At 64.5% G+C, this 56368-nt stretch carries 55 protein-coding genes and 2 pseudogenes (1 of these 57 cut by a window edge); 25 read left to right on the top strand and 32 right to left on the bottom strand.

The window, feature by feature from the left end; all coding sequences use genetic code 11:
• On the bottom strand, positions 1–170 hold the 5' portion of the coding sequence (petA, locus tag IVA87_RS05825; protein ID WP_011085272.1) for a ubiquinol-cytochrome c reductase iron-sulfur subunit. The gene continues 361 nt to the left of window position 1, outside the view; only the first 170 of its 531 coding nucleotides appear in the window; the start codon lies at positions 168–170; its stop codon lies off the left edge, out of view.
• Between the two features lie 277 nt (positions 171–447).
• Here petA and IVA87_RS05820 point away from each other — a divergent pair, with 277 nt between their 5' ends.
• The 10 genes from IVA87_RS05820 to IVA87_RS05775 all read left to right on the top strand — a co-directional run bounded on the left by IVA87_RS05820 (position 448) and on the right by IVA87_RS05775 (position 6784).
• Positions 448–915: a tRNA (cytidine(34)-2'-O)-methyltransferase gene (locus tag IVA87_RS05820; protein WP_247300977.1), complete on the top strand. Its 468-nt coding sequence runs from the start codon at positions 448–450 to the stop codon at positions 913–915.
• A gap of 10 nt (positions 916–925) precedes the next feature.
• Complete coding sequence (gene queE / locus IVA87_RS05815; protein WP_247332998.1) at positions 926–1558, top strand: 7-carboxy-7-deazaguanine synthase; 633 nt, start codon at positions 926–928, stop codon at positions 1556–1558.
• Between the two features lie 112 nt (positions 1559–1670).
• Positions 1671–2558 (top strand): oxygen-dependent coproporphyrinogen oxidase, encoded by an 888-nt coding sequence (gene hemF, locus IVA87_RS05810; RefSeq protein ID WP_247300978.1) that lies wholly within the window; start codon positions 1671–1673, stop codon positions 2556–2558.
• Complete coding sequence (locus tag IVA87_RS05805; protein WP_247332995.1) at positions 2555–3292, top strand: HAD family hydrolase; 738 nt, start codon at positions 2555–2557, stop codon at positions 3290–3292. Before hemF ends, IVA87_RS05805 begins: the two co-directional genes overlap by 4 nt.
• A gap of 299 nt (positions 3293–3591) precedes the next feature.
• Positions 3592–3816 carry a DUF2158 domain-containing protein gene (locus IVA87_RS05800; protein ID WP_247300904.1) on the top strand — a complete coding sequence of 75 codons (225 nt, stop codon included), beginning with the start codon at positions 3592–3594 and terminating at the stop codon, positions 3814–3816.
• Positions 3817–4490: 674 nt separating this feature from the next.
• The gene (locus tag IVA87_RS05795; RefSeq protein WP_027529685.1) at positions 4491–4706 is read left to right on the top strand and encodes a dodecin family protein; all 216 of its coding nucleotides are present in this window, start codon (positions 4491–4493) and stop codon (positions 4704–4706) included.
• Between the two features lie 168 nt (positions 4707–4874).
• Positions 4875–5186, top strand: a complete 312-nt coding sequence (locus tag IVA87_RS05790) for a hypothetical protein (protein WP_247332993.1) — start codon at positions 4875–4877, stop codon at positions 5184–5186.
• Between the two features lie 150 nt (positions 5187–5336).
• Entirely contained in the window at positions 5337–5516 is a 180-nt protein-coding gene (locus tag IVA87_RS05785; protein ID WP_247300905.1) for a hypothetical protein, read from the top strand.
• 39 nt (positions 5517–5555) lie between these two features.
• On the top strand, positions 5556–5885 hold the full coding sequence (locus IVA87_RS05780) for a GcrA family cell cycle regulator (protein ID WP_247300906.1): 330 nt from the start codon (positions 5556–5558) through the stop codon (positions 5883–5885).
• A gap of 521 nt (positions 5886–6406) precedes the next feature.
• Entirely contained in the window at positions 6407–6784 is a 378-nt protein-coding gene (locus IVA87_RS05775) for a PRC-barrel domain-containing protein (RefSeq protein ID WP_247300907.1), read from the top strand.
• Positions 6785–7078: 294 nt separating this feature from the next.
• Here the strand turns inward: IVA87_RS05775 and IVA87_RS05770 are convergent, their stop codons facing one another.
• From IVA87_RS05770 to IVA87_RS05745, 6 genes are all read right to left on the bottom strand, one after another.
• Positions 7079–8701: an alpha-amylase family protein gene (locus IVA87_RS05770; protein ID WP_247300908.1), complete on the bottom strand. Its 1623-nt coding sequence runs from the start codon at positions 8699–8701 to the stop codon at positions 7079–7081.
• Between the two features lie 210 nt (positions 8702–8911).
• Complete coding sequence (locus IVA87_RS05765) at positions 8912–9682, bottom strand: sulfite exporter TauE/SafE family protein (RefSeq protein WP_247300909.1); 771 nt, start codon at positions 9680–9682, stop codon at positions 8912–8914.
• Positions 9679–10932 (bottom strand): CCA tRNA nucleotidyltransferase, encoded by a 1254-nt coding sequence (locus IVA87_RS05760; RefSeq protein ID WP_247300910.1) that lies wholly within the window; start codon positions 10930–10932, stop codon positions 9679–9681. The genes IVA87_RS05765 and IVA87_RS05760 overlap by 4 nt, the downstream gene beginning before the upstream one ends.
• A gap of 10 nt (positions 10933–10942) precedes the next feature.
• Positions 10943–11206: a DUF6111 family protein gene (locus IVA87_RS05755; RefSeq protein WP_247300911.1), complete on the bottom strand. Its 264-nt coding sequence runs from the start codon at positions 11204–11206 to the stop codon at positions 10943–10945.
• The gene (locus tag IVA87_RS05750) at positions 11203–11874 is read right to left on the bottom strand and encodes a CoA pyrophosphatase (protein ID WP_247300912.1); all 672 of its coding nucleotides are present in this window, start codon (positions 11872–11874) and stop codon (positions 11203–11205) included. Before IVA87_RS05750 ends, IVA87_RS05755 begins: the two co-directional genes overlap by 4 nt.
• Positions 11871–12482 (bottom strand): DUF1285 domain-containing protein, encoded by a 612-nt coding sequence (locus IVA87_RS05745; RefSeq protein ID WP_247332991.1) that lies wholly within the window; start codon positions 12480–12482, stop codon positions 11871–11873. The genes IVA87_RS05750 and IVA87_RS05745 overlap by 4 nt, the downstream gene beginning before the upstream one ends.
• A gap of 275 nt (positions 12483–12757) precedes the next feature.
• Here IVA87_RS05745 and IVA87_RS05740 point away from each other — a divergent pair, with 275 nt between their 5' ends.
• The 6 genes from IVA87_RS05740 (at position 12758) to IVA87_RS05715 (ending at position 22867) form a co-directional block, all read left to right on the top strand.
• The gene (locus tag IVA87_RS05740; protein ID WP_247300914.1) at positions 12758–13756 is read left to right on the top strand and encodes a MoxR family ATPase; all 999 of its coding nucleotides are present in this window, start codon (positions 12758–12760) and stop codon (positions 13754–13756) included.
• Positions 13756–14700 carry a DUF58 domain-containing protein gene (locus IVA87_RS05735; RefSeq protein ID WP_247300915.1) on the top strand — a complete coding sequence of 315 codons (945 nt, stop codon included), beginning with the start codon at positions 13756–13758 and terminating at the stop codon, positions 14698–14700. Before IVA87_RS05740 ends, IVA87_RS05735 begins: the two co-directional genes overlap by 1 nt.
• Positions 14697–17510 (top strand): DUF4159 domain-containing protein, encoded by a 2814-nt coding sequence (locus IVA87_RS05730; protein WP_247332989.1) that lies wholly within the window; start codon positions 14697–14699, stop codon positions 17508–17510. Before IVA87_RS05735 ends, IVA87_RS05730 begins: the two co-directional genes overlap by 4 nt.
• A 7-nt stretch (positions 17511–17517) precedes the next feature.
• Complete coding sequence (locus tag IVA87_RS05725; RefSeq protein ID WP_247300917.1) at positions 17518–19581, top strand: hypothetical protein; 2064 nt, start codon at positions 17518–17520, stop codon at positions 19579–19581.
• Positions 19582–19936: 355 nt separating this feature from the next.
• Positions 19937–20350 (top strand): DUF2946 family protein, encoded by a 414-nt coding sequence (locus IVA87_RS05720; protein ID WP_247300918.1) that lies wholly within the window; start codon positions 19937–19939, stop codon positions 20348–20350.
• Positions 20351–20500: 150 nt separating this feature from the next.
• A complete protein-coding gene (locus IVA87_RS05715) occupies positions 20501–22867 on the top strand; it encodes a TonB-dependent receptor (protein ID WP_247300919.1) in 2367 nt (788 codons plus the stop codon).
• Positions 22868–22981: 114 nt separating this feature from the next.
• Here the strand turns inward: IVA87_RS05715 and IVA87_RS05710 are convergent, their stop codons facing one another.
• Complete coding sequence (locus tag IVA87_RS05710; protein WP_247300920.1) at positions 22982–23497, bottom strand: N-acetyltransferase; 516 nt, start codon at positions 23495–23497, stop codon at positions 22982–22984.
• A 147-nt stretch (positions 23498–23644) separates the two neighbouring features.
• On the bottom strand, positions 23645–24136 hold the full coding sequence (locus tag IVA87_RS05705; RefSeq protein ID WP_247300921.1) for an NUDIX domain-containing protein: 492 nt from the start codon (positions 24134–24136) through the stop codon (positions 23645–23647).
• A gap of 92 nt (positions 24137–24228) precedes the next feature.
• Here IVA87_RS05705 and IVA87_RS05700 point away from each other — a divergent pair, with 92 nt between their 5' ends.
• A complete protein-coding gene (locus IVA87_RS05700; protein ID WP_247300922.1) occupies positions 24229–25113 on the top strand; it encodes a metallophosphoesterase in 885 nt (294 codons plus the stop codon).
• Positions 25114–25326: 213 nt separating this feature from the next.
• On the opposite strand, the gene IVA87_RS05695 is transcribed toward IVA87_RS05700, so the two are convergent.
• The 3 genes from IVA87_RS05695 to IVA87_RS05685 form a co-directional block, all read right to left on the bottom strand.
• A complete protein-coding gene (locus IVA87_RS05695) occupies positions 25327–25878 on the bottom strand; it encodes a hypothetical protein (protein ID WP_247300923.1) in 552 nt (183 codons plus the stop codon).
• A 196-nt stretch (positions 25879–26074) separates the two neighbouring features.
• On the bottom strand, positions 26075–26284 hold the full coding sequence (locus tag IVA87_RS05690) for a hypothetical protein (protein ID WP_247279592.1): 210 nt from the start codon (positions 26282–26284) through the stop codon (positions 26075–26077).
• Positions 26285–26313: 29 nt separating this feature from the next.
• A complete protein-coding gene (locus IVA87_RS05685; RefSeq protein WP_247279591.1) occupies positions 26314–27945 on the bottom strand; it encodes an isocitrate lyase in 1632 nt (543 codons plus the stop codon).
• 210 nt (positions 27946–28155) lie between these two features.
• Here IVA87_RS05685 and IVA87_RS05680 point away from each other — a divergent pair, with 210 nt between their 5' ends.
• The gene (locus IVA87_RS05680) at positions 28156–29619 is read left to right on the top strand and encodes a short-chain fatty acyl-CoA regulator family protein (RefSeq protein WP_247332986.1); all 1464 of its coding nucleotides are present in this window, start codon (positions 28156–28158) and stop codon (positions 29617–29619) included.
• 100 nt (positions 29620–29719) lie between these two features.
• Here the strand turns inward: IVA87_RS05680 and IVA87_RS05675 are convergent, their stop codons facing one another.
• Positions 29720–30013: an antibiotic biosynthesis monooxygenase gene (locus IVA87_RS05675; RefSeq protein WP_247279589.1), complete on the bottom strand. Its 294-nt coding sequence runs from the start codon at positions 30011–30013 to the stop codon at positions 29720–29722.
• Positions 30014–30240: 227 nt separating this feature from the next.
• On the opposite strand from IVA87_RS05675, the gene IVA87_RS05670 reads away from it, so the two are divergent.
• Positions 30241–31047 (top strand): hypothetical protein, encoded by an 807-nt coding sequence (locus IVA87_RS05670; RefSeq protein ID WP_247300926.1) that lies wholly within the window; start codon positions 30241–30243, stop codon positions 31045–31047.
• Positions 31048–31220: 173 nt separating this feature from the next.
• Positions 31221–31574, top strand: coding sequence for a hypothetical protein (locus IVA87_RS05665; RefSeq protein ID WP_247300927.1), 354 nt, complete (start codon positions 31221–31223; stop codon positions 31572–31574).
• A gap of 5 nt (positions 31575–31579) precedes the next feature.
• Here IVA87_RS05665 and IVA87_RS05660 read toward each other — a convergent pair whose 3' ends face one another.
• Positions 31580–32221, bottom strand: a complete 642-nt coding sequence (locus IVA87_RS05660; RefSeq protein WP_247300928.1) for a tetratricopeptide repeat protein — start codon at positions 32219–32221, stop codon at positions 31580–31582.
• Between the two features lie 136 nt (positions 32222–32357).
• Positions 32358–33293: a zinc metalloprotease HtpX gene (gene htpX, locus IVA87_RS05655; protein ID WP_247300929.1), complete on the bottom strand. Its 936-nt coding sequence runs from the start codon at positions 33291–33293 to the stop codon at positions 32358–32360.
• A gap of 184 nt (positions 33294–33477) precedes the next feature.
• On the opposite strand from htpX, the gene IVA87_RS05650 reads away from it, so the two are divergent.
• The 3 genes from IVA87_RS05650 to IVA87_RS05640 all read left to right on the top strand — a co-directional run bounded on the left by IVA87_RS05650 (position 33478) and on the right by IVA87_RS05640 (position 36782).
• Positions 33478–34773 carry a lytic murein transglycosylase gene (locus IVA87_RS05650; RefSeq protein WP_247332984.1) on the top strand — a complete coding sequence of 432 codons (1296 nt, stop codon included), beginning with the start codon at positions 33478–33480 and terminating at the stop codon, positions 34771–34773.
• A gap of 222 nt (positions 34774–34995) precedes the next feature.
• On the top strand, positions 34996–35499 hold the full coding sequence (locus IVA87_RS05645) for a DUF1993 domain-containing protein (protein WP_247300931.1): 504 nt from the start codon (positions 34996–34998) through the stop codon (positions 35497–35499).
• A gap of 182 nt (positions 35500–35681) precedes the next feature.
• Positions 35682–36782, top strand: coding sequence for an alkene reductase (locus tag IVA87_RS05640; RefSeq protein ID WP_247300932.1), 1101 nt, complete (start codon positions 35682–35684; stop codon positions 36780–36782).
• Positions 36783–36976: 194 nt separating this feature from the next.
• Here IVA87_RS05640 and IVA87_RS05635 read toward each other — a convergent pair whose 3' ends face one another.
• From IVA87_RS05635 to glpD, 7 genes are all read right to left on the bottom strand, one after another.
• Positions 36977–38719 (bottom strand): ABC transporter substrate-binding protein, encoded by a 1743-nt coding sequence (locus IVA87_RS05635; protein WP_247279676.1) that lies wholly within the window; start codon positions 38717–38719, stop codon positions 36977–36979.
• A gap of 130 nt (positions 38720–38849) precedes the next feature.
• Positions 38850–39179, bottom strand: a complete 330-nt coding sequence (locus IVA87_RS05630) for a DUF2160 domain-containing protein (RefSeq protein WP_247300933.1) — start codon at positions 39177–39179, stop codon at positions 38850–38852.
• Positions 39180–39189: 10 nt separating this feature from the next.
• A complete protein-coding gene (locus IVA87_RS05625; RefSeq protein WP_247279578.1) occupies positions 39190–39996 on the bottom strand; it encodes a carbohydrate ABC transporter permease in 807 nt (268 codons plus the stop codon).
• Positions 39996–40970 carry a sugar ABC transporter permease gene (locus tag IVA87_RS05620; protein ID WP_247332981.1) on the bottom strand — a complete coding sequence of 325 codons (975 nt, stop codon included), beginning with the start codon at positions 40968–40970 and terminating at the stop codon, positions 39996–39998. Before IVA87_RS05620 ends, IVA87_RS05625 begins: the two co-directional genes overlap by 1 nt.
• Entirely contained in the window at positions 40970–42055 is a 1086-nt protein-coding gene (locus IVA87_RS05615; protein ID WP_247332979.1) for an ABC transporter ATP-binding protein, read from the bottom strand. Before IVA87_RS05615 ends, IVA87_RS05620 begins: the two co-directional genes overlap by 1 nt.
• Positions 42056–42067: 12 nt before the next feature.
• Complete coding sequence (locus IVA87_RS05610) at positions 42068–43207, bottom strand: ABC transporter ATP-binding protein (protein ID WP_247300936.1); 1140 nt, start codon at positions 43205–43207, stop codon at positions 42068–42070.
• Positions 43204–44754, bottom strand: a complete 1551-nt coding sequence (gene glpD / locus IVA87_RS05605; RefSeq protein WP_247300937.1) for a glycerol-3-phosphate dehydrogenase — start codon at positions 44752–44754, stop codon at positions 43204–43206. The genes IVA87_RS05610 and glpD overlap by 4 nt, the downstream gene beginning before the upstream one ends.
• Positions 44755–44911: 157 nt before the next feature.
• Here glpD and IVA87_RS05600 point away from each other — a divergent pair.
• A pseudogene (locus IVA87_RS05600) lies at positions 44912–45031 on the top strand (VapC toxin family PIN domain ribonuclease); the annotation flags it as partial.
• On the opposite strand, the gene IVA87_RS05595 reads toward IVA87_RS05600, so the two are convergent.
• Entirely contained in the window at positions 45028–45876 is an 849-nt protein-coding gene (locus IVA87_RS05595) for a DeoR/GlpR family DNA-binding transcription regulator (RefSeq protein WP_247300938.1), read from the bottom strand. The pseudogene IVA87_RS05600 and the gene IVA87_RS05595 sit on opposite strands and share 4 nt — an antisense overlap.
• An 87-nt stretch (positions 45877–45963) precedes the next feature.
• A pseudogene (locus IVA87_RS05590) lies at positions 45964–46648 on the bottom strand (HAD-IA family hydrolase).
• Positions 46649–46801: 153 nt separating this feature from the next.
• Here IVA87_RS05590 and IVA87_RS05585 point away from each other — a divergent pair.
• Positions 46802–47254, top strand: a complete 453-nt coding sequence (locus tag IVA87_RS05585; RefSeq protein WP_247300940.1) for a nuclear transport factor 2 family protein — start codon at positions 46802–46804, stop codon at positions 47252–47254.
• Positions 47255–47475: 221 nt separating this feature from the next.
• Here IVA87_RS05585 and IVA87_RS05580 read toward each other — a convergent pair whose 3' ends face one another.
• From IVA87_RS05580 to IVA87_RS05545, 8 genes are all read right to left on the bottom strand, one after another.
• Positions 47476–47667 (bottom strand): hypothetical protein, encoded by a 192-nt coding sequence (locus tag IVA87_RS05580; protein ID WP_247279568.1) that lies wholly within the window; start codon positions 47665–47667, stop codon positions 47476–47478.
• Positions 47668–47890: 223 nt separating this feature from the next.
• Complete coding sequence (locus IVA87_RS05575) at positions 47891–48301, bottom strand: acyl-CoA thioesterase (RefSeq protein ID WP_247332977.1); 411 nt, start codon at positions 48299–48301, stop codon at positions 47891–47893.
• 7 nt (positions 48302–48308) lie between these two features.
• Entirely contained in the window at positions 48309–50405 is a 2097-nt protein-coding gene (locus tag IVA87_RS05570) for a 3-hydroxyacyl-CoA dehydrogenase NAD-binding domain-containing protein (RefSeq protein ID WP_247332974.1), read from the bottom strand.
• A gap of 2 nt (positions 50406–50407) precedes the next feature.
• A complete protein-coding gene (locus IVA87_RS05565) occupies positions 50408–51691 on the bottom strand; it encodes an acetyl-CoA C-acetyltransferase (protein WP_247300943.1) in 1284 nt (427 codons plus the stop codon).
• Complete coding sequence (locus IVA87_RS05560; protein ID WP_247332972.1) at positions 51691–53958, bottom strand: acyl-CoA dehydrogenase; 2268 nt, start codon at positions 53956–53958, stop codon at positions 51691–51693. Before IVA87_RS05560 ends, IVA87_RS05565 begins: the two co-directional genes overlap by 1 nt.
• A 301-nt stretch (positions 53959–54259) precedes the next feature.
• On the bottom strand, positions 54260–54883 hold the full coding sequence (locus tag IVA87_RS05555) for a flavin reductase family protein (protein WP_247279563.1): 624 nt from the start codon (positions 54881–54883) through the stop codon (positions 54260–54262).
• A 175-nt stretch (positions 54884–55058) separates the two neighbouring features.
• Positions 55059–55658 (bottom strand): TetR/AcrR family transcriptional regulator, encoded by a 600-nt coding sequence (locus tag IVA87_RS05550; RefSeq protein WP_247300945.1) that lies wholly within the window; start codon positions 55656–55658, stop codon positions 55059–55061.
• Positions 55659–55692: 34 nt separating this feature from the next.
• Positions 55693–56368: efflux RND transporter permease subunit (locus tag IVA87_RS05545; RefSeq protein ID WP_247332969.1), on the bottom strand; the 676-nt coding region annotated here is incomplete at its 5' end.

Here is a 56368-nt window from a genome sequence, read left to right as displayed (position 1 = left end):
CTGAGATCGACCTCGATCGGCGCACCGGCGGCGATGGTCGAGGCATCCGGATTCATTTGCGAGATGAAGGGCCAGAGCGCGGCCGCGCCCCCTACTGCTGCGGCGGCCCCCGTTGCAACGAATAAGAAATCACGGCGTGTCGGATGGTCCGCCGAAGACGCTGTCGTCACGATTCCAACCCTTTCTTCTTATGCGGCCGGTCGAACCGCTCCGGGGGGCGCCCATGAGGTCCCCGGAAAGGCTGCCGGCGCCCGCGGCCCCCCGCGGCGGCAGAACTTTGCGTGCTCGCACCTAAACAGGTGAAACAGCAGTCCAGAATCGTTCTATTGGCACCCTTGCCGGGCGAGCGCAAGCCCGCTATCGGCGCGGGAGCGTGCAATGCACGAATTCCCGGGCGAGCGATGTTTTATTGAGACATTTCCGGCCGCAACCAGCCCCGCACAGCCCATGCAGATAGCTCTTTTCCAGCCCGACATTCCCCAGAACACCGGCACGATCCTCAGGCTCTGCGCCTGTCTGGACGTGGCCGCCCATATCATCGAGCCGGCTGGGTTCCCCGTTTCGGATCGCACGTTCCGCCGGGCGGGAATGGACTACCTCGACCATGTCAGGATCGTCAGGCACGATTCCTGGGCGAGGTTCGAGGAATGGCGGGCGGCACAAGGCTGCCGCCTGCTGCTGTTCACCACCAAAGGTGCCACCGACTACCGCGATTTTCGTTACCAGACGTCGGACATCCTGCTATTCGGGCGCGAGAGCGCCGGCGTCACCGACGCGGTGCTCGAGGCCGCGGATGCGCGGCTGGTGATTCCGATCAAGGCCGGCCTGCGGTCGCTCAATGTGGCCATGAGTGCGGCGATGGCCGCCGGCGAGGCGCTGCGCCAGCTCCGGACCCCTGAAGGCCGAAACGATTGAGGAGAGAGACTTGAATTACGCGGTCAAGGAAATCTTCCTGACCCTGCAAGGCGAAGGCGCCCATGCCGGGCGCGCCTCCGTGTTCTGCCGCTTTGCCGGCTGCAACCTCTGGAGCGGCCGCGAGGCGGACCGCAACGACGCGACCTGCAAATTTTGCGACACGGATTTCGTCGGCACCGACGGCACGCTCGGCGGCCGCTATGGCTCGGCCGCGGAACTCGCCGACACCATCGCCGCGCAATGGATCGCATCGGCCGACAACCGCTACGTGGTGCTGACCGGCGGCGAGCCGCTGCTCCAGGTGGATGCCGCGCTGGTCGACGCGCTGCACGCCCGCGGCTTCGAGATCGGCGTCGAGACCAACGGCACGATTGCAGCCCCCGAGGGGCTCGACTGGATCTGCGTCAGCCCCAAGGGCGGCAGCGAGCTCGTTTTGCGGCGCGGTCATGAGCTGAAGCTGGTCTATCCGCAGGTGCTCGCCCCGCCCGAGACCTTCGAGGGCCTCGCCTTCGAGCGCTTCTCGCTCCAGCCGATGGACGGACCCGAGGTCGCCGAGAACACCGCGCGCGCGATCGACTATTGCCTGCGCCATCCGCAATGGCGGCTCAGCGTGCAGACGCATAAGTCGCTCGGCATCAGATAGGTTTGGTAGACGGACAGATGCAAAGCTCACCCGCGTCAGCGACCACCGCGACAATTGCAACGAGAGCTGCAGCTGTTGGGGTCCGAAAAGGGCTGACGAAATGACCGCGATAATGGATCTGGCCCTGATCGAAGACCGCAAGGCCCGCGCTCGCGCCTGGTTCGAAGCCTTGCGCGACGACATCTGCGCGAAGTTCGAACAGCTGGAAGACGAGGTCCCGCCAAGCCTCTATCCCGGCGAAGCCGGCCGCTTCAAGCGCACCCCCTGGCAGCGCACCGATCATTCCGGCGCGGCCGGAGGTGGCGGCGTGATGTCGATGATGCATGGCCGTCTGTTCGAGAAGGTCGGCGTGCATTGCTCGACGGTGCATGGCGAATTCGCCCCTGAATTTCGTGCTCAAATTCCCGGCGCCGCGGAGGATCCAAAATTCTGGGCCTCCGGCATCTCGCTGATCGCGCATCTGCGCAATCCGCACGTGCCCGCCGTGCACATGAACACGCGCTTCGTCGTCACCACCAAAGCCTGGTTTGGCGGCGGTGCGGATCTGACGCCGGTGCTGGAGCGCCGGCGCACGCAGGACGATGCCGACAGCATCGCCTTTCACGCCGCGATGAGACAGGCCTGCAACCAGCACAGCAGCGTCGCCGATTACGACAAGTACAAGAAGTGGTGCGACGAATATTTCTACCTGCCCCACCGGAAGGAGGCTCGCGGCATCGGCGGCATCTTCTACGACTGGCACGACAGCGGCGACTGGGACGCCGACCTCGCCTTCACCCAGGAAGTCGGCCGCGCCTTCCTGAAGATATATCCCGAACTGATCCGGCGCAATTTCGCGACAGCCTGGACCGCTGCGGATCGCGAGGAGCAATTGATCCGGCGCGGTCGCTATGTCGAGTTCAACCTGCTCTACGACCGCGGCACCATTTTCGGGCTCAAGACCGGCGGCAACGTGGATTCGATCCTGTCGTCGCTGCCGCCGGAAGTGAAGTGGCCATGAACCTTGCAATGCCGCCGCTCCCTCGCGCCATGCTGATCGACATGGACGACACCATCCTGTCGGCCTATGGCCGGCCTGAGATCGCCTGGAATACGATCACGGCCGAGTTCGCCGAAGAACTCGCGCCGCTGCCGCCGCCGCTGGTGGCGACCGCGGTGCTGGCGTTCGCGCGAAACTTCTGGGCCAACGCGGAAGCCGCATGGCGGCTGAAGCTTGCCGAGGCCCGCCACCTCACTGTCAAGGGCGGCTTTGCCGCGCTCGCGGCCGCCGGCCATCGCGCCCTGCCCGACGACCTCGCCATTCGCCTCGCCGACCGTTTCACCGCCTATCGCGAGGAGGAGATGTTCGTCTTTCCCGGTGCGCATGAGGCGATCGACCGGTTGAAGGCGCTCGGCATCAAGCTCGCGCTGGTGACCAACGGCGCTGCCGACACCCAGCGCGCAAAGGTCGAGCGCTTCGAACTCGCGCACCGCTTCCACCACATCCAGATCGAGGGCGAGCACGGCTTCGGCAAGCCCGAGGAGCGCGCCTATCTGCATGCGATGGAGGCGCTCGGCGTCACCGCAAAGGACACCTGGATGATCGGCGACAATCTGGAATGGGAAGTCGTGACGCCGCAGCGCCTCGGCATCTATTCGATCTGGATCGACGTGCATGGCGACGGCCTGCCCGAAGGCTCGATCGTCAAGCCCGACCGCATCATCCGTTCGCTGACCGAGCTCCTGCCGGAGTAAACCAAAGGCGGCGAAAACAAAAATATCGAAAAACAACCCCATGCACAGTAGAGCGCTGCTGCGAATTCAAGGACTTACGGCAAACGCAAATTCTGTTTTCGATTTTTACGAAATCGCGTTGACGCGCCGGGCAAAACAGGGGCATGATGGCATCGTCGCGGTCTTTGCGATGAAAGGCCCCCTTGCCAGCGCCCCCGGCTGTCCCTGCACGGGCACGCGCGGTCTCATCCGCCGTTTTCCGGATGTCATGACAAATTGCTAGCCTCGCGTCCGGGTCGATAAACTCGAAAGGACAATCCATGGAATTGAAAGCCGGCGATGTCGTGATGCTGAAATCCGGCGGCCAGCCACTAACGGTTGCGGAGGTGAAGGAGAACGACGTGCTCTGCCTCTGGATGGGCATGGAAGGCGATCTGTTCCGCGAGACGCTGCCGCTGGCCACGCTCGTGCAGGTGGAAGAGGAAGAGAACGACGAAGACGACGAGGATGAAGACGAGGATGAAGACGAGGACGACGAGGAATAAGCACACCGAAGAGCGCACGCTGGTCAGATGCGAGTGCTTGCGCGTGCTCGATGTTTAGATTTTCTATCGCTCGACCCATCGAAAGTCGGCGACGCCGAGTCTCACCTTAGGAAATCCATTGAAGTGGCGCGTGGTCAAAGCGCCAAATCCTTGGAGTTGCGCGCCGCCACAAGCCTTGCAGAACTCTGGCGGAGGCAAGGAAGGATTGATGAGGCGCGCACGCTGCTAGAACCGATCTGCGATTGGTTTGACGAAGGAACCGACACGGCCGACCTCAAGCGTGCGCGCGATTGTCGGTGTGCACTGCATTGATCCCACAGCTCGCAGCGCGTTGCCTTGGTCGAGTGCATCGGCTCTATGCTCGCCGGATCGCGATTGCGCCTCCGCCTGGCCCAGCAAATGCATCGCCCTGGATTCGCAACAAGGATGCCCGTGCCGCTCGCGTCAAATCTCCGACATCTGTAGGGATCAAACGGAAAGCGACAGCCAACAGGACCTTTTTCCGCCTACCCACTATGAGCGGACATGATCGCTGGTCCGCCAGGTTGGCTCGGACCAAGGGCCGCCCTCGCCAAATCCAATTTGTCCATTCCCGGATTCGGGAGCATGCCCGAGACGTATCAGCATCGATGTTCTGGTGTTAGATTTCCTGCCCTACCGAATAGGAGGACGACATGCCCGATAGCGTCTACAAGGTCATTGAACTCGTGGGTACCAGCACCGACTCCTGGGAGAAGGCGGCCGCCAATGCGGTCGAGCAAGCTGCAAAATCTCTCCGAGATCTTCGCATTGCAGAAGTCGTCAAGCTCGATATGCAACTGGATGACAAAGGAAAAGTCGAGGCCTATCGCGCCAAGCTCAACGTATCATTCAAGTTCGAGGGCTCCTGAGCCTCAGCACCTCGCCCCCCACTCGCGGGGCGAGGATGGCTCATTGAAAAAGGCGCGTCTCCCAGTCCGCCCAGCCGGAGCCTGTGGCCCATCGCGGAAGTTGGCCCTAGTCCGACCGAGGCCGATATGCTTTGATGCGAGGGGGCGTGTAGCGCGCGTGGTGGCCCGATGTACATGGTCATTCGCAAGTACACGAAGGTTCGCTCGGTCGCGGACGCCGCTCGTCGTGCCAAGAGCGGCGTAGGTGAGATCCTCAGGCAATCGCACGGATTCAGATCTTACCATGTGCTGGATGCTGGCGACGGTGTTGGTATCGCCGTAATGATATTTGACGACCGCGAGAGCGCCAACGCAGCGAACGCCAAGATACTGGCGTTTGTTCAGGCGAGTCTGCATGACCTCGATCTTGGGGTTCCCGAAGTCACCACCGGCGAGGTCTTGGTGAACATCGAGTCTAATGGGCCTTCAGGCATAAAGTAGCGGCAAACATGACCAGTTCCGTGGCAGGTGCCGCCCCTGCTCTCGCCATCGACCTGGTGTCACCCTCGGGCAACGATCGCGCCCTGAACATGCGCGTGCCGCCCGTCAGCAATATTCGACTGCGCGTGCTTTTCGAGGAGCAGCAACGACATGAAGCAACACACCTCCGAAGCATTTTCCACGATAGCGATCGGCTGGACACCGCTGATGCTTATGGGCATCGCGATGCCGCCCCGGGATCCCGACGATGAGGATGAGGAGGACGAAGACGACGATGAGGAAGATGACGCTGACGAACCGGCAGTCGTGCGCGAGCCGGACGATGACTAGACTAGCCTGCATCTGGCAGTCGGCGCTATAGTATCTCCCATGGGCTGGGATGCGAAAGACATAGCGCTGCTCAAAAGGCTCTGGTCCGCAGGACAGAGCGCGGCGCAGATTGCGCGCCGTCTCGGGTGCAGCCGTAACGCGGTCTGCGGCATGCTGACCCGTCTCAGCCTGAAGCGCGGCCGCAAGCCGCCCACGGCACGGCCCAAGATAAGGCCGCCCCCGAAGCTGAGGCCGGCATCGTCGGCAGCCTGCGCCCGTCCAGTCGCACAGAAGGTGTCGTCGAGTACAGCAAAGAGGCCGCAGCCCAAGGAACTCAGCAAGCAGCAGCTTTACGCCATTCTGGCTGAGGCGGTCAGAAACACCGGCTAAGAACTCACATGAAGGTCGTTGCGCTCCCGTCAGTGCCTGGCGCAGTTCGACGGGTTCGGCTGTCGTGTACCTTCCCAAGGCTCATGTGCTTCGGGTCAGAAATCTCGGTTTGAGATCACAACAGTAAGGTCGTATCTGGCTCCGGTAGTAGGCCTGCGCTGAGCTATCGACCTATTCAGCTGTGGACGCAGAAGCGGTCACGGCACAGCGGGGTATTCGGACAAGCCCGCTTTCCGAAGCCCCTCTCGCCAACGCACAGTCTACCGGCACGATTGTTTCAGGCCTGGTACGAACCAGGATCGTGCTTGGCGTTTCTCGGCTCACGGCGGAGAAGGGCCGGAAAACGGCATACGCATCGCACGCGCCGCCTGCCTCCTCGGAGCGGCCACGGCTAGGTTTTTACAGTCGATGTGAGCCATGGTTCGGTTGGTGATTGAGCTGCGACACGATGTTCTAAGGTAGGAACGCCCCCGTGGCGGCCGAGTTAAGACGGCAAAAGCACCTATCAAGGAGGCAAAGTCATGGCCCGCGCAACAGCTCATCCGGATCATCACTGCATCTCAAGCGAGGACATTGAAGGAACCAAGGTCTATGGAGCAGATGGGACGAATATCGGTGAGATTGATCACCTCATCATCGACAAGGTGTCAGGCCGAGTGGCTTATGCTGTCATGAGCTTCGGCGGATTTGTTGGCTTGGGTCACAGCCACTACCCCATTCCCTGGGGTGCTCTGACCTATGACACGTCGCTTGACGGTTTTCGAACCAACATCACCGAGCAACAGCTGAGGGACGCGCCTGAGTTCAGCGATGATTCCTGGCAGGATCGAGACTGGGAAACACGAACCCACCAGTATTATGGGACACCCACCTACTGGGAAGGACGAGCTGGCCTGTAACGCCAGGCGGCGCATCAGAAACATTCCAATCGTGAGTGCCGGCTGAATTGATCGGCGGGCCCTCACGGATGACGGCGGATTTGATCCCGCCGACGCAAGCTGGTGCGAGGCGGTGCTGTCCGCAAAGGAACTCAATCGAGGCCCCTCTTGCGGTGAGGCTTATCGATGAGGTTACGAGAGATCATCCAACAAAGTTCAGGCCGCTTCCAGTGTTCATTGGCGGCCCTGCGCCCAAAGAAGGACAGCCGCAGCATCGGCGAGCGGGCGTAATCGTCGAGGATGCTGCTCACTGGCTCAGTCGAGGCGAAACCACCGATAGCCATAGCCATCAAGCTCGATAAGAGTGGCGTCGGCGGTAAGGTTGGAATCGTAAATTCGGTTACCGAATATATCGGTCAGCTTCCGTCCCTTCGGAATATCCCTGATCTCCGTGCTGCAGCTCGTCTGTGATAAATTGTGCAGCACCAGCACGAATTTGCCTTGCCAAACGAAATGCTGGATCAAGACAGCGGGACAGTTGCTTTCGGGTACGGTGCATTCACCCCAGCCGATCTCCGGGCACGACTGGCGCATTTCGACCAGACGCCGCAACCAATTGAACAGCGAGTCCGGGTCGCGTTGCTGGGCAATCGCATTCACGTTGGCTGGTGCGTATTGGCCCCCGCGGATCACATGATGAAGCAAACGATCTCCCGGCCGCGTCGAGAATCCGGCGTTTTCGTCGTCTGTCCATTGCATGCACGTACGGACAGGCCATCGCTCAGGAAGCGTCAGATCGTCGCCCATTCCCAGTTCGTCGCCGTAGTAAATGACCGGTGTACCAGGAAGACTGAACAGCAGGCTGAATGCCAGCTCGATGCGGCGGCGATCGTTTCCGAACATGCAGGCGAGCCGCCGCCGAATTCCCCGTCCGTAAAGCTGCATTTTGCGGGTTGGAGCGAATGCAGCATAAACTTCGTCGCGCTCTTCAGAAGTTAAACGGCCGAGGTCCAGCTCATCATGATTGCGTAGAAATTGAGCCCAGTGTGCGAATTGCGGCAATCGGGGCAGCTGGCTCATGCAGCGCCGCAGCGGTTCGGCACTTTCCCGTGCAAGTGCAAGGAACAAGTGCTGGTTCAACAGGAACGCAAATAGCATGTGGATCCGCGATCCATCGCCAAAATAATGCTGAAGCTCCGTGGGAGCTACATTTGCTTCCGCCAGCAACACCGCATCACCTTTGCGCCAGGACAGGAAATTGCGGAGCTCGGCGAAAAACTCATACCGACGCTTCGCCGGACGATCTGGACGTATTTCCTCCACGACGAACGGTGCAGCGTCTATTCGGAATCCCGAAACACCGAGTTCAAGCCAGAAGCCGAAGATCCTGAAGATTTCTTCGCGGACGGCAGCGCAGGCTATGTTGAGGTCAGGTTGATGTTGGTAAAACCGGTGATAATACCACGAGCGCGCGCAGAGGTCGTAAGTCCAGACGCTGAGTTGAAACCCGGGAAATACGACGCCTTCTGTGCTATTTTCGGGTTCGCTGGTTGACCAGACGTAATATTCCCGAAACGGCGACGACGGGTCGGCGCGAGCCTGCTGAAACCATGGGTGTCTGTCCGAAGTGTGATTGATGGGAAGATCGACTATCAGCCGCAATCCGCGCAGTCGGGCCTGATGACTGAATTCGACGAAATCGCCCAACGTTCCGAGTGCCGGCGCGATGTTGTAGTAATCCGTGACATCGTAGCCGTGGTCTAGTCCGGGACTGGGATAAAATGGAAGCAACCACAGGCAATTTGCGCCGAGCTGAGCGATATGATCGAGCTGCTCGGTTAGTCCCTTGAAATCGCCGATCCCGTCTCCGTTGCCGTCCTTGTAGGTGGCTACGTTGAGGCTGTAGATCACGGCGTTTTTGTACCAGAGGTCGAGCAAGCGCCGACTTCCTTTGCTGGTGAGCGAGCGAACGGCTTGCAGGTAACCACCAGTGTGGACAGTCGTTCCGGGAATTAGTGGCAATGGGACGCAATGGATGGCCGAGCGGGGCGACTTTCGCTTTGGGCTCGGGAGCCGACTTTTGTGAGTACACGCCCGGAGGAAGTTCGATCCCCGGTCCATCCACCAATGCCCGGTGAGCGGCGTCGTCTAGGCGGCGAGTTGCCTCGCCGCCGCCGAGATCATCACCAGCCCGCCCGTGATCACCGCAACGTCGAGGATCGCGGTGTGGATGTGCATCGGCATCCGCTCGACGAAGGCTTTTGCGAGGAACGCACCGGGAATCGCAATCGCACCGATCAGCAGCGCAAAAGCGAGCACCTGCGCGGTCACCGCGCCGGCAAGGCCGAACACCGAGATCTTGATCAGGCCGGTGCCGAGCGAGATCATCGCGTCGGTCGCGATCACCGCGGCGCCTTCGAGGCCTGCGGCCATCAGCAGCGAGAGCAGGATCACGCCGGAGCCCGAGGTGCCGCCGACCAGCACGCCGTAGCCGATCGAACCGGCCGCAAGGCCGGTATCGCCGATCCTGACCTCGCGGCGGCGGAGCACGCGGCGCAGTGGTACGCTCAGGATCAGCATGGTGCCGATCACGAGCGCCGCGCCCGCATTGGTCAGACGCGTGTAACCGTAGGCGCCGAGCGCGGTCGTCAGCGCCGCGCAGGCGAGCACGATCAGAGTGCGGCGGCGGTCGGCATAGCGCAGGTAAGCTACCGCGCGGCTGAGATTGGTGAAGATCGCGGAGATCGCGATGATCGGCACCACTGGCTCGGCGCCGACCAGCGGCACCAGCACCAGCGGCATCAAAGCGCCGGTACCGTAGCCGGCAAGACCACCGATGATCGAAGCCAACAACGCCATCGTTGCTACCAGCAGGAGCTGATAAGTCGAGATGTCGGCGAAGCCTGAAACGATGCTCACGTTCTCTCGTCGCGGCGGACGCGGGCGGCAGCTTGATCGGCGATGGCAGCAAGCGCGGCTTGCTCTAGTGGAAAATCCGCCGCAAGCCAAGCGTCCTCGGCGAGCGTCAAGACATGTCCGAGCGCAGGTCCTTCCGCCATGCCGCGCGCGATGAAATCGGCCGCCTTCAATGGAAATTTCGGCGCAGTCCAGCGCTGCGGCAGCTCGGCGAGCGCACGCCAGCGCGACGACGCGACGTCGCCGGCCCGGGCCCAGGCCAGCAACACGCGATCGTGATAGCGCTCTGCGCCGAGCCGGTAGAGCAGCCGCCGCGCCTTCGGCTCGTCCTTGGCAGCCAAGCGCCACCAGCGGTGCCCCATCGAATCCAGCGCCTTGGTCTCGGTATTGGAGAGCCGCAGGCGCGCGGCGACCCGCTTGGCATCTTCGGTGACGGCGACCGTCAGCGCGGCCAGGCGCCGCGTGCTGCTTGCGGTGAGACCGAGCTCGCGCTCGATTGCGATCATCGCCGACAGCGGCCCCGTATAGACCACGCCTCCGGTCAGCGCCTGCAGCAATCCACCCTCCGCCATGGCCAGCACGGCCGCGGATGCACCGCCGGCGACCAGCAGCTTCAGCATCTCCATGCGCACCCGCTCGGCCGAGAGGTTCGCAAGGCCCGCGCGTCCCCGGATACAGGCGAGATAGCCGTCGCGGTCTGGCTCGCCGGCGCCAAAGGCCGCGTGGATGCGGAAGAAACGCAGGATGCGCAAATAATCCTCGGCGATGCGCTGGCCGGGATCGCCGATGAAGCGCACGCGGCGCGCTCTGGCATCCGCGATCCCGCCGACATAGTCGTGCACGATCCCGCTCGCATCGACGGACAGGCCGTTCATGGTGAAGTCGCGCCGCTCGGCATCCTTCACCCAGTCGCGGCCGAACGCGACCTTGGCCTTGCGGCCGAACGTTTCGGTGTCCTCGCGCAGCGTCGTCACTTCATAGGGATGCCCGTCGATGACGAGCGTGACGGTGCCGTGGTCGATCCCGGTCGGCACGCTCTTGATGCCGGCGGCCTTGGCACGCCGCATCACTTCGTCCGGCAACGCGGTGGTCGCGATGTCGATGTCACCGGGTGAGAGACCGAGCAGCGCGTTGCGCACCGCGCCGCCGACCACCCGCGCCTCCTCGCCATTCGCGCCGAGCAATTGCAGGACGCGCGCGGTCCCGCCTGCGGTCAGCCAGGGCGCATTGGCGAGTAACGGCTCCGCGCTCATCGTCCAGCCCTTATTTTTCCGTGCCCGGCACGAATTTGCCGTTCTCGATATGCGCGGGAACGTAGGTCGAGTCCGGTCCGGCGCCGGAGAAATGTGCAAGGCCGACCAGCCCCGCGATCACCAGCGCGATCGCCACCAGGGCAAGGCGCGCGACGATGGTGACCGGCCAGGACGATCGCGCGAACAGGCCGGATCGGCTGGCGGCCAGGAACAGCGCATAGACGGCAAAGGGAATAAGGAAGATTCCGATCTCGGTCAGAACCGTCCGGATCATGACGAATAGATCCGCTCATACAGCACACGCAGCATTCCCGCCGTCGCACCCCAGATGTAGCGTTCCGCGAACGGCATCGCGTAATAGGAACGCTCCATGCCGCGGAATTCCTTGCTGTGCACCTGATGGTTCACCGGGTTCATCAGGAAGGATAGCGGCACTTCGAATGCGTCATCAACCTCTGAATGGTTGATCGTGAGCTCGAAGCCCGGCCGCACCCTGGCCACTGTCGGCAGGATGCGGAAGCCGAACGCGGTCCCGTAGAGGTCGAGATAGCCGATCGGCTCGACGAAGTCGCGCGACAGCCCAATCTCCTCCTCGGCCTCGCGCAGCGCCGCATCGAGCGGCGAGGAGTCGGTCGCGTCGATCTTGCCGCCAGGAAAAGCGATCTGGCCGGCATGGTCGTTCAGATGCGCCGAGCGCTGCGTCAGCAGGATGGTCGGCTCGGGATGGTCGACTACTGCGATCAGGACCGCCGCCGGCCGTACCGGCTGCTCGCGCGCGATGATCTCGAGCATCCTGTCGGTGCCGGGATCGCCCGAGGCGGGAATGATGTTCGGATCATAGAGACCAGGCGGGACGTCGAAATCAAGCTTGGCCCTGGAGCGGGCGAAGAAATCCGCCGCACTGAGCGCGACCGGATCGTTCTTCAGGATAGGTTTGTTCAAAGCGCGGCCCTCACCTGCTCAGCGTCGGCCATGGCGAAGAATTCGCCGGCCGACTCGACGCCGAACATCGGCTGGCCATCGACCATCCGCTCCTCGCCCATGTCAACCAGATCGTAATAGAGCGCGCGGGTGACCTTGGCCCAGAGATCGGCGCGGACATGCAAGTATGGCGTCAGCCCGCCGTCCGCGGCCTGCTCGAAACGCAGGCGGTGCGCGGCATCGCAGGTCACCCAGTCGTCGACATTGGTGCGGAAGCGCAGCACGCGATGGCCACCCTCGCGCTCCTTCAGCATCTCGACCGCCATGAACGGCGCGTCGTCGACGCGAATGCCGACCTTCTCCACCGGCGTGACCAGAAAATGCTTGTCGCCCTCGCGCTTCAGAATCGTCGAGAACAGGCGGACCAGCGCGTGACGCCCGATTGGCGTCCCCATGTAGAACCAAGTACCATCGGAGCCGATTCGGATATCGAGATCGCCGCAAAACGGCGGATTCCACAGATGCACCGGAGGCAGCCCCTTCGTGGCACCTTCGGCACTGGCAGCATTTTTGGCGGGGGCAGTCAGCCCCTCAAGGCCGCGATCGGCACTCTGCCCTTGGTTCGCCATGGTTTGCCCTGACTTTGTCCTTGGCACGATTGGTGCAGGTCTACGTTGTATTCGGGTGTGCGGTTCCACTGCGGATTAAATCCGATGTGCGAGGTCGCCACTTCGTGATGCCGTACATAACCCGAAGCCGATAAGGTGGGGATAGGTTAATTCAACGAATACATGGCCTTCCTGCAAGTCTAGCATAGGCCCATGATCCGGCGTGATGACCTGACGCGATGTGCCGACGTGACGACGCAGGCAAGCCGCGTGGCAGGCTGAAGGAGAGCGAGCGAATGGCGGAAAGTGTCGAGAAACTCGAAGACGGAATCGTCCGTTCGGCCGAGCAGGTATCTAGCCAAATTCGCGCGGCGAAGGAGGCGATCGCCTCGGTCATCTTCGGCCAGGATCGCGTGATCGAGAACACGCTGGTTACGATCCTCTCCGGCGGTCATGCGCTGCTGATCGGCGTGCCCGGTCTCGCCAAGACCAAGCTGGTCGAGACGCTCGGCGTCACGCTGGGCCTCGACGCCAAGCGCATCCAGTTCACGCCCGATTTGATGCCCTCGGACATTCTCGGCGCCGAGGTATTAGACGAGAGCACCGCGGGCAAGCGGGCCTTCCGCTTTATTGCCGGTCCGGTGTTCGCGCAGCTGCTGATGGCCGACGAGATCAACCGCGCCAGCCCGCGCACGCAGTCGGCGCTGCTGCAGGCGATGCAGGAGCAGCACATCACGGTTGCGGGTGCGCGCCATGACCTGCCGAAGCCGTTCCACGTGCTCGCCACGCAAAACCCGCTGGAGCAGGAAGGCACCTATCCGCTGCCCGAGGCGCAGCTCGACCGCTTCCTGATGGAGATCGACGTCGACTATCCCGATCGGGATGCCGAGCGCCGCATCCTGTTCGAGACCACCGGCGCCGAGGAGACGCTGGCCAGGGGCTCGATGAGCGCCGATGCGCTGATCGTCGCGCAGCGGCTGATCCGGCGCCTGCCGGTCGGCGATTCCGTCGTGGAGGCGATCCTGTCGCTGGTGCGTTCGGCCCGTCCGGGCGCGGAGAGCGGCGAGGCCGGCAAGTTCATCGCCTGGGGCCCCGGCCCGCGCGCCAGCCAATCGCTGATGCTGGCCGTGCGCGCGCGTGCGCTGATCGACGGCCGTCTCGCGCCTTCGATCGACGACGTGCTCGACCTCGCCGAGCCCGTGCTGAAGCACCGCATGGCGCTGACCTTCCAGGCGCGCGCCGAAGGCCGCACGATTCCGGACGTGATCCGGCAATTGAAGACACGGATTGGTTGATGGCGGCAGAGAACGGGCACACAGCGAAGGAGATCATCGCGATCCGACGTGCCGATGGCGAAAGCCGCACGCTCGCCGCTTCGCTGCCGCGCCTGGTGCTGGAGGCCCGCCGTATCGCCGCCAACGTCATCCACGGCCTGCACGGCCGCCGGCGTGCCGGCTCCGGCGAAAGCTTCTGGCAATACCGCCGCTTCGTCTCGGGCGAGCCGTCGCAGAACGTCGACTGGCGCCGCTCGGCGCGTGATGACCATCTTTACGTCCGCGAGCAGGAATGGGAGGCCGCACACACGGTTTGGATCTGGCCCGACCGCTCGCCCTCGATGGCCTTCGCGTCGAAAATCGCGCGCGAGTCCAAGCTCGAGCGCACGCTGATCGTCGCCTTCGCCCTGGCCGAGCTGCTCGTCTCCGGCGGCGAACGCGTCGGTGTTCCCGGACTGATGGCGCCGACGGCGAGCCGCAGCGTGATCGACAAGATGGCGCAAGCGATGCTGCATGACGACGCCGAACGCCTCAGCCTGCCGCCGTCCTTCGTGCCGTCGGCGCTCGCCGAGACGATCGTGCTGTCGGATTTCTGGTCGCCGATCTCCGAGATCAGGACGACGCTCACAGGGTTGTCCGGCTCCGGCGCGCATGGCACCCTAGTGCAGATCGTCGATCCCGCCGAAGAGTCGTTTCCGTACTCCGGCCGCGTCGAGTTCGTCGAGCCGGAGGGCTTCGGCGTGATCACCGCCGGCCGCGCCGAGAGCTGGGCACAGGATTACACCGCGCGGCTCGCGCTGCACCGCGACCAGATCCGCGCCGAGACCAACAAGCTCGACTGGCTGTTCACGACGCACGCGACCGAGCGCTCGGCCGCCGAGCTGCTGTTGTTCCTGCATGCCGGCATGCAGGTGAGCAAGTCGGGCGCCCGCACCACGGCGATCAAGGCGGGGCCGGCCGCATGATGGGATTGCCGCTCGCCTTCACCGAACCGCTGCTCCTGATCGGCCTCGTCAGCCTGCCCGTGCTGTGGTGGCTGCTGCGGGTGATGCCGCCGCGGCCCCGGCGGATCGAGTTTCCGCCGACGCGGCTGTTGTTCGACATCGCGCCGCGCGAAGAGACGCCCTCGCGGACGCCATGGTGGCTGACCGCGTTGCGGCTTCTAGCTGCGGCGCTCGTCATTTTCGCCGCCGCCGGCCCGATCTGGAATCCGCAAACAGGCGCCGCCGGCAGCAAGGCGCCGCTGATGATCATGTTCGACGATGGCTGGAGCGCGGCGTCGCACTGGGACATCAGGATCAGGGCCGCCGATGAGCTGATCGCCAACGCCGACAACGATCGCCGCGCCATCGCGCTGGTGCCGCTGTCGGAGCCGAACCGCGACATCACCCTGATGCCGGCGGGTGCGGCGCGCGTCGCGCTGCGCCAGCTCGCCCCGAAGCCTTATTCGATCGATCGCGTCGAGACCCTGGCCGCAATCGACCGTTTCCTGAAAACGACCGGCGACTGCGAGATCGCGTGGTTGTCTGACGGCGTCGACACCGGCCGCGGCGAAGAATTCGTGGCTGGCCTCGGCAAGACTGTCGGCGATCGCAGCCTGACCGTGTTCGAAGGCGGCACCTCTGCGCCGCTGGCGCTGGTCGCGGCCGAGAACGCCGCTGCCAGGATGACGGTGAAGGTGCTGCGCACCGACAGCGGCATCGCCGTCGGCACGGTGCGCGCGCTGGACCAGAAGGCCTCGCCGATCGGAGAAGCCCGTTATTCGTTCGGCCCGCAGGACAAGGAAACCGACGCAGCGTTCGATCTGCCGGTCGAGCTGCGCAACGACATCACGCGGCTCGAAATATCCGGCGAGCGCTCCGCCGGCGCGGTGCAGCTGCTCGACAAGCGCTGGCGCCGCCGCGCCATCGGCATCGTCTCGGGCTCAACCAGCGAAACCGCGCAGCCGCTGCTGGCGCCGACCTTCTACCTCACCCGCGCGCTGGCGCCGTTCGCAGACGTGCGGCTCGCCGACAAGGGCTCGCCGCAGCAGGGCATCACCCAATTCCTCGACCAGAAGCTGCCGATGATCATCCTCGCCGATGTCGGCACCATCGCGCCCGAGCTGCGGGAGCGCCTCAACGCCTGGATCGACCAGGGCGGCGTGCTGGTGCGGTTCGCGGGACCCCGCCTGGCGCAGGCCGAAGACGATCTCGTGCCGGTCAAGCTGCGCAAGGGTGGCCGCACGCTCGGCGGCAGCCTGACCTGGGAGAAGCCGCAGCATCTCGCCTCCTTCGCCGCCGACGGGCCGTTTGCCGGCGTCGTGGTCCCCAAGGACGTCACCGTGAGCCGCCAGGTGCTGGCCGAGCCCGACGCGGTGCTCGCCACCAAGAGCTGGGCTTCGCTGGAGGATGGCACGCCGCTGGTGACCGGCGAGCATCGCGGCAAGGGCCTCGTCAGCCTGTTCCACGTCAGCGCCGACATGCGCTGGTCGGATCTGCCAATGTCAGGCACTTTCGTCGAAATGCTGCGGCGTGTCGTCGACATGTCCGGCTACACCACCAAGCCCGGCGCCGGGGTCGCAGCCGAGACCACCGCCGAGACGGTGGCGCCGCTGCACATCCTCGACGGCTTCGGCGCCTTCGGCCCGCCGCCGGCCACCGCAAAACCGCTGCCCGCGGATTATCGCGACCGCGCCACACCCGATCATCCGCCGGGCTTCTATGGTCCGGCCGAAGGACCGCTTGCCGTGAACACGCTTGCCGCCGCCGACCGTATCGCAGCCCTGAACACCGCGAGCCTGCGCGCCCGGCACGCCACCTACACCAACGCCGAGCCGCGCGATTTGCGCGGCTGGCTGCTGTCGACGGCGCTTGCGCTGTTTCTGATCGACGCGGTCATCGTCGCTCTGCTCGGCGGCGGCATCGCCGCGCTGCTGCGCCGCCGCGCCGCGCCAGCGATGATCGTGCTCGGTATCGTGCTTGCAGGCGTCGCGTCGCTCTCGCCGGCGCCCTCGCGCGCCGACGGCGTCACGGACGATTTCGCGATGAAGGCGGTGTCGCAGACCCGCCTCGCCTATGTCGTGACAGGCAATGCCGACGTCGATTCCATCGTCAAGGCGGGGATGAACGGGCTGACGCTGTTCCTGGCGCAGCGCACTGCGCTCGAGGCCGGCGATCCCGTCGGCGTCAATCCCGCGCGCGACGAACTCGCCTTCTTTCCGCTGATCTACTGGCCGATCGTGCCCGGTGCGCCCAAGCCGCCGCAGGATGCCATCAACAAGATCGACGCCTACATGAAGCAGGGCGGCACCGTGCTGTTCGACACCCGCGATGCGATCGAAGCACCGCCCGGCGCGAACGGTGCCGCGCAGACCCCGGCCATGCAGACGCTGCGCGAGATCCTGTCCTCGCTCGACGTGCCCGAGCTCGAGCCGGTGCCGCGCGAGCACGTGCTAACCAAGACGTTCTACCTGCTGCGCGACTTTCCCGGCCGCTTCGTCACCGGCCAGACCTGGGTCGAGACCCTGCCGCGCGACGAGGACGAGGACAGCGCGCAGCGCCCGGCGCGCGGCGGCGACGGCGTCTCGCCGATCATCATCACCTCGAACGACCTTGCCGGCGCCTGGGCGGTGCGGCCCGACGGCCAGGCCATGCTGCCGGTGACCGGCGGCGACACCCGCCAGCGCGAATTCGCCTACCGCGCCGGCGCCAACATCGTGATGTACACCCTGACCGGCAACTACAAGGCCGACCAGGTGCACGCACCGGCGCTGATCGAACGGCTGGGGCAATAGGATCGATATGAATTACGGCATCGCGTTCACGCCACTTGTTCCCGCGATCGTGCTGTGGCTCGCCCTGGCCGCGATCGTCGTCGTCGCGCTGGTGCTGCTGCTGGCGCGCGCGCGCGGGGCGGCCGTGCGCGTCGCCGCGTTGGCGCTGTTCCTGCTGGCGCTCGCCAATCCCTCCTTCACCCGGGAGGATCGCGATCCCCTCACCTCGGTCGCCGCGGTTGTCGTTGACAAGAGTCCGAGCCAGAATTTCGGCGACCGCAATCGCGAGGCCGCGCAGGCGCAGGAGGCGCTGGTCGACAGCCTGAAGAAGATCAAGGGCCTCGAAGTCCGCGTCGTCGATGCAGGACAGGCGGACGGCGAGACCGACGGCACCAAACTGTTCGGCGCCCTCGCCTCGGCCCTGTCGGACGTGCCGGTCGACCGTGTCGCCGGCGCGTTCCTGATCACCGACGGCCGCGTCCATGACATTCCGGCGAACGCAACCGCGCTCGGCTTCCAGGCGCCGGTGCACGCGCTGGTCACCGGGCAGAAGGACGAGCGCGACCGCCGCATCGCGATCACGGCGGCGCCGCGCTTCGGCATCGTTGGGCAGACCCAGACCATCAGCTACCGCCTCGACGACCAGGGCGTCACCGGCGAGCGCGCCAAGGTCACGGTCCGCAGAGACGGCGAGGTCATCAACGAGCGCACGCTATCGAGCGGCCAGGCCGCAAGCGTCGACGTTGACATCAAGCATGCCGGCCCGAACATCGTCGAGATCGAGGCTTCGCCCCTCGAACGCGAATTGACGCCGGTGAACAACCGCGCCGTCGTCGCCATCGACGGCGTGCGCGACAAGCTGCGCGTGCTCTTGGTCTCGGGCGAGCCGCATTCCGGCGAGCGCACCTGGCGCAATCTGCTCAAGTCCGACGCCAGCGTCGATCTCGTGCATTTCACCATCCTGCGTCCACCGGAGAAGCAGGACGGCACGCCGATCAACGAATTGTCGCTGATCGCGTTTCCGACCCGCGAGCTGTTCCAGCAGAAGATCAACGAATTCCAGTTGATCATCTTCGACCGCTACGCTCGCCAGGGCGTGCTGCCGATCGCCTATTTCGACAACATCGCACGTTATGTCCGCTCGGGCGGCGCGGTGCTGGTCTCGGCCGGCCCCGACTACGCCTCCAACACCAGCATCTGGCGCACGCCGCTGGATTCGGTGCTGCCGGCCGAACCGGTCGGCGTGACGGAAAAGCCGTTCTATGCGCATCTGTCCGACATCGGCAAACGCCATCCGGTCACACGCGGGCTCGAGGGCTCCGCCAGCGAGCCGCCACACTGGAGCCGATTCTTCCGCACCGTCGACACCCGCAACGCCGTCAACCCGCCGGTCATGACCGGCGTCGATGGCAAGCCGCTGTTGTTCCTGTCGCGTTTCGGCGAGGGCCGCGTCGCGCTGCTGCTGTCCGATCACATCTGGCTGTGGGCGCGCGGCTATGAGGGCGGCGGCCCGCATCTCGACCTGCTCAGGCGGATGTCGCACTGGCTGATGAAGCAGCCGGATCTCGACGAAGAAGCGCTGCGCCTTCAGGTGCAGGGCAAGGATCTCGTCGTGGTGCGCCAGACCATGTCAGACAGCGTCCAGCCGGTGAACGTGACCTCGCCCTCGGGCGTGTCGCACGACCTGACGCTCAGCCCTGGCGATCCCGGCGAGTGGCGCGCCAGCCTGCCGGCGAACGAGCTCGGCCTGTGGCAGGCCACCGACGGCACGCTGAAGGCGCTGATCAATGTCGGCCCGACCAATCCGAAGGAGTTTTCGGAAGTCACCTCCACCACCGAAACCCTGAAGCCGCTCACCCAGGCGACCGGCGGCAACGCCGTGCGCGTGGTCGACGGCACCAGCGTCGAGCTGCCGCGCATCCTGCCGGTGCGCTCTGCGAGCGTCTTCCACGGCGACAATTGGATGGGAGTGCGGATGCGCGACGCCAGCGTCGTCAAAGGCGTCGGCGTGCTGCCGATCTTCGCCGGGCTGATCGGCCTGCTGTTGCTGCTCGGCGCCTTCGCCGCGACCTGGGTCCGCGAAGGGCGGTAAACTCACGAAGCTCGTTGAAATTCGGTTGGCTGTCCATCAAACACCTCTCCCCACGGGAGATGTCGAATTGCGTAGCAATTCGGGTGAGAGGCGGCAGCTCACCGTAGGACTGTAAACCCTCACCCGGATCGCATCTCTCGATGCGATCCGACTTCTCCCCACGGGAAAGGTGCTTCGAGTTCTGGGCACGCACCATTTAACCAGACATCCACTCTAGTTGCCGGAACGACACATCGGGTCGCGGCCCTGCGTGCGCCGATCCGGCCGCCGTTGACATCCACTGTCCGATCGGGCGATGTTACATTGTAACGCCGCGATGGCAGGGGATTGGCCGCGCGGTGTGGGGCGTTTTCGGATGAAATGGTTTCGGTCGAATGTGAGGCATGCTGCCCGGCTCGCGTTGTTCGCGATGCTGGTGCAGTTCGCGCTGACGTTCGGCCACAGCCACTGGTTCGCGCAGGCCGCCCTCGCCCAATCCTCGCTGCAGCAGACCGACGGCGTCAAGGACAGCGTCAAGGGCGTTGCTGCGATCGACCGCGCCGCAGTCCAGGCGCGATCGCCGGTCGGTCCCGACCGCGAGCATCCGGGCGAGGACAATTGCGCGATCTGCGCTGTCGTCGCGATGGCGTGCACAATTGTGTTCGCGACGCCGCCCGTGCTGCTGCTGCCGCAAGCGATCGAACTGCTTCACCGCACCACCGGCGCCGAATTCGTCCATCTGAAATCGGCCGGCACGGCATTCCAGCCCCGCGCCCCTCCCGCGTCCTGACCTCCAACGCTTGATCACGCCCAGCCTCGCTACTGTCGGCGAATGCCTGGGGGGAAGTTGAAGTCGAATTCCGTCGCGCTGCGACGGCAGGCCGCCTCCGATCAGCAGACGATACAATCATGCGGACGGCGCCTGAGTGGAATCAGGACCATGTCATTTCAATTGCGACGCGCGCAGCGTCTTGGCGGAGCAAGCCTGCTCCTGCTCAGTGCCGCCGCCACACCTGCCTTGGCCCAGTCGGCCGAGGACAAGTCGTCGACCGAGATTCCCGCGGTCACCGTGACGGCGCCGAGCCCGATCGTGCGCAGAGCGGTGGTGCCCTCCCGCACCGCAGGCCGCGGCACGCGGACCGCGCGGGTGCGCAGCCGCCAACAAACGGTGGAAGCGGCGCCCGCGGCATCCGCGCCCGCCGCGCCGCAGCAGGGCGTGCTGCCTGTTGTGACCAACCAGTTCGCTACCGTCACCGTGGTGCCGAACGAGGAGATCCGCCGCGAGGGCGGCGGCCAGCTCGGCGATCTCCTGTTCTCCAAGCCCGGCATCACCGGCTCGAGCTTCGCACCCGGCGCCTCGAGCCGGCCGATCATCAGAGGTCTCGACGTCAACCGGGTCGGCATCGTCGAGAACGGCACCAATGCCGGCGGCGCCTCCGATCTCGGTGAGGACCATTTCGTCCCGATCGATCCGCTCGCCACCAACCAGATCGAAGTGGTGCGCGGGCCGGCGGCGCTGCGCTACGGCTCGACCTCGATCGGCGGCGTCGTCAGCGCCACCAACAACCGGATTCCGGACGCGATGCCTGCTTGCGCGCCCTCATTCCAAACCTATGGCATGCCGACCAAGGCCCCGCTCGCGAGCGCCGCGACCGCTCCTTGCGTCACCGCCGAGACGCGCACCGCCTTCAGCTCGGTCGATCGCGGCGTCGAAAGCGGCGTGCTGCTCGACACCGGCGGCGGCAATTTTGCATTCCATGCCGACGCCTATGGCCGCACGACCTCCGACTATTATATCCCGAGCTATCCCTATCTGACCGACCAGTCGCGCCCGGTGAACGGCCGACAGCCGAACTCGGCGACTCGCTCGGACGGCGCCTCGATCGGCGGCTCCTACTTCTTCCAGGGCGGCTATATCGGCGCATCGATCACGCAGAACGACTCGCTCTACCACATCCCCGGCATCGACGGCGCCGACCACAACACGCGGATCGACGCACATCAGACCAAGATCAACGTCAAAGGCGAGTACCACCCCGACGCGGCCGCGATCGACGCGGTCCGCTTCTGGGCCGGCGCGACGGACTACCGGCACAACGAGATCGGCCTTGCCGATCCCGTCGACCCCAACAGCGACGGCGTGCGCCAGACCTTCACCAACAAGGAGCAGGAGATCCGCACCGAGGTGCAGCTGATGCCGTTCAATGCCCGCTTCGCCGAGGTGACGACGGCGCTGGGCTTCCAGGTCGGACATCAGGAATTGAGTGCGCCGAGCCCCGACAATCCCGGCACGCTGTTCAACGGCCTGTGGGACCCGAACAACAGCACGCGCGTTGCTGGTTACGCCTTCAACGAGTTCAAGTTCACCGAGGCGACGCGGGCACAGATCGCCGGTCGCATCGAGCATGTCGAGCTGCACGGCACGACGCCTGATTTCCCCGCCGATTACCTGCCCGACGGCACGCCGCAGACGGCGATCGCGCGCAATCCGTCCTTCACGCCGAAGAGCGGCAGCATCGGTCTGCTGCAGGACCTGCCGGGTGGCATGGTCGGCAGCGTCACCGCGCAATATGTCGAGCGCGCGCCGAAGGCGGCCGAGCTGTTTTCACGCGGCGGCCATGACGCGACCGCGACGTTCGACATCGGTAATCCGAACCTCACCATCGAGACCGCAAAATCGATCGAGGTCGGCCTGCGCAGGGCAACGGGGCCGTTCCGGTTCGAGGCAACGGTCTACTACACGCATTTCGACAATTTCATCTATCGCCGCCTCACCGGCGTGTCCTGCGATGACGACTTTGCGTCCTGCGGGGGACCAGATGGCGAGCTGAACCAGGCGGTCTATTCGCAACGCAATGCGAATTTCCGCGGCGGCGAATTCCAGTCGCAGCTCGACGTCGGCGCCTTCCAGGGCGGCATCTGGGGCATCGAGAACCAGCTCGACTTCGTCCGCGCCACCTTCAGCGACGGCACCAACGTGCCGCGGATTCCGCCGCTCAGAATGGGCGGCGGCGTATTCTGGCGCGACGACAACTGGCTGATGCGCGTCAACCTGCTGCACGCCTTCGCGCAGAACAACGTCGCGGTGATCGCGGAGACGCCGACAGCGGGCTACAATTTGCTGAAAGCCGAGGTCAGCTACAAGACCAAGCTCGACCGCAACTGGTTCGGCGCGCGCGAAATGATGGCGGGCATCGTCGGCAACAATCTCCTCAACGAGAACATCCGCAACTCGGTGTCCTACACCAAGGACGAGGTGCTGATGCCCGGCATTGGCGTGCGGGCATTTGCGAACTTCAAGTTCTAAGCTCATACAGTCGGGGCCCACAGCGGCCCCGGCTGGCCTCGCCCGGCTGGTTCACGCCGTCGCAATGACCGAGTATCGGCACCGCCGCGCTTCCAATTCACAGCGTCGTAGCACCTACCTCCGCGCCTTGCTCCAGTCCGGCGCAACCCGCCCCGATACGCCTTCGAAGGCGCCGTCGACGAGCTCGAACACCAGAATGCGGGCGGGGTCAACCGGACCCGGCATGGTGACGCGGCCCTTTGCGACCGGCTTGAAGCCGACGCGGCTGTAATAGGGTTCATCGCCGACCAGGAGCACGATGGCGTGGCCTTTTTCCTTGGCGTCCTTCAGCGCGCGCTCCATCAGGAGACGGCCGATGCCGCGGTCGCGGAACGGCGGCTCGACGGTGAGCGGCCCCAGCAGCAGCGCCGGCGTGTCGCCGATCAGAATCGGCAACTGCCTGACCGAGCCGACCAGCAGCGTCCCGATGCGCGCGGTGAAAGACAATTCGAGCAGATGGTCGACATGCTCGCGGATGCGGTAGGCGCTGAGCACGAAGCGGCCGGGGCCGAAGGTGCGTTCGTGCAGCCGTTCGATCGCCTGAGCGTCGCCGGCGGCCTCGGGAAGGATGGTGAGTGAGAGATCGCTCATGTCAGCGCGCGGGATAGCACCTGGACGCAGCGCGGTCCATCGGGCAGCAAAGATGCTCAGTTCCTTTTTCAGCGCCGACGGGAGGCGTTCTGACTCGCCAGTTTGCACCGTTGAACCACAACCCTCACGCACTGGCACGGGCCGCCCTCATCGCCACGTCGCAATCAGCGGCTTACCGTCCAGCACTTCCGCGATCCGCAGCCGTGTGCCGGGCGTGGTCCCCTCGGGCAGCGCCGTGATCGCGAAGAACCCGCATTCGACGATCTCGCGGTTCGGTCCGGGCAGGCGGTCCTGGCTGAACTGCCTGACGACGTAGACGGCGACGTGGTCGCGGCGGGAGACGTGGCTGTTGAGGAAGATGCCGTGCAGCACGGCGTCCCCGGTGAGATCAATGTCGCCCTCCTCCTTGAGTTCGCGCCGCAGCGCCTGCGCCATGGTCTCGCCGAAGTCGACGCCGCCGCCGGGCAGGTACCAACCGGTGACGTAGCTGTGCCTGACCAGAAACACCCGGTTCTCGGCGTCCAGCACCACGGCGCGGACGCCGAGCGTCATCCCGCGAACCAGCAGGAAATAGGCATGGAAGAGGTGCCGCAGCAGCGGCTCGCATTGTCGTCGAATGCTGTTCAGACGTTCTCGCATCAGGCCTTCTTGACGCCCCATTTCGAGCCGCGCTTGCGCGCTGGCTGCGACCTTGCCATTACAGCGCAGCAATAGCGAGGCAATCGCGCGCCATGGCCCCCTTCACGCTCGCCCATCTGTCCGACCCGCATCTGCCGCCACTGCCGAAGCCGCGGCTGATCGAGCTCGCGGGCAAGCGCGCGCTCGGCTACATCAACTGGACGCGCAACCGGCACAAATATCAGCGCCGCGAGGTGCTCGACGCGCTGGTCGCCGATATGAAGGCCCAGGCGCCCGACCACATCGCGGTGACGGGCGATCTCGTCAACCTCGCGCTGGAAGCCGAGTTCGCGCCGGCCCTGGCTTGGCTCGAAAGCGTCGGTCCGCCCGACCGCGTCACCGCGATTCCCGGCAATCACGACGCCTATGTCAGCGCGACGCGCCATCGCTTCGGCGAGACGTTCCTGCACTACATCGCCGCGGATACGCCCGATACCGTTGCCTTCCCCGCCGTGCGCCGGCGCGGGCCGCTCGCGCTGATCAGCCTGTCCACGGCGGTACCGACCCTGCCGCTGATGGCGACGGGCACGCTCGGGCGCGATCAGCTCGCGGCCCTCGCAGAGGTGCTCGAGCGGCTCGCGGCGGAAGACGTCTTCCGCGTGCTGCTGGTGCACCATCCGCTGAGATCCGTCGCGCGCCAGAAGCGGATGACGGACGCGGCCGAGCTGCTGGCCCTGTTGAAACGGCACGGCGTCGAGCTGATCCTGCACGGGCACGACCACATTCATTCGACGATGTGGTTCGAGGGCCCGAACGGCAATATTCCCGCACTCGGCGTGCCTTCGGCGTCGGCGCTCGCGCACGGACGTTACCCGGCGGCGGCGTATAACCTGTTCACGATCGAAAAGGACAATGCCGGCTGGCGCTGCGAGCAGACGGTGCGGAGCCTGGGCGCTGGATTTCAGATCGGGCAGATCAAGCATGCGCGGTTGATTTAGTTCGCCGTCATTGCGAGCGAAGCGAAGCAAATCCAGAGCCCCTCCGCGGAAAGATTCCTGGATTGCATCGCTTCGCTCGCAATGACGGCGGAGAGAAATTCACCGGCCCCGCTTGGTAGCCCGGATGGAGCGTAGCGTAATCCGGGGCAGTGCATCTGTCGCGACAGGTATCCCGGATTGCGCTTCGCTCGATCCGGGCTACGAGAATTGTCCTCACCAGCTCCGCAAGGCCGCTACTACGGCAAGGCCGAACAGCGCCGCGGCGCCGAGAATGAAGCCGAACAGGAACGGCCACACGCGCGAGCGGCGCGGCGGCTCGGCGGCGGGCTTCGGCTCGGGCGGCACCACCATCGCGCGCTCGCGCTCGATCATGCGGCGCGCGACATAATCGGTGACGGCCTCGACGATAACCGCAGTGTCGTGCGATTCGGCGAGCACGATGCGGCCGAAGCGGGTGTCCTGAACGAAGCGGTACATCCGCTTGTCACGCCCCATCAAGATGTGGGCGACGACGTCGATCCAGAGCCTGGGCGTATCGCCCTGGCTGATGCCGCGGTCGAAGAGGTCGATCTGCTCCGGCACCTGCGCGAACAGAGGATCGAGCGCGTCGTTGAGGATCTCCAGCCGGGCCACCTCGGCATCCCTGAGGTCGACGACCACGCCGGTCCGGTCGGCGGCCTCGATCCGGGCGCGCAACAGTGCATCGCGCAGCCGCACCGGGCGCGGCTGGCTGGGATGAATCCCGCTGGTTTCGGGCTCTGACATTGTCGGCCTCGTCCTCAAACACGGGAGTTAACCTATCAGCAACCACAGCGCCCGCAAAGGGTCCACAATTCCAGATACTTACGGCGCCCACAGACGTTTCACCTGTGCCGAAAACAGACGATCCCACCCAGGCTAAGGCCTAGGTGGGACCATCCGTCCTTGGACGTCTTCTTAGTTCGATCGGCAGCCGGGATCCTTAGGCCGAGACCCGCGACGGCTCTTCCACGATGGAGAAGCGGACGCCGGCCTTGTAGCGGCTCTCTTCCGACACCTCGCGCCAGCAGTCCTCGGCTTCCTTGCGGGTCTTGAACGGACCTTTGACCTGGGCCGAGCCTTCCACGAGCTTGTGGAAGTTCATCGAACCGAACTCGCCGCCGATCACCCAGAAATTGCTGCCTTTGGTCATGTCAGTCTCCTGTCGAAGTGCGTGATGCGTTAGCCGAACTGGTTCATCGTGTTGTGGGCGCCGCCCGCCTTCAGGGCAGCTTCGCCGGCGAAATATTCCTTATGGTCGTCGCCGATATCGGAGCCGGCCATGTTCTGATGCTTGACGCAGGCGATGCCCTGACGGATCTCGGCGCGCTGGACGTTCTTGACGTAGCCGAGCATGCCCTGCTCGCCGAAATATTCCCGCGCCAGATTGTCGGTCGACAGCGCCGCGGTGTGATAGGTCGGCAGCGTGATCAGATGGTGGAAGATGCCGGCACGCTTGGCCGAATCCGCCTGGAAGGTGCGGATGCGCTCGTCGGCTTCCTTCGCCAGCGGCGTGTCATCATATTCCGCCTTCATCAGCTCGGCACGGTTGTACTGGCTGACGTCCTTGCCGGCTTCCTTCATCGCATCGTAGACCTGCCAACGGAAGTTGAGGGTCCAGTTGAAGGACGGCGAGTTGTTGTAGGCCAGCTTCGCGTTGGGAACCACCTTGCGGATGCGGTCGACCATCTTGGCGATCTGCTCGATATGCGGCTTCTCGGTCTCGATCCAGAGCAGGTCGGCGCCGTTCTGAAGCGAGGTGATACAGTCCAGCACGCAGCGGTCTTCGCCGGTGCCCGGGCGGAACTGATAGAGGTTGGAGGGCAGCCGCTTCGGACGCATCATCTTGCCGTTACGGTTGATGATGACGTCGCCGTTCCTGGCGTTCTCCGCCGTCACTTCCTCGCAATCCAGGAAGCTGTTGTACTGGTCGCCGATGTCGCCGGGCCTGTGGCTGACGGCGATCTGCTGCGTCAGGCCGGCCCCGAGCGAGTCGGTGCGGGTCACGACGACGCCGTCTTCGACGCCGAGCTCGAGGAAGGCGTGGCGGCAGGCGCGGATCTTCGCGAGGAAAACGTCATGCGGCACGGTAACCTTGCCGTCCTGGTGGCCGCACTGCTTCTCGTCGGAGACCTGGTTCTCGATCTGGAGCGCGCAGGCGCCCGCTTCGATCATCTTCTTGGCGAGCAGATAGGTCGCCTCCGCATTGCCGAAGCCGGCGTCGATGTCGGCGATGACGGGCACGACATGCGTCTGGAAGTTGTCGATCTTCTCGATCAGCTCCTTCTCCCTGACCTTGTCGCCTTCCTTGCGGGCCTTGTCGAGCGCGCGGAAGATATCGTTGAGCTCGCGCGAGTCGGCCTGGCGCAGGAAAGTGTAGAGCTCCTCGATCAGGGCGGGCACCGAGGTCTTCTCGTGCATCGACTGGTCGGGCAGCGGGCCGAATTCGGAGCGCAGCGCGGCGATCATCCAGCCCGACAAATACAGGTAGGTGCGATCGGTCTTGCCAAAGTGCTTCTTGACCGAGATCAGCTTCTGCTGGGCGATGAAGCCGTGCCAGCAGCCCAGCGACTGGGTGTACTTGGTGGGGTCGCCGTCATAGGCGGCCATGTCGGCCCGCATCAGCGCGGCGGTGTAGCGGGCGATATCGAGGCCGGTCTTGAAACGGTTCTGCAGGCGCATGCGTGCGACGGCCTCGGCCTTCACCCCGTTCCAGGTCGGCTGGGTCTCAAGGAGCGCCTGAGCCGCCTCGATTTCGCTCTGATACGAAGCCGGGCGCAGGAGGGTGCTGATGCCGCGGGGCTGATAGTTCATGTGCCTGATCCTTTCGCTATCGACGGGCGAGCCATCGACATTCTTGACAATGCATTGCGAAATGCGTGTCAGGAGCTAAACGCGAAAACAGAAACTTCGTACAGATGGCTTGTTTCTTATTGGTGATGTCATGTAACATAAGAACATGTACTAGATGTTACTTTGTAAATTTTGTAAAGACTGTCCTTGATGCCTACGGAGTCCTGAGAAATGCCTGTCGATTCCGCGAAGAAACTGTTCTCCGGGAAGAAACTGTTCGTCGGCCCGCGTTTCCGGAGGATCCGGCAGCAATTGGGGCTGTCGCAGACCCAGATCGCCGAGGGGCTCTCGATCTCGCCGAGCTATGTCAACCTGATCGAGCGCAACCAGCGTCCGGTGACCGCGCAGATCCTGCTGCGGCTGGCCGAGACTTATGACCTCGACCTGCGCGACCTCGCCACCGCCGATGAGGACCGCTTCTTCGCCGAGCTCAACGAAATCTTCTCCGATCCCTTGTTCCGCCAGATCGACGTGCCCAAGCAGGAGCTGCGCGACCTCGCCGAGCTTTGCCCCGGCGTGACTCATGCGCTGCAACGGCTCTATGCCGCCTATACCGAGGCGCGCCAGGGCGAGACGCTGGCGGCCGCGCAAATGGCCGACCGCGACGTCGGCACGCGTTATGAGGCCAATCCGGTCGAGCGCGTGCGCGAACTGATCGAGGCCAATCGCAACTATTTCCCGGAGCTGGAGCAGGCCGCGGAAAACCTTCGCGATGAGCTGAACGTGCCGGCCGAAGGGCTCTATGCGGCGCTGGCCGCGCGCTTGCGCGAAAAGCATTCGATCCAGACCCGTATCATGCCCGTCGACGTGATGCGCGAGACGCTGCGGCGGTTCGATCTCCACCGCCGCCAGCTCCTGATCTCCGAGCTGGTCGACCCGCCCGGCCGTGCGTTCCAGCTCGCCTTCCAGCTCGGCTTAGGTGAATGCGCGCAGCATTTCGAGACCATCATCGGCCGATCCGGCCCGCTCGACGACGCGCCGCGGCGGCTGTTCCGCATCACGCTTGGCAATTATTTTGCAGCCGCTGTCATGATGCCCTACCCGGCGTTCCTGGCCGCGGCCGAGGCGCTCAATTACGATATCCACGTGCTGGCGCAGCGCTTCAATTCCGGTTTCGAGCAGGTCTGCCACCGGCTCACCACTCTGCAGCGGCCCAATGCGCGCGGCATTCCGTTCTTTCTCTTGCGCGTCGACAATGCCGGCAACGTCTCGAAGCGCTTCTCCTCCGGTACGTTCCCATTCTCCAAATTCGGCGGCACCTGCCCCTTGTGGAACGTGCACTCGACCTTCGACACGCCGGACCGCCTGCTGAAGCAGGTGATCGAGCTTCCCGACGGCACGCGCTATTTCTCGATCGCGCAAATGGTGCGCCGCCCCATCGCGCCGCACCCGCTGCCGCAGCCGCGCTTCGCCATCGGCCTCGGCTGCGAGATCCGTCACGCCGCGCGCCTGACCTACGCTGCGGGGATCGACCTGGAGAAGACCGAGGGCACGCCGATCGGCGTCAACTGCCGTCTCTGTGAGCGCGAAAACTGCGCCCAGCGTGCCGAGCCGCCGATCACGCGCACGCTGATCCTGGATGAGACGACGCGGCGGGTGTCGAGTTTCGCCTTCTCGAATGCACGGGAATTGTGAGACACACCGCTGTCATGCTCCGGCTTGACCGGGCGATGACAGTTGAGGGTGGGGCGAGAGTGCCCCGTCCAAGTTCCACCGTCCTAGTCCCTACCGCCCCCTACGCCAGCGTATGCACGATCACCGGCCCGGCCGCAGCGCTCGCATGTCCCGCCAGCAGCGGAGCCAGATCCTTCTCGATCCAGGCGATCGCACGCCGGTTCGCCTCCTCCGCCTGTTCGAACTTGTCGAAGATCGAGATCGCGGTCACCGTGTCGTCGCCGGCATAGACGACGTAATAGGCGCGGAAACCGTCGACGTCGCTGATGATCGGGACGGCGCCGTCCTTGATGCGGCGCGCCAGCTCTTCAGCGCTCCCGCTTTTCGCCTTGGCCTGACGGATGGCGGCATACATGACATCCTCCTTCCGGCTACTGATGTAAGGGCCTGGTGCCCGGAGCGGATGTTACGCCGAAGCGCGCCGCCGATCCACGCTTGGTTAACCCCGCCCTAATCCGTCGCCGCGATCTGCAACCAGGGATTAAGCACGCCTCAACATCGGTGCCTTAGTCTTGCCCCACTCACGTTTCGCGAACGACGGTGGCTTATCATGCCGGGCGAGGTGAGATCAGGGGGTTCATCATGCGCATTGCGTTGCTGCTGACCGCAACCATCGTCGGCGCGCTCTTCGTCAATCCATCCATTGCCGGATCGCTCGATGCGTCGACCGACGCAGCGCAGCCGCTGCCGCCCGGCTTCCAGAGCTACCGCGGCTACATGTTCGACTTGTCCGAGAATCGCGACCGCAAGGATGTCGACAAGCTCACCAGCAATCTGAAGAGCCAGATCGACGTCGTCGAAGGCGTCGGCCTGTCGCCGCGCGTGCTGCGCTTCTTCCACACCGTTCCGATCGTCGCGAGCGAGCTGGCCTGCCTCGACGAAGGTGCCGCGACCGCCTGCTATGGCAGGGTCACGCCGGACATCCAGCGCAGCGCTCCCCGGACGCTGACGGTCTGGGATCCCGACAAGCAGCGCTGGACCAATCCGAATGCGGTCGATCTCGCGGTCGATTCGGGGCTCGGCGTGATCATGCTGCGGCCCGACATGATGCGTTACGAGAAGGAGGCCGTGCTGCTGCACGAGCTCCTGCATGCCTACCACGCGCGGCTGTTGCCGGACGGCTACGCCAACAAGGGCGTGATCGCCTATTACGCCCTGGCCAAGTCCAAGGACCTGCTGCCCAGGGAATCCTATGCGATGAAGAATCCCGTGGAGTTCTTTGCGGTGACTGCGAGCATCTTCCTGGCCGGCAAGAGCGAATTCCACGATCCGAAGTCTCGCGAGGCGCTCAAGGAAAAGTTGCCGGACTATTACAAATACCTGGTCGGCGTGTTCGGCTTCGACCCCGACCCTGCAGCCCCAAGCGGTCCGGTCGCCTCGCTGAAGTGAGGCTGACGTCGCGCGTCCTGCGCCAGATGACATCAGAGCCGCGCGAAATGCGCGGCTTTTTTGTTTTGTAAACCGGAAGCTGCGGATGGCGGCTCAGCGGGAATTGCCAAGGTGGGGGCCGATCTGCATAGTCCCGCCCGCATCGATATTGTTTTCGAAGGGGATAGAACAACATGGCGGACGCCGACCTGGATGTCGTGATCCGGCAACTGGCCAGACAGCTGCATACGGGCCTGATGACCCGCGCCAAGGAGCGGCGGGATCGCTTCAACGGCCTTGCCGCCAAGGCCAAGGGCAAGGAGACCAGCGACCGCTTCAAGATGATGGCCAAGGCCACCCTGGAGCAGGCCACCGCCGCCGCCAAGCGCCTCCAGATGTCCGCAGACAACGTCGCCGACAGCTACGCCCGCGCCATGCGCCTCGCCGCCAGCACGCCGGTCGCGGCAAAGGTGGAGAAGACGGCGAAGGAGAAGCCGGTGAAGAAGGCTGCGAAGGCGAAGAAGGCCAAAACCAAGAAGGCGAAGTAATCAGCTCACCTTCTCGGCGCGGCGAGCCGGGTCGGCTCGGCGCTGGCGAGCTCGGCGAGCTTGGCACGTGCCGCCTCATGGGTGCGGCCGTCCTTGCCGGGCGGCAGCGCCAGCGCTGCCTCGAAATCGGCCCGTGCGTCGTCGGTCTGGCCGCGGGCGAGGAATGCAAAGCCGCGGTCGAGGCGGGCCTGCGCGTCCGAGGGGTCGAGGCGGACCGCCGTGTTGTAGCTCAGGATGGCGCGGTCGAGATCGCCTTTGGCAGCGAGCGCGAGACCGCGCTGGTGATAGGGCGCGGCGAGCTTGGGGTCATGCGCGATCGCCTCGTCATAATCCGCAATCGCAAGCTCCAGATCGCCGTTCTGCCGGCGCGCCAGCGCTCGGTCTCGATAGAGTGAGGCGCGGTTGGGATTGAGTTGGATGGCCTCATCGAAATCGGCGATCGCCCGCGTGAAGTCGCCATGGCGCAGCGCGATCCGTCCGCGCCCCTCATAGGCGAACGCGATCAGCGAGCCGCGCAGCGGCGAGAAGCCGATCACGGCTGAGCAGATGTCGGGATCGTCCTCGTCGCCGCAATTGACGACCATGTGCGTGGACAGCCCAATAAGCACGCAAAGGACGATCAGCAATGGTACGGCAGCTCTGGTCATCTTCGACGGTGCCCGGCAGAGGGCCGGTCACGCATCCCCTTTCGAAGAAGTGGTCTCGCCGGGATGTTAACACCGGCGCCGGGGATCCTGTGTGCGCCAGGTCACAAAGCAGAGCCAATTTCCAGCCGGTGCCGCATCAGCCCCAAGGACCGCGCGAAGAGGAGCGGCCCCACGGGCTTCGCGGCGGATAGTTCTCGTTGGCGCCGAGCGACGGCGCTGACCGAGCGCCGAGTTCGGCCGCGAGCTGTTGAAGCGCCGCGATGCGGTTCTGGGTCGAGGGATGGGTGGCGAACAGATTGTCGACGCCGTGGCCCGACAGCGGATTGATGATGAACATGTGCGCGGTCGCGGGATTCCGCTCCGCCTCGAAGTTCGGCACCTGATGCGCGGCGCCCTCGATCTTCACCAACGCGGACGCCAACCACATCGGCTGTCCCACGATGCGCGCACCGAGATTGTCGGCGGCATATTCGCGGGTGCGGCTGATCGCCATCTGCACCAGCATGGCGCCGAGCGGGGCAAGGATCATCATCAGGATCGAGCCGACGATGCCCAGACCGTTGTTGTTGTCGCGATTGCCGCCGAAAAACATGCCGAACTGCGCCAGCATGGAGATCGCGCCGGCAATCGTCGCGGTGATCGTCATCAGAAGCGTGTCGTGATGTTTGATATGCGCCAGCTCGTGCGCGATCACGCCGGCGAGCTCCTCGCGGCTGAGCTGGCTCACCAGGCCGGTGGTGACGGCTACCGCGGCGTTCTCCGGGTTGCGGCCGGTCGCGAACGCGTTAGGCTGCGGCTCGTCCATCAGGAACACGCGCGGCATCGGCAGGCCGGCGCGGCCGGCAAGCTCGGCGACGAGGCCGACCAGCTCCGGCGCGCTGGCACGGTCGACCTCATGGGCGCCGTACATCGAGAGCACCATGCGGTCGGAGTTCCAGTAGGTGAAGAGATTGGTCGCGGCGGCAATGACAAGCGCGATCATGGCGCCCGAGGCACCGCCGATCAGATAGCCCACGCCCATGAACAGGGCAGTGAGGCCTGCGAGCAGCATTGCGGTACGAAGATAGTTCATGGCCGTCTCCTGGCGCGGCCGCGGGCGCTGGAGACGCCAGCAGGCCGGCAGGCATGAGGTAGGGATGACCCCGCCCCGGGCGCAAGGTTTTCAAGGTGCGTCGCGGAGCCGCGGCACTGGTTTGAGCGCGAACGTCCCATTAAACTTCATCAAGAATTCAAGCGCCTCTCCCTCCGGAAACCTCATGCTCCTGACCCGATATGCGATCGCGACCATTGCTCTCGCCGCCTACTCCTCTTGCGCCTTCGCCCAGTTCGCCCCGCCACCCGCCAAGCCCGCAGTGCCGAAGGCTCCCTCTCCGCGCGCGGCGTCGTGCCACAATGGCGCGAGCTTCGATCGCTTCCTGGCCGACGTGAAGCAACAGGCGATGGCTGCCGGCGTGTCGCAGCGCACGATCGCGGAGGCTTCGCCGTATCTCATCTACGACCAGGGCATCGTCAACCGTGACCGCGGCCAGCGGGTGTTTGGCCAGCTGTTCACCGAATTTGCCGGCCGCATGGCCGCGCCCTATCGCATGCAGAACGGCCAGCAGCACATCAAGCAATACGCGGCCGCATTCGCGCGCGCCGAGAAGGAATATGGCGTGCCGCCGGCCGTCATCGCCGCGTTCTGGGGGCTGGAAAGCGATTTCGGCGCCAACATGGGCAACCTGCCGACGCTGAAATCGCTGGTGTCGCTCGCCTATGATTGCCGCTGCTCGGAGATGTTCGTCAACGAGACCATCGCCGCGCTGAAGATCATCGACCGCGGCGATCTGCATCCCGACGAGATGATCGGCTCCTGGGCCGGTGAGCTCGGGCAGACGCAGTTCCTGCCCGTGCATTACGTCAACTACGCCGTCGACTATGACGGCGACGGGCGGCGCGACCTGTTGCGCTCGGGAGCCGACGTGATCGGCTCGACCGCGAATTACATCGCCAACGGATTAAAGTGGCGGCGCGGCGAGCCGTGGCTGGAAGAGATCAAGGTGCCGCCAAACCTGCCGTGGGACAAGACCGATCTCAACGTGCGGGAGCCGCGCTCGATATGGGCGCAGCTGGGGGTCACGTACCCTGACGGACGCCCGCTGCCGAACGACAATCTCGCCGCCTCCGTGCTGCTGCCAATGGGACGCTTTGGGCCGGCGTTCATGGCGTATCCGAATTTTGCCGCCTACACCGAGTGGAATAACTCGCTGATCTACTCGACCACGGCAGGCTATCTCGCCTCGCGCATCGCTGGCGCCCCGCCGATGCGCAAGCCAACGGCGCCGGTGGCGCAGCTGCCGTTCAACGAGCTCAAGGAATTGCAGCAGCTCCTGGTGCGTGCCGGCTTCAATGTCGGCAAGATCGATGGCGTGCTGGGCCAGCAGAGCCGCGCGGCCGTCAAGGCGATGCAGATCAAGCACGGCCTGCCGGCCGATTCCTGGCCGACCACGGAGCTCTTGGCCCGCATGCGCGGCGGCACGGCACAGGCGCAGCCGGCGGGCATCGTGAGATAAGCGAGCCTAACTCGCGTCATGCCCCGCCACCGGGTCTCGGCTTCGACGAGCCCGGGTGGCGCGACATGACAGCGAGAGGTGTGGCGGCTACGGCACCACGAGCCATCGAAGGAGAATTTTCGCATCGCACAAGCCAATTCCGCGATTGTATTTTTCCATGACGTTCCCATGTGAGTCGCTCAGGTTTTCTCCTGATTGCCCTCCCATCGAAGCGAGCATCACATGTCCTTCTACGACGCCGTCGTCCCCGCCTATTTGCAAATCCTGAACAGCCTCACCGGCCTGCTCGCCAAGGCGGAGGCACATTGCGCCGCCAAAAAGATCGACCCCAGCGTCCTGCTCGGATCACGCCTGTTTCCGGACATGCTGCCGCTGTCGAAGCAGATCCAGCTCGTCAGCGATTTCGCGGCCAAGGGCTGCGCCCGGCTGACCCATAGCGAGGTGCCGTCGACGCCTGACACCGAGGCTAGCTTCGCAGAGCTAAAGCAGCGGCTGGCCAAGACCATCGACTACGTGAAGTCGTTCAAGCCCGAGCAGTTCGAAGGTGCCGACGTCAAGGACGTCACCTTCCCGGCCGGTCCGGACCAATCCATCACCATGAAGGGCCAGCAATTCCTGAGCTCGTTCTCGCTGCCGAACTTCTATTTCCACGCCGCGACCGCCCATGGCATTTTGCGCCACAACGGCGTCGAAATCGGCAAGCGCGATTTCCTCGGCGCGAACTAATTCGAAAATGCAAGCGGCTGCGGCAGGAGATCGAATCTGCCGCCGCGGCCGAATTTGCATATGATTCATGCTGCGCAGAGCTCGCCGCGCAGCTCGCCTGCACTTTCCGTATGGCTCCTCCCTTGCACCTGTTATCGCGATGCACAAGTGTTCGTGACCTCTCATCGCCTGGAAGCATTCCCATGAGCCGTCCGACCAAATTGTTCGAGACCTACAAGCTCGGCCCGATCACGCTGGCCAATCGCCTGGTGATGGCGCCGTTGACGCGCAACCGTGCTGCGCCCGGCACGTTCGTACCTGGTCCGCTCGCGGCCGATTATTACGGCCAGCGCGCTTCCGCGGGGCTCCTGATCACCGAAGCGAGCCAGGTCTCGCAGCAGGGCCAGGGTTACCAGGACACGCCCGGCATCTATTCCAAAGACCAGGTGGCCGGCTGGCGCAAGGTCACCGACCGCGTCCATGAGCGCGGCGGCAAGATCTTCATCCAACTCTGGCATGTCGGCCGCATCTCGCATGTCGACCTCCAGGCGAATGGCGCAGCCCCCGTGGCGCCGAGCGCAATCCGCGCCAAGAGCAAGACCTTCGTCAACGGCGGCTTCGCCGACGTCTCCGAGCCGCGCGCGCTCGATCTGTCCGAAATTCCCGGGATCATCGACGACTTCAAGCGCGCCGCGAAGAATGCGCTCGAAGCCGGCTTCGACGGCGTCGAGATCCACGGCGCCAACGGCTATCTGCTCGATCAGTTCGCCAAGGACGGCGCCAACAAGCGAACCGACGCCTATGGTGGCTCCATTGAGAACCGCGCGCGGTTGATGCTTGAGGTCTCCAGAGCCGTCGCGGCTGAAGCCGGCAGCGATCGCACCGGCATTCGCATCTCACCAGTGACGCCTGCCAACGACATCTCCGACAGCAATCCGCAAGCTCTGTTCGATCACATCGTCGACGGTCTCAGCGCGCTCAAGCTGGTCTATCTCCACGTCGTCGAAGGCGCCACCGGCGGACCGCGGGACTTCGCACCGTTCGACTATGCGTCGTTGCGCAAGCGCTTTTCGGGCGCCTATATCGCCAATAACGGCTACGGCTTCGATCTCGCGAACAAGGTGCTGGACGCGAATGCCGCCGATCTCATCGCTTTCGGCAAGCCGTTCATCTCCAACCCCGACCTGGTCGAACGGCTGAAGCAAGGCGCGGCCCTGAACGACTGGGACAAGACCACGTTCTACGGCGGCGGCGCGAAAGGATACACGGACTATCCGACGCTCGCGGCTGAGCTGGCGGAGTAAGGCTGCGCCGTAGCCCCATTCGCCGTCATTGCGAGGAGCCCGCGACAAAATTGCGAAGCAATTTTGCGCTGGCGACGAAGCATCCAGACTGCCTTCGCGGGAAGACTCTGGACTGCTTCGCTCCGCTCGAGCCCAACTCACCAAAAAGAAAAAGGCCGGGATTGCTCCCGGCCTTCGTTGTTATGAGACGCTGCTTACTTCGCTTCCGCGCGCTTGGGCGGAGTGGCCGGCCACGACTTGATCAGGGTGTCGTAGTCGACCGTCTCGCCCTTCGGCTTCTCGTTGGCGAGCTTGCGCTGCGGAGCAATCGTGCCGTCCTTCTGGGCCTTGGCGAACCAGTATTCGGCCGATTCCTTCTTGTGCAGCTTGGGACCGCAGGCGCCCTGCACGCCGGACTTTTCGAGGCGTTCCATCACGGAGTCCTGGGCGGCCGCAAGGGCATCCATCGCCTGCTGCGGCGTCTTCGCACCGGACGACGCATCGCCGATGTTCTGCCACCAGAGCTGCGCGAGCTTCGGATAGTCGGGCACGTTGTTGCCGGTCGGGGTCCACTGCACGCGGGCGGGCGAGCGGTAGAACTCGATCAGGCCGCCGAGCTTCGGCGCACGTTCCGTAAAGGATTTATCCCAGATGTCGGACTCACGGATGAAGGTGAGACCGACATGGCTCTTCTTCAGGCTCACCGACTTGGAGACGATGAACTGGAGATAGAGCCAGGCTGCCTTGCGGCGGTCCGGCGGAGTCGACTTCAGCAGCGTCGCGGAGCCGGCGTCCTGGTAGCCGAGCTTCATGCCTTCCTTCCAGTAGGAGCCGTGCGGCGAGGGAGCCATGCGCCACTTCGGCGTACCGTCCGCATTCACGACCGGCAGACCCGGCTTCACCATGTCGGCGGTGAAGGCGGTGTACCAGAAGATCTGCTGGGCGATGTTGCCCTGCGCCGGCACCGGGCCAGCTTCGGAGAACGTCATGCCCTGCGCCTGCGGCGGCGCGTACTTCTTCAGCCACTCGAGATACTTGGTGATCGAGTAGACCGCGGCTGGACCGTTGGTGTCGCCACCACGTTCCACCGACGAGCCGACCGGACGGCAGCCTTCCATGCGGATGCCCCACTCGTCGACCGGCAGGCCGTTCGGAATGCCCTTGTCACCGTTGCCGGCCATCGACAGCCAGGCGTCGGTGAAGCGCCATCCGAGCGAGGGGTCCTTCTTGCCATAGTCCATATGGCCGTAAACCTTGACGCCGTTGATCTCCTTGATGTCGTTGGTGAAGAACTCGGCGATGTCCTCATAGGCGGACCAGTTCACGGGCACGCCGAGCTCGTAGCCATACTTGGCCTTGAACTTGGCCTTGTAGTCGGGATTGGTGAACCAGTCGTAGCGGAACCAGTAGAGGTTGGCGAACTGCTGGTCGGGAAGCTGATAGAGCTTGCCGTCCGGCCCGGTGGTGAACGATTTGCCGATGAAGTCGTTGACGTCGAGCATGGGATCGGTGACGTCCTTGCCCTCGCCGGCCATGTAGTCCGACAGCACGATGGTCTGGCCGTAACGGAAATGCGTGCCGATCAGGTCGCTATCGTTGATCCAGCCGTCATAGACGTTCTTGCCGGACTGCATCTGGGTCTGGAGCTTCTCGACGACGTCACCCTCCTGGATGAGGTCGTGCTTGAGCTTGATGCCGGTGATCTCGGAGAACGCCTTGGCCAGCGTCTGCGCTTCATATTCGTGGGTCGTGATGGTCTCGGAGACAACGTTGATCTCCATGTTCTTGAAGGGCTCGGCGGCCTTGGCAAACCACTCCAGCTCCTTCTTCTGGTCTTCCTTCGACAGCGTCGAGGGCTGGAATTCCGCGATCCACTTCTGGATTACGGCGTCGTCGGCGGCGCGAACCGGCGCCGAGACGGCGAACGACACCGCAACGATCGCGGCGACGCTGGACATCGTCGTAAAGCTATTCCTGGTCAATGGACCTTTCCTTCTCCTGAACTGTCGCATGTTATTCCTCCGTTGCAGCGACAAACTTTTATACAGGCCCGGGTTGGTCCCGGATCTGGCCGTCCCTTCGCCAGCTTCAGACCGTGCGAAAAATAAGCGCGGCCATGACCAGCGAAATTCCACTTGCGAGCCACAGGCTCGAAATCTCAAAACCTTCCTCGCCCACCGGCAGCGTGGCGATCGCATCGGTGCCGACGAGGCCGATCCACACGAGGTGAATGACGGCGGCCGCGATCAGCGAGATGAACAGGCGGTCGCCTCGCGTGGTCGGAATGCTGAGCACGCCGACGCGCTCGGCCTCGGGATAGACCGCGGCAAGCCACGTCATCACCGCCAGCGTGCAGGCGAGCGCTGCGAAGAAGATCGCGGTCGGCAGCGTCCAGGCCATCCATGCAATGGATTCCATATGAGCCTCCTTAGACCCGGCCAAGCGCGAAACCGCGCGCGATATAGTTGCGGACGAACCAGATCACGAGCGCGCCCGGAATGATGGTGAGCACGCCGGCGGCGGCCAGCAGGCCCCAATCCATGCCGGCGGCCGACACCGTGCGCGTCATGATCGCGGCGATGGGCTTGGTCTGCACCGAGGTCAGCGTGCGCGCGAGCAAGAGCTCGACCCATGAGAACATGAAGCAGAAGAAGGCGGCGACGCCGATGCCGCTCGCAATCAGCGGCACCAGGATCTTGATGAAAAAGCGTGGGAAGGAATAGCCGTCGAGGAAGGCGGTCTCGTCGATCTCGCGCGGCACGCCGGAGACGAAGCCTTCCAGGATCCACACCGCCAGCGGAACGTTGAAGATGCAGTGCGCGAGCGCGACCGCCCAGGGCGTATCGAACAGGCCGATCGCCGAATAGAGGTTGAAGAACGGCAGCGCATAAACCGCGGCCGGCGCCATGCGGTTCGACAACAGCCAGAAGAACAGGTGCTTGTCGCCGAGGAAGCGGTAGCGCGAGAAGGCGTAGGCCGCCGGCAGCGCCACCGCGATCGAGATGACGGTGTTGAGGACAACGTATTCCAGCGAGTTGATGTAGCCCGAGTACCAGCTCTCGTCGGTGAAGATGCGCTTGTAGTGCTGGAGCGTCGGGGTATGCGGCCACAGCGTCATCGTCGAGACGATCTCGCTGTTGGTCTTGAAGCTCATGTTGACGAGCCAGTAGATCGGCAGCAGCAGAAAGATCAGGAACAGCCCCATGATGAGGCGGCGGCCGGGGATCGAATGCATCAGGCCACTCCTTCCTTTGGCTTGAGCGCGGGCACGGGCTTGAGCCGGACCGAGGGCTTGGACTCAATCGCCGGCTCGCTCTCTGCCTGGACTTTGCGTTCGACGCCGGCATTGGTCATGACGGTGTAGAAGATCCAGCAGACGATCAGGATGACCAGATTGTAGACCAGCGACAGCGCGGCGGCCTTGCCGAGGTCAAACTGGCCGAGCGCGATCTTGACCAGCTCGATCGACACGAAGGTCGTCGAGTTGCCGGGCCCGCCGCCGGTGACGACGAAGGGCTCGGTATAGATCATGAAGCTGTCCATGAAGCGCAGCAGCACCGCGATCAAGAGCACGCGGTTCATCTTCGGCAGCTGGATCGCCTTGAAAACGGCCCAGCGCGAGGCGCCGTCGATCTGGGCGGCCTGGTAATAGGCTTCGGGAATCGACTTCAGACCGGCGTAACAGAGCAGCGCAACGAGGCTGGTCCAGTGCCAGACATCCATCACGATGACCGTGACCCAGGCGTCGATGTCGTTGGAGACGTAGTTGTAGTCGAAGCCCGCGGCGTTGAGAGCATAACCGAGCAGGCCGATGTCGGGGCGGCCGAAGATCTGCCAGATCGTGCCGACCACGTTCCACGGAATCAGCAGCGGCAGCGCGAGGATGACGAGGCAGGCCGCAACCGTCCAGCCCTCGCGCGGCATCGACAGCGCGACGAGGATGCCAAGCGGCACCTCGATGGCGAGGATCACCAGCGAGAAAAACAGATTGCGGCCGAGCGAAGCGAGAAAGCGGCCGCCGAGATCGGTCGAGGGATCGAGCAGCTCCTTGAACCAGCCGACGCCGTTCCAGAAGAACTGGTTGTTGCCGAAGGTGTCCTGCATCGAATAGTTCACCACCGTCATCAGCGGCAGCACCGCCGAGAAGGCGACGACCAGGAACACCGGCAGCACCAGGAACCACGCTTTTTGGTTGACGATCTTGTCCATCAGGCGCCTCCCTCCACCAGAAGGCTGTCGGCATAGACGTGGACATGCGACGGATCGAATTTCAGCCCCGCGTTGCCGTCCGGGCTGGTGAATCCGCCGGGGGCGCGCGCGGCGAGCTTTGCATCGCCGAGCCGCGCCCGCGCGAAACGGATGCGGCCGAGATCGTCGATGCGCTCGATCTTCGCGGTGAGCAGACCGGGCGCGGGCGCGACGACCTCGACGAATTCGGGACGGACGCCGATCTCGACCTTGGCGCCCGAAGGCAAATTGTCGTAGCTGCGGTTGAGCGCGATGACGTGCCCGCCGATCCGCGCCTCGCGTCCCCTCACCTCCGCCGGCAGGATGTTCATGCCGGGCGAGCCGATGAAGTAGCCGACGAACGTATGGGCAGGCTTGTCGAACAGTTCGGCCGGCGTGCCACTCTGCACCACGCGGCCGTCATGCATGACGACGACGGTGTCGGCGAAGGTCAGCGCCTCGGTCTGGTCATGGGTGACGTAGATCATCGTGAGGTCGAGCTCGCGATGCAGCGCCTTCAGCTTGGAGCGGAGCTGCCATTTCAGCTCGGGATCGATCACGGTCAGCGGCTCGTCGAACAGCACCGCGGCGACGTCGGAGCGGACCAGACCGCGGCCGAGCGAGATCTTCTGCTTGGCGTCGGCCGTGAGCCGCGTCGCCTTGCGGTTCAGATAGGGCTCGAGATCGAGCAGGCGGCCGATCTCGGCCACGCGCTTGTCGATCTCGGCCTTCGGCACGCCGCGGTTCTTCAGCGGAAACGCCAGGTTCTGCCCCACCGTCATGGTGTCGTAGATCACCGGAAACTGGAACACCTGGGCGATGTTGCGCTTCTGGGTTGACAATGGTGTGATGTCCACACCGTCGAACATGATCTTTCCGCGCGAGGGCGTGATAATGCCGGAGATGACGTTGAGCAGCGTGGTCTTGCCGCAGCCGGACGGCCCGAGCAGCGCATAGGCGCCGCCCTGCCGCCAGGTCATGGTCACAGGCTTCAGCGCAAAGCTTTCCGACGGCGCATCATTGCCGCCATAGGAGTGCGCGAGATTGACGAGGTCAATGCGGGCCATGGCGCATCTCCCTCAGGAGCTTTTTCTGTTTGATGCGTTTTCTTCACGCGAACCGCTACGCAATTCGCTTGAAAACGCTATGCCAGGTGCAGCGACCAGACGATCGGCCGCATCGAACACGAAGACATCATTGGGATCGAGCACGGCGTCGAGGGTCTGGCCCGGCTCGAACTCGTGCACGCCGTGCAGGACCGCCACCCAGTTCGAACCCTCGCGGGTCAGATGCACGAAACTCTCCGAACCGGTGATCTCGGTCACCGTCACCGTGGCGTGGAAGGCGTGGCGGCCGGCCTCGCCATTGGCAAGCCCGAGTTGATGCGCGCGGAAGCCGACGCGATAGGCGCCGTCCGCAAGACCGGCATAGAGTCCCGAGGCGGGCGAGGCCGTGCCGCCGGCATATTGCACGGAGCCATTTCTCTTCTCGATACCGACGAGATTGAGCGGCGGATCCGAAAGCACCTGCGCGACGCGCAGCGTCTGCGGGCGGCGGTAGACGTTGGATGTCTCGCCCATCTGGAGCGCCTGACCCTCCCACATGCACACGGTGTTGCCACCTAACAGCAGCGCCTCGGTCGGCTCGGTGGTGGCGTAGACGAAGATCGCGCCGGAGGCCTCGAAGATGCGCGGCAGCTCGGCGCGCAGCTCCTCGCGGAGTTTGTAGTCGAGATTGGCGAGCGGCTCGTCGAGCAGCACGAGATCGGCGCCCTTGACCAGCGCGCGCGCAATCGCGGTACGCTGCTGCTGGCCGCCCGAGAGTTGGAGCGGAGTTCGCTTCAGGAACGGCTCGAGGCGGAGCAGCTTTGCAGCCTCCGCGACACGCGCCTTGATCTCATCGCGCGGCTTGCCCTGCACGCGCAGGGGCGAGGCGATGTTCTCATAGACCGTGAGCGAGGGGTAATTGATGAATTGCTGATAGACCATCGCGACCGAACGTTGGCGCACGTCGGCGCCGGTGACGTCCTTGCCGCCCACCAGCACCCTGCCCGTCGTCGGCTTGTCGAGGCCGGCGAGCAGCCGCATGATCGAGGTTTTGCCCGACAACGTCGGGCCGAGCAGTACGTTGAGGGTACCGCTCTCGAACGTCAGCGAGACGTCGCGGATGTGCGGGACGCCCTCGACCGTCCGGGTCACGTGATCGAGCGTCACTGTCATGAGCGTCCTCCTGCTTCCAACAGGGGAGTTTGCGGCACGGCGTGGGCCCTGATCCAGTCATCAAGCGCGGCGATCTCGTCGGCAGATAGTCGCAGGCCGAGCTTGGACCGGCGCCAGACGACGTCCTCGGCGGTGACCGCCCATTCATTCGCCATGAGATAGCGGACCTCGCGCTCGGTCAACGTCGCACCAAAGGACCGGCCGAGATCGGCGGCCGATTTCGCATCGCCCAGCAGCTTGATGGCACGGGTGCCATAGGCGCGGGCGAGGCGCCGCGCATGCTCGTGGCTGAGAAAGGGATAGCCGCGCTGGAGCTCGGCGATCAGGCCGTCGATGTCGGATACGTTCATATCGCCGCCGGGCAGCGGCCATTTGCCGGTCCAGCCCTCGCGCGCTTTCGCGCTGCGAAGATAGGGCGCCAGCCGTTCCAGCGCCTCTTCGGCGAGTCGGCGATAGGTCGTGATCTTGCCGCCATAGATCGACAGCAGCGGCACGCCGCCGGGCGTATCGAGCTCGAACACGTAGTCGCGGGTCGCGGCCTTGGCCTCGCTGGCGCCGTCGTCATAGAGCGGGCGTACGCCGGAATAGGTCCAGACCACGTCGTCGGACGTCACCGGCTTGGCCAGATATTCGCTCGCCGCCGTGCAGAGATATTGAATCTCCTCGGCTGTCGCCTTCACCTTGGCGGGATCGCCATCATAGTCGCGGTCGGTCGTGCCGATCAGCGTGAAATCGTCCTGGTACGGAATCACGAAGATGATGCGGCCGTCGGCGTTCTGGAACATGTAGGCGCGGTCGTGGTCGTAGAGCTTCTTCACCACGATGTGCGAGCCCTGCACCAGGCGCACCTTGGCCTTCGCATTGAGGCCGGCGCCGCGGCCGAGCACGTCCTCGACCCAGGGACCGCCGGCATTGACCAGCGCGCGCGCCTGGATCGACGAGCGCTCGCCGGTCAGCGTGTTGACCATGGCGACGGTCCAGACGCCGTCGGACTGGCGAATCTCGGTGGCGCGGGTGCGGGTGCGGATCTCGGCGCCCTTGTCGGCGGCGTCGCGCGCGTTGAGCACGACGAGACGGGCGTCGTCGACGAAACAGTCGGAATATTCGAACGCGCGGCTGTAACGGTTCGGGATCAGCGGGCGACCGACCTCGTCACGCCGGAGATCCACCGAGCGGGTCGCGGGCAGCAGGTGGCGGCCGCCAATGTGGTCATAGAGGAAAAGGCCGAGGCGCAGCAGCCAGGCCGGGCGCAGGCCGGCGTGATGCGGCAGGACGAATCTCAGCGGACGGATGATGTGGGGCGCGATGCCCCAGAGGATCTCGCGCTCGATCAGGGCCTCTCGGACCAGGCGAAATTCGTAATATTCGAGATAGCGCAGCCCGCCATGCACCAGCTTGGTCGACCAGGACGACGTCCCGCTCGCCAAATCGTTCATTTCGCACAGGAAAACCGTGTTGCCGCGGCCCACCGCGTCGCGCGCGATGCCGCAGCCATTCACACCGCCTCCGATGATGGCGAGGTCGAAAATACGCTCCAACAGACGCATCCCCCGGCGACCGCCCGTTCATCGAGGCGGCAACTTTCGTTTTTGATTAGATCACACCCTGAAACGAAAGCAAGATGAAAGAGAAGCGAGGGGAAGCGAAAGAGGAACTCTTCAACGGAGCGGGGAATCGGCAGGAGAACGGACAGATTAGGGGCACGACGCCCTTATTGCTGCGACCGCACTTGTTCACGGCTTAACGGTCGCTACGCGCAATGTGGGAGATTTCGAACCTACGGGCGTGACGCTGCTGAACCCCTGGGACGCACCTAAATCTTAGCGCAACCGCACCACCGGCACCGCTTCAGGCGCGGCATCCTGCGCATCGGCCTGCGTCTCATCAATCTCCCTCGCCTCCTTCGGCATGGCTTCGACCACCTCGATGCCCTTGCTGTGGCAGATGGTGGCGAGACGCTCGGGCAGCTCCTGGTCGGTGACGAAGGTCTGTATCTGGCTGATGTGGGCGATCCGCACCGGCGCGCTGCGGCGGAGCTTTGTGGAATCGGCGACCAGCATAACGCTGCGCGCATTGGCGATAATCGCCTGCGCCACCTGCACCTCGCGATAGTCGAAGTCGAGCAGCGCGCCCTCTTCATCGATCGCGGACGCCCCGATGATGGCGTAATCGACCTTGAACTGGCCGATCAGCTGCGTCGCGGTCGAGCCGACCACCGCGCCGTCGGCGCGCCGCACGGTGCCGCCGGCGACCACCACCTCGATGCGGGGATGGCGGTAGAGCAGCATGGCGACGTTGAGATTGTTGGTGATGACGAGCAGATCCTCGTGCGAGGTCAGCGCGCTCGCGACCTCCTCCGTCGTGGTGCCGATGTTGATGAAGAGCGAGCAGCCGTTCGGGATCAGCGAGGCGGCAGCAGCGCCGATCGCCTTCTTCTCATCGGCAGCGACGAAGCGGCGCGCCTCGTAGGCGAGATTTTCAACCCCCGAGGCGATGATGGCGCCGCCATGGATGCGGGTCAGCGATCTCCGCTCGCAGAGATCGTTGAGATCCTTGCGGATCGTCTGCGCCGACACCTCGAACCGGCGCGCGAGCTCCTCGACCATGACGCGGCCTGAGGCCCGCGCGAGGTTGAGGATTTCGGCTTGGCGATGGGTCAGTCCGGTCACGGCAAGAGCCTCAAATCAGAACGATGCATGGTGCGGCGGTTCGCGCGTTCGGTCAATGCGGGAGACGATCACGGTTAACGGACTGCCTCACCACGCCATGGCGGCGGCCAGGCGCGCGAGCAGCTCCGGATCGTCGTAGGCGCGCGCGGACGCGACCGCGCCCGCGGCAACAAGGTCTGCATGGCTGAGGGTGGTGCGCATGCCGATGGTCGGGATGCCGGCCGCTGCGGCCGATTGCACGCCGGAGCGTGAATCCTCGAACGCGATCGACGCCTCTGCGCTGGCGCCGACGAAACGCAGCCCTTCCTGATAGGGCAGCGGGTGCGGCTTGCCGTGCGGCAGCTCGTCGCCGATCACGATTGCCTTGAACCGCTCAGTGATGCCGAGGCCGGAGAGCAGCAGCTCGGCGTTGAGGCGCGGCGCGTTGGTCACGGCCACCATGGGAATGCCGGCGGCATCCGCACGGTCGAGCAGCGCCATCAGCCCCGGTATCGGCGCGATCTGCCCGGCCACCAGATCACGAAAGATCGCCTCCTTCTCGCCGAGGATTGCGAGGCGCCGTTCCGACGATTCGTCTGGCAGAAATCGCTCTCCGATCGACACATTGGAAAAGCCCTGAAGCTCGCGCTTGAAGCGCTCATCATCCACCACATGGCCGCGGGGCGAACACGCGGTGAAAGGCTTCGCGATGAAGCGGATCCGTATCGGCCAGCGTCCCGTCAATGTCGAACAGTAACGCCCTGCCCATCGCTTGCCTTTTGGCCTCGATCATTTCCGTACTTCCCAAGTGCGTGGCGCATCAATGCGAAAGACGTATCAATACGGCCTCGATTGCGCAATGACGCGTCCACATCACGACAATGCGGCACTCGACAAAGTCGCGCGCGGCTGCAACACTCGTGGCAAGATCAAAAAGGAGGAAACGATGACGATCAACCGACGCGATCTGGCTCTCTCGACTCTCGCCGTCTCGGCGCTTGCTCTCGCGGCACCTGCATTGGCCGCTTCAGCGGACGAAGAGGCCGTGGCGAAGAAGGTGGAGGCCTTCCGCCTCGCCCAGATCGCAGCCGATCCCAAGGCGCTCGGCGCACTCTGCGCGGAGGAGCTCAGCTACAGCCATTCCAGCGGCAAGGTCGAGGACAAGGCGACCTTCATCGCCAATGCGACCGACGGCAAGTCGAAATTCCTCTCGATCGAATACAAGGACCCGACCATCAAGGTCGTCGGTCCCGCCGCGATCGTGCGCTTCCACTGGCTCGGCGAACAGGAGATGGCGGCCGATGGCAAGAAAGTATCGACCAACCTCCACATCCTGATGAACTGGCAGAAGCAGGGCGACGAATGGAAGCTGCTGTCGCGGGCGGCGACGAAGTTGTGATGACGTTCAACCCTCTCCCTTGCGGGAGCTCGCGGCGAAGCGGCGAGACGGGAGAGGTCTCTATCCACGAAACCAACCTCCCACTTCTGCGTTTGCGAAGCCGACCCTGATCCGGCGCTTCGCGCCACCTTCTCCCGCAAGGAGAAAAGGAGGAGCAGCGGTGTGGGCGGTAAAAATTTCCGACCACGCTTCGCGCGTCAAAATTACCAAGCGGCACGCGCTTACGCCGCCTCCTTCACCTCGCCGTTCACAAGCTTGCGCGCGGCGCGCTCGGCTTCGCGGGCGTTACGGAAGAGTTGACCTTCGAGGCGGTTGAAGCGGTCGGATGAGGCGAAGAAACAGTAGCCTCCCTGAGAACGAACGACGATACCTGCGGTCTGCGAATTGACTTCGATGATGTAGCTGTCCGGCATGGCCCGTGGATTCCTCAGTGCGGGCAAATAACGGCATTCCTGCCCAAAGGTTCCGCGGGCATTTGAGGCCGTTTCCACCCCGAATCGACACGCAATTGAGTACGCCGGGACCTCATCCGTTTTATGACTGGTTCTTGGCGAAGACGCGACGCGATGACTTAGTCGCGCCGCGTTTGCGGCGCTTGCCACGTGTTCGTGAGATGAGGCAGAGCGTCGCGCGCGATTACGTCGCGATTGTCGTGTCGGTCGCGCGAACCGCCTGCGGACGGCCGTGCTCGTCGATCGAGACATAGGTAAAATTGCCGTCGGTGACGAGGAACGGATGCTCCTCGCCGCGCCGCAGCGCCCAGGCTTCCAGATGCACGGTGAGCGAGGTGCGGCCCACCCGTACGAGATTGGCGTAGACGGATACGAGATCACCGACATAGACCGCTTTGCGAAAATTCATCGCTTCGATCGCGACGGTCACTGTGCGCGACTTCGCGACTTTCGAGGCGAACACGCCGCCGCCCACATCCATCTGGCTGAGCAGCCAGCCGCCGAAGATGTCGCCATTCGCGTTGGTGTCGGCGGGCATCGCCAGAGTACGGATGCAGAGATCCCCGCGCGGCCCGGTGGTGGCGTGTTCACTCATATCTCTCTCACGAGAAACTGTTCCAGCCCGGATCGGGCGCAAAGCGCTCGCCGAATCGCTCGGCCAGCGCGCGCAAGCTGGATACGACATTTTCCACACCGCGCGTGCGCGCATAGTTCAACGGACCGCCACGAAACGGTGCATAGCCGGTGCCGAAGATCGTGGCGCCGTCGACCGCGTCGGCGTCGTCGACGACGCCTTCGCGCAGCGCAGCGACGCAGACGTTGGACATCGGCAGCACCAGGCCGTCGATCATCTGGTCGGTGACGCGCGGGCCGGTCTCGGGAAGCTGTGCCTTCTCCGCCTTGCCGTCCTTCCAGACATAAAAGCCCTTGCCGGTCTTGCGGCCGAGCTCGCTCTTGGCCACCTTCTCGCGCAGCCAGGCCGGCGTCGGCGGCAGCAGATCGCCGAACCTGGTGCGCAGCATGTCGCCGACATCGAGACAGATGTCGAGCCCGACCTGGTCGGCCAGCTCGATCGGTCCCATCGGCATGCCGAACTGCTCGGCCGCGGCGTCGATCAGGCGCTGGTCGATCTTCTCGTCCAGCATCACCATGGCTTCCAGCATGTAGGGCGTCAGTGCGCGATTGACGAGGAAGCCGGGCGAGCTCTTCACGGGCAGCGGCAGGCGGTCAATCGCCCCGACGAAGGCGAGCGCCTCTTTCAGCACTTGCGGGTCGTTGCCGTCATGGCTGACGACCTCGACCAGTTGCAGCCGCGACACCGGATTGAAGAAATGCAGGCCGACCAGCCGATCCGGCCGCGCCAGCGTCGTTCGCAAGTCCTGTAGCGGAATGCTCGACGTGTTGGTCGCAAGAATCGCGCCGGGCTTCATTCGCGGCTCGAGGCCGGCATAGACCTTCTGCTTCAGCTCGAGCTTCTCCGGCACGGCCTCGATGATGAGATCGGCGTTGCGTACGCCTTCTCCGTCCATGTCGGGAATGAGGCGATCGAGTGCGTCGCGCACGTCGGTCGGCTTGCGAATGATCTTGCCGTAGAGTTCGGCCGCGCGCTTCACCGCGCCGGCGATCGGCTCCGGCTTCATGTCGGCGAGCGAGACGCGCATCCCCTGTCCCGCGCACCAGGCCGCGATGTCACCGCCCATGGCGCCGGCGCCGATGACATGGACATGCTTGACGGCATTGCCGCTGCCCGCCGCCTTCTTCATCTGCTCGCGCAGGAAGAAGACCCGGATCAGGTTCTGCGCGGTCGGCGTCACCATCAGCTTGGCGAACGAGGCCTGTTCGGCTTTCAGCATCGCGGCCTTGCTGCCGCCATGGGTCTCCCAGAGATCGATCAGCGCATAGGGCGCCGGATAGTGCTCACGAGATGCCGCCTTCGCCGCCTCCGAGCGCATGCGTTTGGCGAGCAGCCCGCGCACGAGGCCGACATTCGCCGCGCGAACCAGCAAGCCCGGCCGCGCCCGCTTCAGACGTCCGAACAGCGCATCCTTCACGGCATTGTGGACGTGGCGCTCCTGCGTGACGGTGTCGACGAGGCCGAGCGATCTGGCGCGGCGCGCATCGATGGTGCGGCCGGTCAGCATCAGGGCCATCGACTGGGTCGGATTGACCAGCGCGGTGAAGCGCGCGGTGCCGCCGAGGCCTGGATGAAGGCCGAGCATCACCTCCGGGAAGCCGAAGCGCGCACCCTCGATGGCGATGCGCGCCTGGCAGGCGAGCGCGACCTCGAGCCCGCCGCCGAGGCAGAAGCCGTGGATGACCGCCACCGTCGGCAACCTCAAGGCTTCCAGGTGATCGACTACGGCACGCGCGGACCGGATGCGTGTCTCCACCGTCTCGGGATCGGACGCGCCGCGAAATTCGTTGACGTCGGCACCGGCAATGAAGCCGGACGGCTTTGCCGAGCGGATCACGAGGCCGGCGGGACGCTCGGTCTCGATCGCCGCAAGCACGGCATCGAACTCCTCCATCACATCCGAGGACAGCGTGTTGGCGCTTGTCTCGGCGCGGTCGAACAGCAGCCAGGCGACACCATCGGCATCGCGCGTCAGCTTGAAATGCTTGTAGGGGCTGTCTGTCCCAGGCTTTGGCCCGAGCTCCAGCACGCGATCGCCAAGCGCGGTCATGATCTTGGAATCCATGGTCACAGCGCCTCGATCAGCATGGCGCCGCCGAGCCCGCCGCCGATGCATTCGGTGGCAACGCCGCGCCGCGTGCCAAGCCGCTTCATGGCGTTGACGAGATGCAGCACGATCCGGTTGCCGGAGGCGCCGACGGGATGGCCGAGCGAGATCGCGCCACCGTCGACGTTGAGTCTTTCGCGGGCGATCTCGCCGGCTGCGCCGTCGAGCCCCAAAATCTCGCGACAGAATTTATCGTCGTTCCAGGCGGCGAGACAGCCGAGCACCTGCGTGGCGAAAGCCTCGTTCAATTCCCAGGTCTCGACGTCGTTGATGCTGATGTCGTTGCGCTGGAGCAGCGGCGTCGCCGACATCACCGGGCCGAGTCCCATGATGCTAGGATCGAGCGCGGCCCAATTGCTGTCGACGATGACGGCTTTCGGAGTCAGCTTGTGCTTGGCGACCGCGGCGTCGGAGGCCAGGATCACCCAGGAGGCGCCATCGGTGATCTGCGAGGAATTGCCGGCGGTGACCTGTCCCCAGGGGCGCTCGAACACCGGCCGGAGCTTTGCAAGCGTCTCGGCCGTCGAGTCCGGGCGTACGCCGTCGTCATGGTCGAAGAACTTGCCATCCCTGGAGAACGCGGTCTCAACCTCGCCCTTCAGAAAACCTTCGGCCTGCGCATGCGCAAGGCGGCGATGGCTCTCGGCCGCGTAGGCATCGGACTGCGCGCGCGTGATGCCAAAGAGATGACCGACGACCTCGGCGGTCTGGCCCATGTTCAAGTCGGTGACGGGATCGGTCAGTCCGCGCTCGAGGCCGATGATCGGCTTGAGATAGCTTGGGCGCAGCCTGAAGGCTGCGGCGAGCTTCGCGGCAACGCCCTTGGCGGTGGCGAGCCCGGCGAACCAGCGCACTCCGGAATTCGGCCAGACCAGCGGCGCGTGGCTCAGCGCCTCGGTTCCGCCGGCCAGGATTATGTCGGCATGGCCTTCGCGGATGTAGCGATAGGCGGTGTCGATCGATTGCATCCCGGAGCCGCAATTGATCTGTACCGTGAAGGCAACCATGTCCTCGCCCATGCCGAGCCGCAGCGCGGCGACACGGGCCGGGTTCATCTCGTCCGCGATCACGTTGACGCAGCCGAGGATGACCTGGTCGAAGTCAGTCGGGGCGAACGGCTGGCGCGCCAGCAGCGGCCGGCCGCATTGCACCGCGAGATCCACCGGCGTGAACGGGCCGGGGCCCGAGCGCGCCTTCAGAAACGGCGTCCGGCTGCCGTCGATGATGAAAACCGGTCGTGCCATCAGCTCGCCGCCCTCTGTTCACCGAGTTCCTGGAAGAACTGATGCACATCGCCGGATTTCTTGTAAATCGGTGACAGCGCCTCCGGCGCAAAATCATCGACCTCGATCACTTCGTTGACGGCTTCGCGGGCGGCGGCGTGCCGCTCGCCCTCGGCTTGCGTGATCACACCCTTGGCGACCGCGTCCTTCCAGTCGCGGACCTGCGCGGCGCGCATGCGCCTGGCGATCGCATCGGTTTCTGCAACCAGCTTGAACGCGCGCTCGAGCCGGGCAAAGCCGCCGTCGTCGTCGACATGGGCGAGATCGGGCGTGAGACGCTCGCGCGCCGCCGACGGCTCCAGGACGAGGCTTGCGCATTGATGGACGACGCGGTCCGACGGGCCGAGCACGCGTGCGCCGAACGGCTGGATCACGAGCTTGAGGAAGGCTGCGACGAAGCGGTTCGGCAGATTGGCCAGAATTTCCGCGAGCCGGTTCTCGATGGTCCGGAAGCCCGTCGCCATGCACCATTCCAGCGCGGCGAAATCCTCCTTCTGACGGCCCTCGTCCTGCCAGCGCTTCAGCGCGGCCGAGAGCAGATACAGCTCGGACAGAATGTCGCCGAACCGCGCCGACAGCATCTCCTTGCGCTTGAGCGCGCCGCCGAGCGTCAGCAGCGCCAGATCGGCGCAGAGCGCGAAGGCGGCAGAGTAGCGCGAGAGCTGGCGATAGAATGACGTGGCATCGCCCGCGTCAGGCGCCGGTGCGAAGGCGCCGAACGTCCAGCTTCGGCCAAAGGCGCGAAGCAGTGTGCGGAAGCTGTGGCCGACGTGCTTCCAGAACGCCTTGTCGAACGCGGCGAGGCCGCGCTCGCGGTCGGTATCGGCGAGCGCATTCATCTCGCCGAGCAGATAGGGATGCGCGCGGATAGCGCCTTGCCCGAACACAATGAGATTGCGCGTGAGAATGTTGGCGCCCTCGACCGTGATGCCGACCGGCACGGCGCGATGCAGATTGCCGAGATAGTTCTGCGGACCATCGATCACCGCCTTGCCGCCGTGGATGTCCATGGCGTCGTCGATCGCAGTGCGCATGCGTTCGGTCGCATGCAGCTTCATGATGCCGGAGATGACGGCAGGATGAATGCCGGCATTGAGCGCCGCGCAGGTCAGCCGCCGCGCCGCATCGAGCTGATAGGCGGTCGCGACGATGCGCGCGAGCGGCTCCTCGACGCCCTCGAACTTGGAGATGGAGATGCCGAACTGCTCGCGGATGCGGGCATAGGCACCGGTGGTGCGCGCCGCAAAGGCGGCGCCGGCGGCCGACAGCGACGGCAGCGAGATGCCGCGCCCGGCGGCGAGCGCCGTCATCAGCATCTTCCAGCCCTGCCCGAGCCGAGCTTCGCCGCCGATGACGTAGTCGAGCGGGATGAAGACGTCGCGGCCCCGGTTCGGGCCATTCTGGAACACTTGCATCGACGGCAGATGGCGGTGACCGATCTCAACGCCGGGCAGATTAGTCGGGATCAGCGCCACCGTGATTCCGAGCTCTTCCTGATCGCCGACGAGGTGATCGGGATCATAGGCCTTGAAGGCGAGACCGAGCAACGTCGCGACGGGGCCGAGCGTGATGTAGCGCTTGTGCCAGTTGAGACGAAGGCCGATCACCTCGCGGTCCTCGAACTCGCCCTTGCAGATGATGCCGGTGTCGACCATCGAGGCGGCATCGGAGCCGGCCTCCGGGCTGGTGAGGCCGAAGCAGGGAATGTCGCGACCATCGGCGAGGCGCGGCAACCAGCGCTGCTGCTGCTCCCTGGCGCCGAAGCGCATCAAGAGCTCGCCGGGGCCGAGCGAGTTCGGCACCATCACCGTGACGGCGGCGGCGATCGAGCGGGTCGAGATCTTGCGCACCACTTCCGAATGCGCGTAGGGGGAGAAGCCGAGCCCACCAAACTCCTTCGGAATGATCATGCCGAAGAACTTTTCGCGCTTGACAAAGTGCCAGACGTCCTGCGGCAGGTCGCGCCATTCCCAGAAGATCTTCCACTCGTCGAGCATGGCGCAGAGCTCGTCGACGGGGCCATTGAGGAAGGCCTGCTCCTCCGCGGTCAGCGTTGCCTGCGGGACCTTCAGCAGCTTCGACCAATCGGGATTGCCGGTGAAGAGATCGGCGTCCCACCAGACGTCACCGGCCTCCAACGCCTCGCGCTCGGTATCGGACATCGCCGGCAGCACGCCGCGCGCCCATGAGAAGATCGGCTTTGTGATGGTGTCGCGGCGGAAGCTCATGGCGGACCTCATGCAACGGCGCGGTTATCGGGCATTTTAGCGGAAATCGGCTGGCGGAGGCGAACATCTCGCCTGCAACATTGACGCGGCCGGGCAGCCGCCCGAGCCATAACGGCGGGGGCGTGGGTGCAGTTCCGGCAGGAGGCGGGGGATGCCGCCGTCATTCCGGGGCGCGCCGTCAGGCGCGAGCCCGGAATCCATCCTGCAGCAGCGCGGTGGATGAATGGATTCCGGGCTCGACGCTACGCGTCGCCCCGGAATGACTCATGGAATGACTCATAGAGAAAGCGGAGGCGCCGGCCTAATCCGGCCGGACCATCTCGAACATGTTTTCCGGCTTGATCTCGAAGTAGTCGCCGCGGCGCCCCGCGCGGACGATGGGTCGGGCGGCGGCGGTCTGGTAGACGCCGTCCTTGATCATGGCCTTGTCGATGTGGACGGCGACGACCTCGCCGAGCGTCAGCCAGGCGTCAGCCTCCTTGCCGTTGGCGCCCTTGAGACGAACGATGTCGGAGACCTTGCATTCGAAGGCGACCGGGCTCTCGCCGACGCGCGGCACGTTGACAAGCTTGCCGGGCACGGCGGTCAGGCCCGCGACCTCGAACTCGTCGACCTCGGGCGCGACATGCGCGGCGGTTGCGTTCATGTGCTTCGCCAGATCCATCGTGGCGAGATTCCAGACGAATTCGCCGGTCTGCTGGATGTTCTCGACCGTGTCCTTCCAATTGGTGGAGGAGAAGCCGATGATCGGCGGCACATAACAGAACGCATTGAAGAAGCTGTAGGGTGCGAGGTTGACGTGGCCCCTGGCATCGCGCGAGGAGATCCAGCCGATCGGCCGCGGCGCGATAATAGCGTTGAAGGGATCGTGCTTGAGGCCGTGGCCCTTGGAGGGCTCGTAGAAGTAGGGGTCTTTGGCGGTCACGCTCTGTTTCCTTCCCGTCTTGCGAGCGGAGCGAAGCAATGCAGAATCCTCCGCGGCGACAGCCTGGATTTGCTTCGCTAAGCTCGCAAAGACGGAGTGTGTTGGTCCGTCCTTGCCGCCATCCATCCGTTAGGGGTGGCGCGAAGCTGCTTATAGGAGGAAACCCACCGCCTCGTCAGTGCCGCGGGGACAATCCCGCGATGACGAAATCGATCATCTGGTCGATGGTCGGGCCCGGCTTGGTGGCGCACTGGGCGATCATCTGGGGATGGAAGAAGCGCATCATTGCGGTGCAGGAGCAGAGCGCGGCCAATTGCAGGTCCGGTGCCTCGAACTCGCCGGCGGCGACGCCCTGCCCGATCATCTGGCCGATCATTCCGGCGATACATTCCATGTGGGTGACGCAGACGTCCCAGTCCTCCTGCATGGCGATTTCGACCATCTCATGCAGCTTATTGTCGCCGACATAGCGCTCGGTGTTCATGCGATGGATGGTGGTGAGCAGCTCGCGGAAGCGCTCCAGCACCGGACCGGGCCGCGCCACGATCCGCTGCGCCTCCAGCTCGACCTCGCCCATCAGCGAGCGGGCCACCGCCTGATGGATCGCCTTCTTCGATTCGAAGAAGCGATAGACGTTGGCGGGACTCATCCGCAGTTCTTTGGCGATGTCTCCGACCGTGGTCTTCTGGTAGCCGATCTGGCGGAACAGCCGCTCGGCCACCTCGAGGATACGATCCCGGGTGTCGCCTTCGATATGTTCCGCAATCAGTGTCATCTGTCAGGACTCGTCAGCCAGCACTTCATCTCACTTATTCAGCCGCTTCAGCAAGCGGAATTGCGCGTGGGTCATCGCTCCCATGCTGCGGCGCGGCAGGCTGCTCGGCGGTACCAGCCTCATCCAGGCTCTTCCTGAACCAGAGCGCATAGAGGCCCGGCAGGTACAAGAGCGTGAGGAAGGTCGCGACAAACAAGCCGCCCATGATGGTGATCGCCATCGGGCCCCAGAAGGCCGAGCGCGACAGCGGAATCATGGCGAGGATCGCGGCCAGCGCCGTCAGCACCACCGGTCGGGCGCGGCGGACGGTGGCCTCCACGATGGCCTCGCGCCGGGTCAGGCCGTGCGAGACGTCGGTCTCGATCTGGTCCACCAGGATGACGGTGTTGCGCATGATCATGCCGGCAAGCGCGATCAGGCCGAGCAGCGCCACGAAGCCGAACGGCGCATTGGCGACGTTGAGCCCAAGAGAGGCGCCGACGATGCCGAGTGGCGCCGTCAGGAACACCAGGATCAGGCGCGAGAAGCTCTGAAGCTGGATCATCAACAGCGTCAGCATCACCATCACCATTAGCGGGAAGAGGATGAAGATCGAGGCATTGCCCTTGGCGGATTCCTCGAAGGCGCCGCCCGGCTCGATCCGGTAGGCCGGCTCGAGGTGGTCCTTGATCGCCTTCAGCTTCGGCGTGATCTGGTTGGTGACGTCGGGC

This window comes from Bradyrhizobium sp. 147 (genome assembly GCF_023073935.1).
Classification (GTDB): domain Bacteria; phylum Pseudomonadota; class Alphaproteobacteria; order Rhizobiales; family Xanthobacteraceae; genus Bradyrhizobium.
The sequence above is the reverse complement of the archived record's forward strand: the minus strand, read 5'-3'. Positions and strand labels throughout refer to the sequence as shown.

Bases quoted from the DNA above. Each gene is read 5' to 3' on its own strand.
- IVA87_RS05805 (WP_247332995.1), top strand. From the start codon at position 2,555: ATGAACCTTGCAATGCCGCCGCTCCCTCGCGCCATGCTGATCGACATG.
- IVA87_RS05735 (WP_247300915.1), top strand. From the start codon at position 13,756: ATGGCGGCAGAGAACGGGCACACAGCGAAGGAGATCATCGCGATCCGA.
- IVA87_RS05695 (WP_247300923.1), bottom strand. From the start codon at position 25,878: ATGTCAGAGCCCGAAACCAGCGGGATTCATCCCAGCCAGCCGCGCCCG.
- IVA87_RS05720 (WP_247300918.1), top strand. From the start codon at position 19,937: ATGAAATGGTTTCGGTCGAATGTGAGGCATGCTGCCCGGCTCGCGTTG.
- IVA87_RS05675 (WP_247279589.1), bottom strand. From the start codon at position 30,013: ATGTATGCCGCCATCCGTCAGGCCAAGGCGAAAAGCGGGAGCGCTGAA.
- IVA87_RS05705 (WP_247300921.1), bottom strand. From the start codon at position 24,136: ATGCGAGAACGTCTGAACAGCATTCGACGACAATGCGAGCCGCTGCTG.
- IVA87_RS05610 (WP_247300936.1), bottom strand. From the start codon at position 43,207: ATGACAGTGACGCTCGATCACGTGACCCGGACGGTCGAGGGCGTCCCG.
- IVA87_RS05645 (WP_247300931.1), top strand. From the start codon at position 34,996: ATGTCCTTCTACGACGCCGTCGTCCCCGCCTATTTGCAAATCCTGAAC.
- hemF (WP_247300978.1), top strand. From the start codon at position 1,671: ATGGATCTGGCCCTGATCGAAGACCGCAAGGCCCGCGCTCGCGCCTGG.
- IVA87_RS05640 (WP_247300932.1), top strand. From the start codon at position 35,682: ATGAGCCGTCCGACCAAATTGTTCGAGACCTACAAGCTCGGCCCGATC.
- IVA87_RS05760 (WP_247300910.1), bottom strand. From the start codon at position 10,932: ATGAGCGCGGAGCCGTTACTCGCCAATGCGCCCTGGCTGACCGCAGGC.
- IVA87_RS05550 (WP_247300945.1), bottom strand. From the start codon at position 55,658: ATGACACTGATTGCGGAACATATCGAAGGCGACACCCGGGATCGTATC.
- IVA87_RS05580 (WP_247279568.1), bottom strand. From the start codon at position 47,667: ATGCCGGACAGCTACATCATCGAAGTCAATTCGCAGACCGCAGGTATC.
- IVA87_RS05635 (WP_247279676.1), bottom strand. From the start codon at position 38,719: ATGTCCAGCGTCGCCGCGATCGTTGCGGTGTCGTTCGCCGTCTCGGCG.
- IVA87_RS05795 (WP_027529685.1), top strand. From the start codon at position 4,491: ATGCCCGATAGCGTCTACAAGGTCATTGAACTCGTGGGTACCAGCACC.
- IVA87_RS05820 (WP_247300977.1), top strand. From the start codon at position 448: ATGCAGATAGCTCTTTTCCAGCCCGACATTCCCCAGAACACCGGCACG.
- IVA87_RS05780 (WP_247300906.1), top strand. From the start codon at position 5,556: ATGGGCTGGGATGCGAAAGACATAGCGCTGCTCAAAAGGCTCTGGTCC.
- IVA87_RS05790 (WP_247332993.1), top strand. From the start codon at position 4,875: ATGTACATGGTCATTCGCAAGTACACGAAGGTTCGCTCGGTCGCGGAC.
- IVA87_RS05755 (WP_247300911.1), bottom strand. From the start codon at position 11,206: ATGATCCGGACGGTTCTGACCGAGATCGGAATCTTCCTTATTCCCTTT.
- IVA87_RS05800 (WP_247300904.1), top strand. From the start codon at position 3,592: ATGGAATTGAAAGCCGGCGATGTCGTGATGCTGAAATCCGGCGGCCAG.
- IVA87_RS05710 (WP_247300920.1), bottom strand. From the start codon at position 23,497: ATGAGCGATCTCTCACTCACCATCCTTCCCGAGGCCGCCGGCGACGCT.
- IVA87_RS05785 (WP_247300905.1), top strand. From the start codon at position 5,337: ATGAAGCAACACACCTCCGAAGCATTTTCCACGATAGCGATCGGCTGG.
- IVA87_RS05745 (WP_247332991.1), bottom strand. From the start codon at position 12,482: ATGGCGAACCAAGGGCAGAGTGCCGATCGCGGCCTTGAGGGGCTGACT.
- IVA87_RS05685 (WP_247279591.1), bottom strand. From the start codon at position 27,945: ATGAACTATCAGCCCCGCGGCATCAGCACCCTCCTGCGCCCGGCTTCG.
- IVA87_RS05620 (WP_247332981.1), bottom strand. From the start codon at position 40,970: ATGGACAAGATCGTCAACCAAAAAGCGTGGTTCCTGGTGCTGCCGGTG.
- IVA87_RS05725 (WP_247300917.1), top strand. From the start codon at position 17,518: ATGAATTACGGCATCGCGTTCACGCCACTTGTTCCCGCGATCGTGCTG.
- IVA87_RS05680 (WP_247332986.1), top strand. From the start codon at position 28,156: ATGCCTGTCGATTCCGCGAAGAAACTGTTCTCCGGGAAGAAACTGTTC.
- IVA87_RS05630 (WP_247300933.1), bottom strand. From the start codon at position 39,179: ATGGAATCCATTGCATGGATGGCCTGGACGCTGCCGACCGCGATCTTC.
- IVA87_RS05700 (WP_247300922.1), top strand. From the start codon at position 24,229: ATGGCCCCCTTCACGCTCGCCCATCTGTCCGACCCGCATCTGCCGCCA.
- IVA87_RS05585 (WP_247300940.1), top strand. From the start codon at position 46,802: ATGACGATCAACCGACGCGATCTGGCTCTCTCGACTCTCGCCGTCTCG.
- IVA87_RS05715 (WP_247300919.1), top strand. From the start codon at position 20,501: ATGTCATTTCAATTGCGACGCGCGCAGCGTCTTGGCGGAGCAAGCCTG.
- IVA87_RS05625 (WP_247279578.1), bottom strand. From the start codon at position 39,996: ATGCATTCGATCCCCGGCCGCCGCCTCATCATGGGGCTGTTCCTGATC.
- IVA87_RS05690 (WP_247279592.1), bottom strand. From the start codon at position 26,284: ATGACCAAAGGCAGCAATTTCTGGGTGATCGGCGGCGAGTTCGGTTCG.
- htpX (WP_247300929.1), bottom strand. From the start codon at position 33,293: ATGAACTATCTTCGTACCGCAATGCTGCTCGCAGGCCTCACTGCCCTG.
- IVA87_RS05560 (WP_247332972.1), bottom strand. From the start codon at position 53,958: ATGAGCTTCCGCCGCGACACCATCACAAAGCCGATCTTCTCATGGGCG.
- IVA87_RS05565 (WP_247300943.1), bottom strand. From the start codon at position 51,691: ATGGCACGACCGGTTTTCATCATCGACGGCAGCCGGACGCCGTTTCTG.
- IVA87_RS05575 (WP_247332977.1), bottom strand. From the start codon at position 48,301: ATGAGTGAACACGCCACCACCGGGCCGCGCGGGGATCTCTGCATCCGT.
- IVA87_RS05665 (WP_247300927.1), top strand. From the start codon at position 31,221: ATGGCGGACGCCGACCTGGATGTCGTGATCCGGCAACTGGCCAGACAG.
- IVA87_RS05730 (WP_247332989.1), top strand. From the start codon at position 14,697: ATGATGGGATTGCCGCTCGCCTTCACCGAACCGCTGCTCCTGATCGGC.
- IVA87_RS05650 (WP_247332984.1), top strand. From the start codon at position 33,478: ATGCTCCTGACCCGATATGCGATCGCGACCATTGCTCTCGCCGCCTAC.
- IVA87_RS05660 (WP_247300928.1), bottom strand. From the start codon at position 32,221: ATGACCAGAGCTGCCGTACCATTGCTGATCGTCCTTTGCGTGCTTATT.
- IVA87_RS05570 (WP_247332974.1), bottom strand. From the start codon at position 50,405: ATGGATTCCAAGATCATGACCGCGCTTGGCGATCGCGTGCTGGAGCTC.
- IVA87_RS05775 (WP_247300907.1), top strand. From the start codon at position 6,407: ATGGCCCGCGCAACAGCTCATCCGGATCATCACTGCATCTCAAGCGAG.
- IVA87_RS05615 (WP_247332979.1), bottom strand. From the start codon at position 42,055: ATGGCCCGCATTGACCTCGTCAATCTCGCGCACTCCTATGGCGGCAAT.
- IVA87_RS05740 (WP_247300914.1), top strand. From the start codon at position 12,758: ATGGCGGAAAGTGTCGAGAAACTCGAAGACGGAATCGTCCGTTCGGCC.
- glpD (WP_247300937.1), bottom strand. From the start codon at position 44,754: ATGCGTCTGTTGGAGCGTATTTTCGACCTCGCCATCATCGGAGGCGGT.
- IVA87_RS05670 (WP_247300926.1), top strand. From the start codon at position 30,241: ATGCGCATTGCGTTGCTGCTGACCGCAACCATCGTCGGCGCGCTCTTC.